52 protein-coding genes and 1 pseudogene (2 of these 53 running past the window's edge) are annotated in these 56,361 nt (G+C 67.9%); 24 read left to right on the plus strand and 29 right to left on the minus strand.

Features of this window, described 5'->3' with window-relative positions; all coding sequences use genetic code 11:
• From hypF to QM806_RS21735, 3 genes are all read right to left on the minus strand, one after another.
• Positions 1-1,976: the 5' portion of a carbamoyltransferase HypF gene (gene hypF / locus QM806_RS21725; RefSeq protein ID WP_120659749.1), read on the minus strand. 331 nt of this gene lie to the left of the window's left edge; only the first 1,976 of its 2,307 coding nucleotides appear in the window; the start codon lies at positions 1,974-1,976; the stop codon falls past the left edge of the window.
• A 146-nt stretch (positions 1,977-2,122) separates the two neighbouring features.
• Positions 2,123-2,692: an ATP-dependent Clp protease proteolytic subunit gene (locus QM806_RS21730; protein WP_005566585.1), complete on the minus strand. Its 570-nt coding sequence runs from the start codon at positions 2,690-2,692 to the stop codon at positions 2,123-2,125.
• 80 nt (positions 2,693-2,772) lie between these two features.
• Positions 2,773-3,045 carry a helix-turn-helix domain-containing protein gene (locus QM806_RS21735; RefSeq protein ID WP_005244633.1) on the minus strand — a complete coding sequence of 91 codons (273 nt, stop codon included), beginning with the start codon at positions 3,043-3,045 and terminating at the stop codon, positions 2,773-2,775.
• A gap of 42 nt (positions 3,046-3,087) precedes the next feature.
• On the opposite strand from QM806_RS21735, the gene lhgD reads away from it, so the two are divergent.
• Positions 3,088-4,293 (plus strand): L-2-hydroxyglutarate dehydrogenase, encoded by a 1,206-nt coding sequence (lhgD, locus tag QM806_RS21740; protein ID WP_133986063.1) that lies wholly within the window; start codon positions 3,088-3,090, stop codon positions 4,291-4,293.
• A 10-nt stretch (positions 4,294-4,303) separates the two neighbouring features.
• Here the strand turns inward: lhgD and QM806_RS21745 are convergent, their stop codons facing one another.
• The 3 genes from QM806_RS21745 to QM806_RS21755 all read right to left on the minus strand — a co-directional run bounded on the left by QM806_RS21745 (position 4,304) and on the right by QM806_RS21755 (position 7,879).
• Positions 4,304-4,897 carry an acyl-CoA-like ligand-binding transcription factor gene (locus tag QM806_RS21745; RefSeq protein WP_120659747.1) on the minus strand — a complete coding sequence of 198 codons (594 nt, stop codon included), beginning with the start codon at positions 4,895-4,897 and terminating at the stop codon, positions 4,304-4,306.
• Positions 4,887-6,410, minus strand: coding sequence for an MFS transporter (locus QM806_RS21750; protein WP_120659746.1), 1,524 nt, complete (start codon positions 6,408-6,410; stop codon positions 4,887-4,889). Before QM806_RS21750 ends, QM806_RS21745 begins: the two co-directional genes overlap by 11 nt.
• 71 nt (positions 6,411-6,481) lie before the next feature.
• Positions 6,482-7,879 (minus strand): cytochrome P450, encoded by a 1,398-nt coding sequence (locus QM806_RS21755; protein ID WP_120659745.1) that lies wholly within the window; start codon positions 7,877-7,879, stop codon positions 6,482-6,484.
• A 97-nt stretch (positions 7,880-7,976) separates the two neighbouring features.
• On the opposite strand from QM806_RS21755, the gene QM806_RS21760 reads away from it, so the two are divergent.
• On the plus strand, positions 7,977-8,561 hold the full coding sequence (locus QM806_RS21760) for a TetR/AcrR family transcriptional regulator (RefSeq protein WP_005258658.1): 585 nt from the start codon (positions 7,977-7,979) through the stop codon (positions 8,559-8,561).
• Between the two features lie 36 nt (positions 8,562-8,597).
• Here the strand turns inward: QM806_RS21760 and scpC are convergent, their stop codons facing one another.
• The gene (scpC, locus tag QM806_RS21765; protein WP_054246013.1) at positions 8,598-10,133 is read right to left on the minus strand and encodes a succinyl-CoA:acetate CoA-transferase ScpC; all 1,536 of its coding nucleotides are present in this window, start codon (positions 10,131-10,133) and stop codon (positions 8,598-8,600) included.
• 357 nt (positions 10,134-10,490) lie between these two features.
• Between scpC and QM806_RS21770 the strand changes: the two genes are divergently transcribed.
• Complete coding sequence (locus tag QM806_RS21770; RefSeq protein WP_005571956.1) at positions 10,491-11,273, plus strand: class II aldolase/adducin family protein; 783 nt, start codon at positions 10,491-10,493, stop codon at positions 11,271-11,273.
• Positions 11,274-11,302: 29 nt separating this feature from the next.
• Here QM806_RS21770 and QM806_RS21775 read toward each other — a convergent pair whose 3' ends face one another.
• From QM806_RS21775 to QM806_RS21785, 3 genes are read right to left on the minus strand one after another with little or no spacing between them, the layout of a single operon-like run.
• Positions 11,303-12,262 carry a C-terminal binding protein gene (locus QM806_RS21775; protein WP_005571954.1) on the minus strand — a complete coding sequence of 320 codons (960 nt, stop codon included), beginning with the start codon at positions 12,260-12,262 and terminating at the stop codon, positions 11,303-11,305.
• Positions 12,259-12,888, minus strand: a complete 630-nt coding sequence (locus QM806_RS21780) for a TetR/AcrR family transcriptional regulator (protein ID WP_120661333.1) — start codon at positions 12,886-12,888, stop codon at positions 12,259-12,261. The genes QM806_RS21775 and QM806_RS21780 overlap by 4 nt, the downstream gene beginning before the upstream one ends.
• 48 nt (positions 12,889-12,936) lie before the next feature.
• Positions 12,937-14,412, minus strand: a complete 1,476-nt coding sequence (locus tag QM806_RS21785) for a sodium:solute symporter family protein (RefSeq protein WP_005258664.1) — start codon at positions 14,410-14,412, stop codon at positions 12,937-12,939.
• Between the two features lie 205 nt (positions 14,413-14,617).
• On the opposite strand from QM806_RS21785, the gene QM806_RS21790 reads away from it, so the two are divergent.
• The gene (locus QM806_RS21790; protein WP_005571950.1) at positions 14,618-15,508 is read left to right on the plus strand and encodes a LysR family transcriptional regulator; all 891 of its coding nucleotides are present in this window, start codon (positions 14,618-14,620) and stop codon (positions 15,506-15,508) included.
• 7 nt (positions 15,509-15,515) lie between these two features.
• Here the strand turns inward: QM806_RS21790 and QM806_RS21795 are convergent, their stop codons facing one another.
• The 3 genes from QM806_RS21795 to QM806_RS21805 are packed head-to-tail and all read right to left on the minus strand — an operon-like array spanning position 15,516 to position 18,528.
• Positions 15,516-16,178 (minus strand): IclR family transcriptional regulator, encoded by a 663-nt coding sequence (locus tag QM806_RS21795; RefSeq protein ID WP_054246009.1) that lies wholly within the window; start codon positions 16,176-16,178, stop codon positions 15,516-15,518.
• A gap of 37 nt (positions 16,179-16,215) precedes the next feature.
• Positions 16,216-17,364 carry a CaiB/BaiF CoA transferase family protein gene (locus tag QM806_RS21800; protein WP_120659743.1) on the minus strand — a complete coding sequence of 383 codons (1,149 nt, stop codon included), beginning with the start codon at positions 17,362-17,364 and terminating at the stop codon, positions 16,216-16,218.
• 12 nt (positions 17,365-17,376) lie between these two features.
• Positions 17,377-18,528 carry an acyl-CoA dehydrogenase family protein gene (locus QM806_RS21805; RefSeq protein ID WP_005567810.1) on the minus strand — a complete coding sequence of 384 codons (1,152 nt, stop codon included), beginning with the start codon at positions 18,526-18,528 and terminating at the stop codon, positions 17,377-17,379.
• A gap of 183 nt (positions 18,529-18,711) precedes the next feature.
• On the opposite strand from QM806_RS21805, the gene QM806_RS21810 reads away from it, so the two are divergent.
• Positions 18,712-19,089 carry a hypothetical protein gene (locus tag QM806_RS21810; protein WP_043790314.1) on the plus strand — a complete coding sequence of 126 codons (378 nt, stop codon included), beginning with the start codon at positions 18,712-18,714 and terminating at the stop codon, positions 19,087-19,089.
• A 148-nt stretch (positions 19,090-19,237) separates the two neighbouring features.
• Here QM806_RS21810 and cspE read toward each other — a convergent pair whose 3' ends face one another.
• Entirely contained in the window at positions 19,238-19,441 is a 204-nt protein-coding gene (gene cspE / locus QM806_RS21815) for a transcription antiterminator/RNA stability regulator CspE (protein ID WP_005244612.1), read from the minus strand.
• Positions 19,442-19,673: 232 nt separating this feature from the next.
• Here cspE and QM806_RS21820 point away from each other — a divergent pair, with 232 nt between their 5' ends.
• Positions 19,674-20,507, plus strand: a complete 834-nt coding sequence (locus QM806_RS21820; protein WP_210461291.1) for an alpha/beta fold hydrolase — start codon at positions 19,674-19,676, stop codon at positions 20,505-20,507.
• 43 nt (positions 20,508-20,550) lie between these two features.
• Here the strand turns inward: QM806_RS21820 and hutG are convergent, their stop codons facing one another.
• Genes hutG through QM806_RS21840 form a run of 4 tightly spaced genes read right to left on the minus strand, consistent with a single transcriptional unit; the run spans position 20,551 to position 25,953 of the window.
• Positions 20,551-21,513 carry a formimidoylglutamase gene (gene hutG, locus QM806_RS21825; RefSeq protein WP_120659739.1) on the minus strand — a complete coding sequence of 321 codons (963 nt, stop codon included), beginning with the start codon at positions 21,511-21,513 and terminating at the stop codon, positions 20,551-20,553.
• Positions 21,510-22,733, minus strand: a complete 1,224-nt coding sequence (hutI, locus tag QM806_RS21830; RefSeq protein ID WP_005568940.1) for an imidazolonepropionase — start codon at positions 22,731-22,733, stop codon at positions 21,510-21,512. The genes hutG and hutI overlap by 4 nt, the downstream gene beginning before the upstream one ends.
• 47 nt (positions 22,734-22,780) lie before the next feature.
• Positions 22,781-24,457 carry a urocanate hydratase gene (gene hutU / locus QM806_RS21835; protein ID WP_120659738.1) on the minus strand — a complete coding sequence of 559 codons (1,677 nt, stop codon included), beginning with the start codon at positions 24,455-24,457 and terminating at the stop codon, positions 22,781-22,783.
• Between the two features lie 59 nt (positions 24,458-24,516).
• The gene (locus QM806_RS21840) at positions 24,517-25,953 is read right to left on the minus strand and encodes a purine-cytosine permease family protein (RefSeq protein ID WP_182623604.1); all 1,437 of its coding nucleotides are present in this window, start codon (positions 25,951-25,953) and stop codon (positions 24,517-24,519) included.
• Positions 25,954-26,183: 230 nt separating this feature from the next.
• Between QM806_RS21840 and QM806_RS21845 the strand changes: the two genes are divergently transcribed.
• Entirely contained in the window at positions 26,184-30,878 is a 4,695-nt protein-coding gene (locus QM806_RS21845; RefSeq protein WP_283292802.1) for an NAD-glutamate dehydrogenase, read from the plus strand.
• Positions 30,879-30,982: 104 nt separating this feature from the next.
• A complete protein-coding gene (hutC, locus tag QM806_RS21850) occupies positions 30,983-31,747 on the plus strand; it encodes a histidine utilization transcriptional repressor HutC (protein ID WP_005258713.1) in 765 nt (254 codons plus the stop codon).
• A gap of 25 nt (positions 31,748-31,772) precedes the next feature.
• Here the strand turns inward: hutC and QM806_RS21855 are convergent, their stop codons facing one another.
• A complete protein-coding gene (locus QM806_RS21855; protein WP_043790879.1) occupies positions 31,773-32,366 on the minus strand; it encodes a PadR family transcriptional regulator in 594 nt (197 codons plus the stop codon).
• 137 nt (positions 32,367-32,503) lie between these two features.
• Here QM806_RS21855 and QM806_RS21860 point away from each other — a divergent pair, with 137 nt between their 5' ends.
• Together QM806_RS21860 and QM806_RS21865 are read left to right on the plus strand one after the other, a co-directional pair.
• Positions 32,504-33,730: a glycosyltransferase family 87 protein gene (locus QM806_RS21860; protein ID WP_120659735.1), complete on the plus strand. Its 1,227-nt coding sequence runs from the start codon at positions 32,504-32,506 to the stop codon at positions 33,728-33,730.
• Between the two features lie 115 nt (positions 33,731-33,845).
• The gene (locus QM806_RS21865) at positions 33,846-34,127 is read left to right on the plus strand and encodes a DUF2277 domain-containing protein (RefSeq protein ID WP_005258716.1); all 282 of its coding nucleotides are present in this window, start codon (positions 33,846-33,848) and stop codon (positions 34,125-34,127) included.
• 109 nt (positions 34,128-34,236) lie between these two features.
• On the opposite strand, the gene ipdC is transcribed toward QM806_RS21865, so the two are convergent.
• Genes ipdC through echA20 form a run of 4 tightly spaced genes read right to left on the minus strand, consistent with a single transcriptional unit; the run spans position 34,237 to position 37,725 of the window.
• Entirely contained in the window at positions 34,237-35,298 is a 1,062-nt protein-coding gene (gene ipdC / locus QM806_RS21870; protein ID WP_169692880.1) for a (3aS,4S,5R,7aS)-5-hydroxy-7a-methyl-1-oxo-octahydro-1H-indene-4-carboxyl-CoA dehydrogenase, read from the minus strand.
• Positions 35,295-36,056, minus strand: a complete 762-nt coding sequence (gene ipdB, locus QM806_RS21875) for a cholesterol ring-cleaving hydrolase subunit IpdB (RefSeq protein ID WP_054245847.1) — start codon at positions 36,054-36,056, stop codon at positions 35,295-35,297. Before ipdB ends, ipdC begins: the two co-directional genes overlap by 4 nt.
• Positions 36,053-36,943 (minus strand): cholesterol ring-cleaving hydrolase subunit IpdA, encoded by an 891-nt coding sequence (ipdA, locus tag QM806_RS21880; protein ID WP_005563742.1) that lies wholly within the window; start codon positions 36,941-36,943, stop codon positions 36,053-36,055. The genes ipdB and ipdA overlap by 4 nt, the downstream gene beginning before the upstream one ends.
• A gap of 5 nt (positions 36,944-36,948) precedes the next feature.
• Positions 36,949-37,725 carry a (7aS)-7a-methyl-1,5-dioxo-2,3,5,6,7,7a-hexahydro-1H-indene-carboxyl-CoA hydrolase gene (gene echA20, locus QM806_RS21885; protein ID WP_005563743.1) on the minus strand — a complete coding sequence of 259 codons (777 nt, stop codon included), beginning with the start codon at positions 37,723-37,725 and terminating at the stop codon, positions 36,949-36,951.
• 79 nt (positions 37,726-37,804) lie between these two features.
• Here echA20 and QM806_RS21890 point away from each other — a divergent pair, with 79 nt between their 5' ends.
• The 6 genes from QM806_RS21890 (at position 37,805) to QM806_RS21915 (ending at position 43,707) form a co-directional block, all read left to right on the plus strand.
• Positions 37,805-38,575: an SDR family oxidoreductase gene (locus tag QM806_RS21890; protein ID WP_005563746.1), complete on the plus strand. Its 771-nt coding sequence runs from the start codon at positions 37,805-37,807 to the stop codon at positions 38,573-38,575.
• Positions 38,572-39,486 (plus strand): SDR family oxidoreductase, encoded by a 915-nt coding sequence (locus QM806_RS21895; RefSeq protein WP_005563748.1) that lies wholly within the window; start codon positions 38,572-38,574, stop codon positions 39,484-39,486. Before QM806_RS21890 ends, QM806_RS21895 begins: the two co-directional genes overlap by 4 nt.
• Positions 39,487-39,687: 201 nt before the next feature.
• Positions 39,688-40,551 (plus strand): LLM class F420-dependent oxidoreductase, encoded by an 864-nt coding sequence (locus tag QM806_RS21900; RefSeq protein WP_007300905.1) that lies wholly within the window; start codon positions 39,688-39,690, stop codon positions 40,549-40,551.
• A gap of 89 nt (positions 40,552-40,640) precedes the next feature.
• The gene (locus tag QM806_RS21905) at positions 40,641-41,888 is read left to right on the plus strand and encodes a glycosyltransferase family 4 protein (protein ID WP_005262944.1); all 1,248 of its coding nucleotides are present in this window, start codon (positions 40,641-40,643) and stop codon (positions 41,886-41,888) included.
• A complete protein-coding gene (locus tag QM806_RS21910; protein ID WP_169692883.1) occupies positions 41,882-42,622 on the plus strand; it encodes a class I SAM-dependent methyltransferase in 741 nt (246 codons plus the stop codon). The genes QM806_RS21905 and QM806_RS21910 overlap by 7 nt, the downstream gene beginning before the upstream one ends.
• Complete coding sequence (locus QM806_RS21915) at positions 42,619-43,707, plus strand: prenyltransferase/squalene oxidase repeat-containing protein (protein ID WP_005563753.1); 1,089 nt, start codon at positions 42,619-42,621, stop codon at positions 43,705-43,707. The genes QM806_RS21910 and QM806_RS21915 overlap by 4 nt, the downstream gene beginning before the upstream one ends.
• Here the strand turns inward: QM806_RS21915 and QM806_RS21920 are convergent.
• From QM806_RS21920 to QM806_RS21940, 5 genes and pseudogenes are all read right to left on the minus strand, one after another.
• Positions 43,683-44,345 (minus strand): class I SAM-dependent methyltransferase, encoded by a 663-nt coding sequence (locus QM806_RS21920; RefSeq protein ID WP_133986074.1) that lies wholly within the window; start codon positions 44,343-44,345, stop codon positions 43,683-43,685. The genes QM806_RS21915 and QM806_RS21920 overlap by 25 nt on opposite strands.
• On the minus strand, positions 44,342-44,734 hold the full coding sequence (locus QM806_RS21925; RefSeq protein ID WP_005244588.1) for a carboxymuconolactone decarboxylase family protein: 393 nt from the start codon (positions 44,732-44,734) through the stop codon (positions 44,342-44,344). The genes QM806_RS21920 and QM806_RS21925 overlap by 4 nt, the downstream gene beginning before the upstream one ends.
• Entirely contained in the window at positions 44,731-45,606 is an 876-nt protein-coding gene (locus tag QM806_RS21930; RefSeq protein ID WP_005563754.1) for an NAD(P)-dependent oxidoreductase, read from the minus strand. The genes QM806_RS21925 and QM806_RS21930 overlap by 4 nt, the downstream gene beginning before the upstream one ends.
• Positions 45,603-46,356: pseudogene (locus tag QM806_RS21935) on the minus strand (SDR family oxidoreductase). Before QM806_RS21935 ends, QM806_RS21930 begins: the two are co-directional and overlap by 4 nt.
• Before the next feature lie 41 nt (positions 46,357-46,397).
• Positions 46,398-47,867 carry an aldehyde dehydrogenase gene (locus QM806_RS21940; RefSeq protein WP_005563756.1) on the minus strand — a complete coding sequence of 490 codons (1,470 nt, stop codon included), beginning with the start codon at positions 47,865-47,867 and terminating at the stop codon, positions 46,398-46,400.
• Positions 47,868-47,981: 114 nt separating this feature from the next.
• On the opposite strand from QM806_RS21940, the gene QM806_RS21945 reads away from it, so the two are divergent.
• From QM806_RS21945 to QM806_RS21955, 3 genes are all read left to right on the plus strand, one after another.
• Positions 47,982-48,878: an SDR family NAD(P)-dependent oxidoreductase gene (locus QM806_RS21945; protein WP_005563758.1), complete on the plus strand. Its 897-nt coding sequence runs from the start codon at positions 47,982-47,984 to the stop codon at positions 48,876-48,878.
• Between the two features lie 538 nt (positions 48,879-49,416).
• Positions 49,417-49,881: a PAS domain-containing protein gene (locus QM806_RS21950; protein ID WP_169692891.1), complete on the plus strand. Its 465-nt coding sequence runs from the start codon at positions 49,417-49,419 to the stop codon at positions 49,879-49,881.
• A gap of 350 nt (positions 49,882-50,231) precedes the next feature.
• Positions 50,232-50,642 (plus strand): DUF7144 family membrane protein, encoded by a 411-nt coding sequence (locus tag QM806_RS21955; protein WP_005262932.1) that lies wholly within the window; start codon positions 50,232-50,234, stop codon positions 50,640-50,642.
• A gap of 28 nt (positions 50,643-50,670) precedes the next feature.
• Here QM806_RS21955 and QM806_RS21960 read toward each other — a convergent pair whose 3' ends face one another.
• The gene (locus QM806_RS21960) at positions 50,671-51,273 is read right to left on the minus strand and encodes a TetR/AcrR family transcriptional regulator (protein ID WP_005563761.1); all 603 of its coding nucleotides are present in this window, start codon (positions 51,271-51,273) and stop codon (positions 50,671-50,673) included.
• 84 nt (positions 51,274-51,357) lie between these two features.
• Here QM806_RS21960 and QM806_RS21965 point away from each other — a divergent pair, with 84 nt between their 5' ends.
• The 5 genes from QM806_RS21965 to cyp51 form a co-directional block, all read left to right on the plus strand.
• Complete coding sequence (locus QM806_RS21965; RefSeq protein WP_005262930.1) at positions 51,358-52,575, plus strand: cytochrome P450; 1,218 nt, start codon at positions 51,358-51,360, stop codon at positions 52,573-52,575.
• A gap of 63 nt (positions 52,576-52,638) precedes the next feature.
• Entirely contained in the window at positions 52,639-53,199 is a 561-nt protein-coding gene (locus QM806_RS21970; protein WP_007300914.1) for a TetR/AcrR family transcriptional regulator, read from the plus strand.
• Between the two features lie 5 nt (positions 53,200-53,204).
• Positions 53,205-54,431 carry a cytochrome P450 gene (locus QM806_RS21975; protein WP_005563765.1) on the plus strand — a complete coding sequence of 409 codons (1,227 nt, stop codon included), beginning with the start codon at positions 53,205-53,207 and terminating at the stop codon, positions 54,429-54,431.
• A complete protein-coding gene (locus QM806_RS21980) occupies positions 54,424-55,209 on the plus strand; it encodes an SDR family oxidoreductase (protein ID WP_005262926.1) in 786 nt (261 codons plus the stop codon). Before QM806_RS21975 ends, QM806_RS21980 begins: the two co-directional genes overlap by 8 nt.
• Positions 55,206-56,361 carry the 5' portion of a lanosterol 14-alpha demethylase gene (cyp51, locus tag QM806_RS21985; protein WP_283292809.1) on the plus strand. 197 nt of this gene lie beyond the right edge of the window, so 1,156 of the gene's 1,353 nt are visible here — the first part of the coding sequence; it begins with the start codon at positions 55,206-55,208; its stop codon lies off the right edge, out of view. Before QM806_RS21980 ends, cyp51 begins: the two co-directional genes overlap by 4 nt.

Below are 56,361 nucleotides of genomic sequence, written 5' to 3' on the forward strand. Positions count from 1 at the left end.
TTCTCCACGTCCATGGCCAGGGGAGCCGGGTGCGGGGCGGTCCGGGCGAGGGCCTCGAGTTCGACGGCCGCCTGCGCCTCGTAGGTGATCCGATGCCGCACCCCGAGCAGCGACGCTACGCCGTCGAACAGGCGGCCCGCGCTCGTCGTCCTGACGCAACCGAGACCCGACAGAAGTTGGGACTCCACGGCCGCGCGCTCCGCCGAGGGGACCGCCTCCACGCACGGCAGCCCGTCGACGTCGGTGATCCCGCACTCGTGCAGCAGAGCCAGCGCCACCCGCACCGGATTCCGGACGGCGGCATCACCGCCCGGCAGTGAGAAGGGCTGGACGTGACCCACCCGCCTCGAGTCGAGGATGTTCGGGCCGACCAGGAGGAGTTCGCCGCCCCACACGGTGGTGTCGCAGCCGTACCCGGTCCCGTCGAACGCGACACCGAGCACCGTCGTCCCGACCAGTCCGTGTTCGGCCATCAGCGACGCGACGTGCGCGTGGTGGTGCTGCACGGTGAGCAGGGGGACGCCGGTCCTCTCGCTGTAGCGCCGGGCCCAGTGGTGCGTCGAATATCCGGGGTGCCGGTCGGCGACCACGGCCTCCGGGGAGATGCCGTGCAGATGCGTCAACTGCCGCACCGACGTCTCGAAGGCGCGCTGACTCTCCAGGCTGCCCATGTCGCCGAGGTGCGCCGAGCAGAACGCGTAGTCCTGCCGGGTCAGGCAGAAGGTGTTCTTGATCTCCGCGCCCACCGCGAGGATCTCCGGGCCGTGCGCAGGCAGCACGACCGGCAGCGGTGCGAACCCGCGCGAGCGGCGGATCGGCAGTACCGCCCCTGCCGCCACCGCCAGGACGGAATCCTCGCAGGGCACCGCGATGCGGCGGTCGTGCATCAGGAACACGTCGGCGATGTCCGCCAATCGAGTACGGGCGTCGTCGTTGTCGAAACAGAGGGGTTCGCCGCTCAGGTTGCCCGACGTCATGACCAGCACCCGCGGTGGGTCGACGTCGCTGCCGGGGGTCCGGGTGAACAGGAGATGGTGCAGCGGGGTGTAGGGGAGCATCACCCCGAGGTCGTCGATCCCGGGCGCGATGCCGTCGGCAATCGACGCAGTGTTCTTCTTGCGCAGCAACAGGATCGGCCGGGCCGCGTGTCGCAGCAGCGCGCTCTCGGGCTCGGAGATCTCGCACAGCTCGGCGGCGACGGACAGGTCCGCGGTCATCACCGCGAACGGTTTATCGGGGCGGTGCTTGCGCGCCCGCAGAGTCTCGACGGCGGTCGGGTCGGCGGCATCGCACACGAGGTGGAACCCGCCGAGGCCCTTGACCGCCACGATCCGGCCGTCCCGCAACGCCCCCTGCACCGCGGTGAGGACGGCGTCGTCCCCGTAGATCCGGTGCCGGTCGATCTCGGCGAACAGGTGCGGACCGCAGTCGGGGCAGCACACCGGCTGGGCGTGGAACCGTCGGTCCGCGGGGTCGCGGTATTCGGCGAGGCACGCCGCGCACAGCGGGAACTCGGCCATCGTGGTGTTGGGCCGGTCGTAGGGCAGGTCGGTGATCACCGTGAACCGCGGCCCGCAGTTGGTGCAGTTGACGAACGGGTGGCGGTACCGCCGATCGTGCGGATCGGCCAGTTCGCGAAGACAATCCGCGCACGTCGCCACGTCCGGCGACACCAGTGTCCGCGCGCCGGGGACGTGCCGGCTGTCGATGATCCGGAACGACTGGTCCCCGCGCACCGGAACGGGCTGGGCGGTCGCGTCGACGATCACGGCCATCGGCGGCGCGTCCGCGCGGAGCCGGCGCACGAACTCGGACACCGACGCGGACTTGCCCTCGATCTCGATGAACACGCTGACGTCGTCGTTGCCGCAGTGGCCGTGCAGTCCCAGGTCGTCGGCCAGTCGCGCGACGAACGGGCGGAAGCCGACCCCCTGCACGACCCCGTGGACCGTGATGCGCGATCGTTCGACCGTCATCCTCGGATGATTCCCCCGTCGAGGTGCGGGGCGCAAGAGCCCGCCCGTTGACGTCCAGCCGCACAGCCGCACCCTTCCTCGGTTCGCGCACTCGAAATTGCGCCCGAATTCGTGGGCGGGAGCCGACAACGAGTGCGTCCGCCGGATTACTCCCCGTCGACCGAGCGCGCGCCGGTGACGGCGTCGATCAACCCGTAGTCGCGCGCCTCGTCGGCGGTGAGGATCCGGTGGTTCCGCATGTCACCGATCACCGTGTCGACGGGACGCCCGCAGGAGTCGGCGATGCGCTGCTGCAGCCTCCGGAGTTGCTGCTCGTGATGTTCCGCGGCGATGGCGACGTCCGACGCCGGACCGGCGCAGGACGTCTGCGGCTCGCGGAGGTGGAACGTGGCGTGCGACGCCGACGTCCGGCGATCGGCGGGCGCGAGGAGGGCGATCGCCATTCCCCGAACGTCGCCGCGGCAGTGGACGTGCAGCGGGACGCCCATCAGGTCGAGGGTGTCGAGGAGGGTGGCGGCCGCGTCGATGTCGGCGTCGACGCCGTGCAGCCATAGCTGGACCTCCCCGTCGTCCGAGGCGTCGAGCAATGCCAGCGACGCCGCCGCGCGGTTGGTGGCCTCGGCGTCGAGTCGGCCGGTCAGCGACACGATTCGTTTGTCGAACAGGCGCTCGGCCAGCCAGTCGGGACCGGGAGCGGGCACGGACGTGACGGGCATCGGGGCGGGCGGCTGGAGGGGGTCCGGCTGCCAGGGCGTGTGAAACGGCGGGACCGGTGGTGGGGTGGGTGGTGGCCAGATCATGGTGATGACTCCCGGTGCGCTGAGATCGTCCAGTCGACCGTCCGGCCCACGGCCTCCGCATACCGTTCGAGCGTCGACAGGCGGGGGTCGACGTCGCCGCGTTCGAGCCGGGCCACGGCCGACTGCGACGTGCCCATGTGGGCGGCGATCTCCGTCTGCGTCAGACCGCGCTCGCGGCGAGTGCTGACGAGCTCGTCCAGCAGCGCTCGACGCCGATCGGACAGGTGCTCCAGTCCGGGAAAAGACGTGCGTCGAGGGGTGGTCGACATACCATCGATGATATCTCGAGAACGGTATACGGAGGGGTGCTCATGGCGAAGGTTCGTGCGGCCGTCATCGGCGGCGGCATCATCGGTCTGGCGGTCGCCCGGGAACTTCTGCACCGGATGGACAGCGTCGAGGTAACGCTGTTCGAGAAGGAATCGCGGGTCGCGGCCCACCAGACCGGCCACAACAGCGGCGTCGTCCACGCCGGCCTGTACTACCCGCCGGGCAGCCTGAAAGCGCGCCTGTGCCGCCGTGGCGTCACCCTCCTGCAGCAGTACGCGGAGAACAAGGGTGTGGCCTACGAGGAATGCGGCAAAGTGGTGGTCGCCCACGACTCGTCCGAAGTGGCGCGGATGGACGCCATCTTCGACAGAGCGGTGGCCAACGGCGTCCCCGGCATCCGCAAGGTCCCGGGGGAGGAGATCCCCGAGATCGAACCGCACGCACGCGGCGTCGCCGCCGTGCACTCGCCGCACACCGCGATCATCGACTACGTGGCGGTCGCGGAGGCTCTCGCCGCGGACATCGCCGCCGCGGGCGGACGCGTCCTCCTCGGCCGGGAGGTCGTGGGCCTGGACAGCCGGACCGCGGAAACGGTGGTCACCACCCGGCAGGGCCGTGAGGCCTTCGACCTGGTGGTCACGTGCGCGGGACTGCAGTCCGACCGGGTGGCACTGATGTCGGGTGAACCGCGATCACCTCGGGTGGTGCCCTTCTTCGGCGACTACTTCCTGCTCGAGCCCGAGCGGTCCTCGCTCGTGAAGGGGCTGATCTACCCGGTTCCGGACCCGCGGTACCCGTTCCTCGGCGTCCACCTGACCAAGAGGATCGACGGGCGAATCATGCTCGGACCGAACGCCTTTCTCGCCTTCGGGCGGGAGGCATACGACCGTCGGGGGTGGTCGGCGTCGGACGTGATGTCGGCGGTCGGGTTTCCCGGGTTCTGGCGGTTCGCCGTGCACAACACCGCGGCGGCAGTCCGCGAGGCCCGCACCGTCTTCAGCACGGGACAGTTCGTGAAGGAGGCGCAGAAGTACGTGCCCGACGTGCGCCGCTCCGACGTCACCCGCGGACCCCGGGGCATCCGCGCTCAGGCGATGAACGCCGACGGCAGCCTCGAGGACGACTTCGTCATCACCGGGGCGGGACGCGTCGTTCACGTCCGGAACGCGCCCTCACCGGGTGCGACGTCGTCCCTCGCCATCGCGGAACACGTCGTGACGGAGGTCATCGCCCGCGCGACCGCGTGACCTGCCGGGTCTACGACGTGGCACGCCCGAGCGGCAACCCGTCCTCGAGGAACTCCAGTGCGCGCAGGGCGAGTGGCAGATCACCGGGAAGCAGATCGACCACACCGAGGATGACCCCGACGATCGCCCCGGCGAGCGCGCGGACCTCGAAGTCGTCGGCGGTGCGTCCGACCCTGCGCGCCATGACACCCGCGATCATGTCGATGCTGCGCACCATTTCCTGCATGATGGCACCGCGAAGTTCCGGGACCGAGTACAGCAGTTCCTGACGCTTCCGCTCGAAGTCCAAGTCTGCCTGGGACAGGCCGGCCAACACGGACTCGGCCGCCTTCCGGAATGCGGTGATCAGCGGGACGTCCGGCGGTTGCGCTTCGATCGCCTCGATCATGACCGGGTCGAGGTCGTCGGCGAGCACCAGTTGTTCCTTGGTGGGGAAGTAGCGGAAGAACGTGCTCGGCGACACGTCCGCCGCCTCCGCGATCTGCTCGATCGTGGTTTCGGCGTAGCCCTGTTCACGGAACAACCGAAACGCCTCGGAACGGATGGTCAGCCGGGTGCGCGCCTTCTTCCGCTCCCGCAGGCCTGGTCGAGCGTCAATGGACATGTACCGATTCTGACTCATCCTGCTCCCGGGCCGGGGTATCGCGGGGCGTGAACCGCGCTGCGAGCACCATCGCGACGGCGCAGATGCCCGCGCACACCCACAGCATGAGCCCCATCCCGGACAGGAACGACGCCTGGACCTGCGCGAGCATCGACGGGTCGCCGGTCGCCTCGGCCACCGCGACGCCGGCGTTGACGCCGTCGCGGACCGGATCCACGTCGAGTGCGCCCAGTTCGGTCCGGTAGCGGGTGGCGAGCACGGTGCCCAGCACCGCGACCCCGATCGTTCCGCCTGCCTGCCGCAGCGCCTGGATCAGCGCCGAGCCGGAACCGGACCGTTCGGCCGACAGTGCGCCCAGGGCCGCACCCATCGCCGCCGGCATCACGAAACCCATTCCCGCGCCGACGAGTGCGATCCATGTCGCGGTGACCCAGTACGCGGAATCGACGGAGGTCAGGGCGCCGGTCGCGAGTCCCGCCGTGAGGAGGGCGAACCCGATGACGATGACCGGCCGGGCGCCGGCGCGCCGAAGCAGTTGGTCGCAGAGCCGGGTGCCGACCAGCAGTCCGCCGATCAACGGCAGCAGACGGAGGCCGCTACCCAGCGCGTCGACCCCGAGCACGGCCTGGAAGTACTGCGGAACCGTGAAGAACAGCCCGAACATCCCGAAGTTGACCAGCGTCGTGAAGATCGTGCCCCAGCGGAATCCGGGACTGGCGAACAGCGACGTGTCGATCAGGGGATGACGCGACCGACGCTCCCACATCGCGAACAGTCCGAGCACGACCACGGCCGCCGCGATCGACGTCAATGCCAGTGTGTCGCCCCAGCCGTCCTGGCCGGCCTTGATGAAACCGTAAGTGAGGCAGAGTAATCCGAATGACGACAGTGTGGCGCCGAGATAGTCGGTGGGCGACTGCTCCTCGCTGCGCGATTCCGGGACCAGGGTCGCGACGGCGATCGCGCCGACGACGACCAGCGGCACGTTGATCAGGAACACCGATCCCCACCAGAAGTTTTCGAGCAACCACCCGCCGAGAATCGGGCCGAGGGGCAGGCCGATCGCGGTGGACGTCACCCAGATGGTCAGTGCCCGCGACCGTTCGCCAGCGTCGGGGAACAGCACGGGCAGCACCGCCATCGACAGCGGCATCATCACCGCGGCCCCCAGCCCCAGCAGGGTGCGTCCGGCGATCAGTTGACCCGACGTGGTCGCGTAACTGCAGAGCAGCGACGCGACACCGAACAGGACGAGGGCGCCGAGCAGGAGTTTCTTGCGGCCGTACCGGTCGCCGAGCGCACCCGCAGGAAGCAGTGCGGCCGCGAGGACCAGCGTGTATGCGGAACTGAACCACTGCAATTGCGAGTTGTCCGCTCCGAGATCGACCGCCAGTGTCGGCAGTGCCACCGTCAGGACCGTGATGTCGAGACCGATGGTCAGCATGGCCACGGACAGGGCTCCGAGCGCCCACCAGCGGCGTGGGGCGACTTCGATGACCGTCGTTTCACTCATGACAGCTCCACTCGAAAGGAAGTTACTATATTTTGATAGTAACTCTCACTTTGTGGCTGTCAAGGGACCGGTCAGCGCCGGCGGAGCTGCAGTGTGAAGCCCTCGGGCATGAGGGTGAGCCGCTCGGTGACCTTCAGTCGATAGCTCGGGTCGCCCACGATGTCGTATCGACGCAGGATCGTGCCGAGAACCAGGACCGCCTCGTGCAGGGCGAACTGTCGTCCGATGCAGGCGCGCTCGCCGGTCCCGAACGGCTTGTACACGTGCGCGGGACGGGACCGGATGCGCTCGGGCAGGAAATGGTCGGGGTCGAACGCCTCGGGATCGTCACCCCACACGGGGTCGCGGTGCAGGGCGGGGATGAGGACGAGAACCCAGTCGCCAACCTTCATCGGGTACTTGCCGACGAGGGTGGTGTCGACGGTCGCCTCCCTGCCGTACGCGGGGGCTGTCGGCCACAGCCGCAACGATTCGTCGAGCACCCGGCGCACGTAGCGGAGTTTCGCGATCTGCTCGAACGCAGGCTCTTCGTCGCCCCAGACCGCGTCGACCTCCGCCTGCGCCTTCGCGAGGACGTCGGGATGTCGCGACAGATAGTACAGGGCGAACGACAGTGCGCCGGAGGTGGTCTCGTGCCCCGCGACCAGGAACGTCACCACCTGGTGGCGGATGTTCAACTCGTCGATCCGATGGGGATCGTCCTCCCGCGCTGCCCGCAGCATGAGTTCGAGCAGGTCCTCGGGGCCGGCCTCGGCGCTGTCGCGACGGGCACGGATCACCTCGTCGACGACCTCGGCCATGTGTTCGAGGTTGGCGACGTTGCGTCGATCCGACCGTCGCATCAGCAGGCGCCCGAGCGCGCTGGACTTCACGAACGTGGTGCGCTGCGAATGGCTCAGCGCTCCGACCATCGCCTGCACGAAGGGGTGCGGCCGCTCGCGTCTGAACGAGTCGAAGGAATAGCTGAAGCCGGTGCGGCCGATGGTCTCGAGCGTCAGCTTCGTCATGTCGGAGGAGACGTCGACGGGGGAGCCGTCCACCCGCTCGTCCCAGTGCTCCGCCAGTTCGCCTGCGACATCCAGCATCGTGCGGTGATACGACCGCATCGCGGATTTGGTGAATGCCGGGGCGAGGAGGTTGTGCGCCTTGCTCCAGTTCGGCTCGTGGTTGTAGGCGGTGAACAACCCGTCGCCACCCACCTCACGCAGCGACGCGACACCGGGCGCCAGGTGCTTCGCGAACCGGGATTCGTCGGAAAGTTCCGCGACCATGTCGGCACCGGAGGCGAATACGAACCGATTGCCGAGGACGTTGCGCTCGAAGATGGGCCCGAGCTTTCTGCCGATCTCCATCGAATTCTGCACGGGAGTGCGGATGCTGATCCCGAAGACGTCGCCGACGACGGGAAGCCGCCATCGAGGATGCGGGATGGTCGCCTCCGCTGTGGTGTGCAGTGATTCGACGCTCATGTCGACCCCCGTGTCGATGTGGCCTGCGTTACTGAATTGATGTCTAGTACGCAAGGTACGCCTTACTGAACCGGTGTCAAGCAGTACGGTGACTGGCATGACCAGCGCCCGCCGACGGCTCGCCCCGGAGCAGCGCCGGGCGCAGTTGCTCGACATCGGCGCGCGGCTGTTCGCGGACCGCCCCTACGAGGACGTGTGGATCGAGGAGGTCGCGGAACTCGCCGAGGTGTCGCGCGGATTGATGTACCACTACTTCCCGACGAAGCGCGATTTCTTCGCCGCGATCGTCGAACGCGAATCCGAACGACTGCTCGAGGTGACGGCCCCCGACTCCACGCTCCCCGTCGAGGAACAGGTCGCGGCCGGCCTCGACGCGTACTTCGAGCACGTCGCGAGCCACCGGCACGGAGTCCGGGCCATCAACCACGGCGCACTGTCGGCCGACGCCGACATCCGGGCCATCGTCGAGCGGGAACTCGACGCCCAGCAGCGCCGCATCGTCGACGCGCTCGATCCCCCCGACGGCGAACGGGAACTCGTCGGCGTCGCGGTGCGCGGGTGGATCGCCTTCGTGCGCGCCGTGTGCATGGACTGGCTCGATCACCCGTCGATCGCCGAGGGTGAGCTACGTGAACTCTGCCTGCGCTCGCTGCGCGGAATGCTGGGTGGGCGGCTCGACTGAGCCGCGCTCAGCGTCCGGCTCTGCCGGGGGTCCGGGCTACCGGGCGGGACCGTCCTGGAGCCGCATCGAGCCGGACTCGATGTACCGCTGGTGGAACGAGAACGCCTCCCCGAGCAGGTGCGGCGTCTGGCCGGCTCCCGGGGTGGCCGTCGCCCGCTCGACGTAGTCGGTGAGCAGCGGCCGGAATTCCGGATGCGCACAGCGCTCGATGATCACCCGTGCCCTCCGGCGCGGCGACAACCCCCGCAAGTCGGCGAGGCCCTGCTCGGTGACCAGCACCTGGGTGTCGTGTTCGGTGTGGTCGACGTGCGGGGTCATCGGGACGATCGACGAGATCGCCCCGTTCTTCGCCGTCGACGGGCTGAGGAACATCGACAGGTACCCGTTGCGCGCGAAGTCCCCGGAACCGCCGATGCCGTTCATGATCTTGGTGCCCATCACGTGCGTCGAATTGACGTTCCCGTAGACGTCGGCCTCCAACATCCCGTTCATCGCGATGATTCCCAATCGGCGGACCACCTCGGGGTGGTTGCTGATTTCCTGCGGACGGAGCCGGATGTGCTGCCGGTAGAAGTCGATGTTGGAGGTCAACTCCTCGATCCCCGCCTCCGAGAGCGCCAGCGCGGTAGCCGACGCGAACCGGACGGTGCCGTGCTTGATCAAGTGCAGCATCCCGTCCTGGATGACCTCGGAATAGCAGGTCAAACCCCGATACGGGCCGCGATCGAGCCCGCCGAGCACGGCATTGGCCACGTTTCCGACGCCCGCCTGCAGTGGCAGCAGGGTGTTCTCCGGGAGCCGGCCACGCCTCACCTCGTGGTCGAAGAAGTCCAGCACGTGGGCCGCGATCGCCTCGCTGACCGCATCCGGCGCCGTCAGCGCACTCGCACTGTCGGGGGCATTCGTCTCCACCACCGCAACAACCTTGGCCGGGTCCACCCGGTAATGCGGTTGCCCGATGCGGTCCTCGACGTCGGTGAGTTCGATCGGCCGGCGGTGCGGGGGCAGCGCTGTGCCGTAGTAGATGTCGTGGATACCGTCCATCGCGTCCGGAACCCACGAGTTGACCTCGAGAATGACTTTCTCCGCGACGTCGAGCCACGTCTTGTTGTTTCCGACCGACGCGGAGGGGATCAGCTCACCGGTCTCGGTGATGCCGGAAACCTCGACGACCGCGACGTTCACCACGCCGTAGTAGCCCTCCCACACCTGCTGCGCCACGTGCGACAGGTGGATGTCGACGTAATCCATCCGCCCCTGGTTGATCTTCTGCCGCGCCGTGGATTCCGCCTGGTAGGGCATCCGCAGGGCGATTCCGTCGATCTCGGCGAGCATCTTCTCGGTCTCCGTCGACACGGACGCCCCGGTCAGCAAGTCGATGGTGAAATTCGCGCCGGCCGCGCGCGCGGAGTGAATCCGGTCAGCCAAGGCCGGGATGACCGCCTTGGGTGTCCCTGCGCTGGCGAAACCGCTGACAGCGACGGTGTCACCCGGACCGATGGCCTTCACCGCTTCCTCCGCCGACGTCACCTTCTGCTGAAACGCCGAATGTCGTATCCGGTTCGACTGCAACGGGGACGCGGGATCACTGATCTGGAGGCTCACGGCGGCCAGTGTAGAAGTGAGTGGCGTGACCCGAACACCCGAAAGTTCGTCGGATCACATCCGGTGTTCGCCACTGCCCGTCGTCCGCGACCGTTCGTCGCGGCGGGCCCGCCGCTCGTCGGTTCTGCGAGGTCGCCCGTCGAATCGCGTACGCGGCCGCCTCATATCGTGATTCTGGTCACACGACGAGCGCTTCCCGTGCGAAAGCTCGGCGAGAACGCCGATGGAGAGGCGGAGGGTACGGGATCGGCAGAACGCTGGCATGTAAATAAATCAGTTGATATATTTAAGCCGAAATCCCTTCGGTGATCAAGGAGATCCCGCATGAGTGCACCCACCGTTACGTCGCAGGCCCGAACGAGCCCGGCGAAGACCGAGGCGGAACTGCGTCGTGAACTCGCGGCGGTGTACCGCCTGCTCGCGCATTTCAAGATGACCGACCTCATCTTCACGCACGTCTCGGTCCGGCTTCCCGGGCCCGAACATCATTTCCTCATCAACCCGTACGGTCTGCTCTTCGAAGAAATCACCGCCTCCAACCTGGTGAAGATCGGACTCGACGGCGAACTCGTCGAACCGTCCGAATATCACGTCAACCCTGCGGGGTTCGTGATCCACGGCGCGATTCACGAGGCCCGGCCGGACGCGCAGTGCGTGCTGCACACCCACACGAAGGCCGGGTGCGCGGTGGCCGCGCAGGAGCACGGACTGCTGCCGCTGAACCAGATCTCGATGGAGTTCTACAACCGGGTCGGCTACCACGACTACGAGGGCATCGCCCTCAACACGGCCGAACGTGTGCGGTTGGTCGAGGACCTCCGCGACCACCCCGCGATGATCCTGCGCAATCACGGACTGCTCACCGTGGGCGCATCCGCCGCCGAGGCGTTTCTGCGAATGTTCTATCTGGAGAAGGCGTGTGACATCCAGATCGCTGCCCAGGCGTCCGGTGAACTGCGCGTTCCGTCGCCCGAGATCGCCGAGCACACCGCCCGCCAGTTCGCCGGCGAGGCCACGGACGACTACACCGACGATCAGGCCTACGAGATGGCGTGGGCGGCGCTGCTGCGGATGCTGGACCGCACCGTCCCTGACTACAAGGACTGACGGCGGCTCACGAGGACTGGCAGGGGCGATCACATCCCCGGTGCGGCAACGACTCCCACCGGGGATGCCCCGGTCAGGACCGCCGCGACATTGCGTGCCGACTGCTGCGCCAGGGTGTGCGCGACCTGCGGTGAGTACCACGCGGCGTGCGGGGTGATCACGAGGTTCGGGATGTGCAGGATCGGATCGTCCTGTGCGGGAGGTTCGTTCGGAAGAACATCGACGGCCGCACCGGCGAGGTGTCCACCGCGCAGCGCGGCTCCGAGCGCGTCGTGGTCGACGAGCCCGCCACGGGAGACGTTCACCAGATACCCGCCGCGCTTCAGCGTCGACAGCGCACGGGCGTCGATCAGACCCTGCGTCTCGGGAGTCAGGGGAACGTGCAGGCTCAGCACGTCGGAACGGCGCAGCAGGTCCTCGAACCCGACCACCTCGATACCCTCGGCCGCCAGTTCCCCTACGCGGTCGCCCAGTCCGCGGCCGCTGACGAGGACGGTCATCCCCACGGCTCGGGCGCGCAGTGCGAAAGCGCCGGCGATCCGGCCGAAGCCGTAGAGGCCCAGCACTGTTCCCGCGATCCGCCGCGGCGGCGCGGCGGTGACGTCCCACCCGCCGGCATGCACGGAGCGGTCGAGGGTGTGAGTGGATCGGAGCAGTCCGAGGGTGAGCGCGAGCGCATGATCCGCGACCTCCTCGGTGCAGTAGTCCACTGCCCGCGTGACCCAGAGACCGCGTTCGTGGGCCGCCGACACCGGCAGGTGGTCGTACCCGGCGGACGTGGCCGACAACAGTCGCAGGTCCGGGAGATCCGACAGGTGACGCGGCTCGAGTCCGGTGGTCTCCGGACCCACGAGCAGGGCGATGATGCCCGGGCCGGACGGGAACTCGGACTGGTGCACGACATCCGCGGAAATACCTGCGGCGGCAAGCGAATCGGACAGTGCGTCGGCCGGAATGAAGTCGTCGAGGACGACGACGCGGTCGGTCATCTGCGTACTGCCCCTGCTTCTTCGGTGGTTCGTCGCACGGCGGCGTCGACGCAGCGGGCTGCCGCGTCGTCCGCGCTGATCGCTTCCATGACAACGGGATCCAGGATGGCCTGTAATGCAAGACCGTCGGTCAGCGCGACCAGCGCGACGGTGACGGCGTCCGCGTCGAGGTCGGCGGAGACGGTGCCCTCCCGCTGTGCGGCGACGACCGACTCGCGCACGACGCCCCGCCAGCGGGCGAGGAAGGCCGCGATCTCACCGCGCGCGGTTTCCTCGGCCGCGCCCTCCGCGTAGAAGAACAGGAACACGCGGGTCATCGCCAGTCGGCGTTCGTCGAGCGGCAGGATGCTGGCGGTGATGTTCCGCAGCTTCTCGATCGGGCCGGCGCCCTCCTCGTCGAGAATCGTGCGGTACCGGTCGCCCTGGATGTCGCCGGCCCGGCGAAGCGCAGCGAGGAGCAGTTCGTGCCGGGACCCGAAGTAGTGGTTCAACACTCCGGTCGACCACCCGCTCTCCTCCGCCACCGCTCGCGTGGTGACGGCGGAGATCCCCTCCCGGGCGATCAACGCGAGGACGGCGTCGGCGAGCGCCAGTCTCCGCTCGTCGTGGTCGACGATCTTCGGCACGTTCTTTCCTCCCGCTCGTGCGCACTCACCCGCGTGCGCCGGTGTCACTCAGGCTATCGGTGCCGGGACCGGTACCGGGTCTTCCTCGGCCTTTCCCGACACCCGCGCGTTCCACACGGACATCACGTTCGCCGGGGTAGGTGCGGTGAACAGGCTGGTGGCCACGAACACCACCAGCGCGCTGACGAGTCCGACGTACACCGGCTCGTTCGCCATGACGTCGCCGACGACGAACATCGTCGCGATGGTCGCTACGGTGCCCACTGCCATGGCCGCCATCGCCGCGGTTCCCGTGGCGCGCTTCCAGACCAGTCCACCGAGGATGGGGACGAGGAGCCCGCCGACCAGGATGTCGTAGGCGATCGTGAGCGCGGAGACGATGTCGTTGATGAGCGCGGCGATCACGATGCTGACGAGGCCGATCACGATCACGTAGAGGCGGTTGCCGCGCACGTCGGCTTCCGGATCGGACGTGTCCAGTTCGGGGCGTGTGCGGCCGAAGATCTGGGCGACCAGCGGAAGGACGTCCTGCCGGGCGACCGTGGCGGTGGCGATCAGCGCGCCGGACGCGGTCGACATCATCGCGGCCACCGCGGCGGCGAGGACGATGCCGCTGAGACCGACGGGCAGGACATGGACGGCGACGTCGGCGTACACGTCGTCGGACGAACCGATGTCGGGCATGAGGGCCGACGCGGCCAGCCCGATCAGTGCGCCCGCGACGCCGTACAGCAGGCAGTAGACGCCGGCGGTGACGCCGCCCCACCGTGCGACCTCCGGCGACTTCGCGGTGAACACCCGCTGCCAGATGTCCTGTCCGATGAGGATGCCGAGTGTGTAGACGACGAAGAACGTGATGATGGTGCCGGTGCCGATGGTGCCGAGCCCGAGTGCCTGTTCGCCCACGCGCTCCTTGATGCCGGCGTACCCGCCCGCCTTGCTCCACGTGAACGGGAGGAGCAGGACGAAGACGCCGATGGTCTTGATGACGAACTGGACGACGTCGGTGAGCGTGATCGACCACATGCCGCCCATCGCGGAGTAGGCCACGACGATGAGGCCGCCGAGGACCACCGACAGGGTCCGGTCGAAGCCGAACAGCACGTTGAAGATGGTGGCGTAGGCGATCGTGGAGGTGACGGTGAGCATGAGGGTGTAGGCCATCATCACGAGACCGGACGCCCCGGTGGCGTCGATGCCGTACCGGAGTTTGAGCATCCCGGAGACGGTGTAGACCTTCAGGCGCTGGATTCGCGCGGCGAAGAGCAGGCTGAGCAGGAGGACACCGGCGGCGATCGATACGACCAGCCACATTCCGGAGATGCCGTACTTGTATCCGAGGCCGACGCCACCGACGGTGGAGGCGCCGCCGATGACGACCGCCGCCATCGTGCTGGTGTAGAGGAATCCGCCGAGGCGGCGGCCGGCGACGAGGTATTCGCTGGAGTTGCTCGCCCGGCGTTTGCCCCACCAGCCGAACGCGAGCATTGCGCCCAGGTAGATCAGGATGATGGTGATGTCCATGGTGCGTCCTTCACGTGTCCTAGCGGATCGGTGATGACGGGCGCGGTGGTCCCGTCGGTGCCGGTCTCGTCAGACCGTTGCCCTAGACGGTAGGAGAACATTGACGTGAAATAAATCACTTGATACAAATAATCACTTCAGAAAATCGTGAAGTAATGGTGCGAGCCAGCTCACACCCTGTTTTCGACCCCGCCGGAGGAGTGCGATGCGCAGCTCGCTGCCCGATCTGAAGCTCCTCCAGATCTTCGCGGCCGTCGTCCGCCACCAGGGGTTCGCGCCCGCGCAGCAGGAACTCGGACTGTCCGCCTCCGCGATCAGCACCTACATGAGCCAGCTCGAGCGCCACCTCGGCATCGTGCTGTGCCACCGCGGCCGCGGCGGCTTCGGTCTCACCAGCAAGGGCGAGCTCTACCACAAGGAATGCCTGCGCATCCTCGGCGAACTCGAAGGCTTCGAACGCTACGGCGCCGCGCTGCAGGGGGAGCTCAGGGGAACCCTCACCATCGGGGTTCTCGATTCCACCGTCACCGACGCCACCCTGCCGCTCGCCGACGTGATCGGCGTGTTCAGCAAGGACCACCCCGCCGTCTACCTCGACCTGAAGATCCAGACGCCGCACGAACTGCAGGTCGGCGTGCTCGACGACCGCATCGACGTCGCGGTCGGCGCGTTCGCCTCACCGATGAACGGCCTCGTCTCCCAGGCGCTGCACCGGGAGCAGCACTGGCTGTACTGCAGCGACAAGCACCCGCTGTTCAGCAGGAAGCGGGTGCCGCCGGAGGTCATCACGCAACAGCGGATGGTGACCCGCGGCTACTGGTCCGAGCAGGAACTCGCCCGCCAGGGGTTCCCGCAACCCTCGGCAACGGTGGAGAACATGGAAGCGCAGCTCATCCTCGTGCTGTCCGGCGCGTACATCGGATACCTGCCCGAGCACTACGCGGAGTACTGGGTGGACCGGAACCGGCTGCGTCCGATCCTGCCGGCGTCGTTCGGTTATCAGGCGCCGTTCTCGCTGATCTACCGGCGCGGCCGGGCCCGCGAGCCGATGGTCCTCACGTTCCGCGAGTTGGTCCGGACCAGCATGGGCAGCTGACCGCTGGTCACGGGGCCGGGGAGCCCAGTTCGGTCGACAGCGCACGGCAACGCTCGACGAGAACCAGACCGTGCTGCGCGCAGAGTGCGTCGTCGAGGCGGAACGTCGGCCCGACGACGCTCAGCGCGCCCACGATCCGCCCCACCGCGTCGTAGATCGGGGCCGCCACACCCGTCGAGTGGTCCTCGATGGTGTCGTGGGCGATCGCGTACCCCTCGCTGCGCAGGTCGCCCAGTAGCGCGGCGCCGACGGCCGTGCCCTGGAGCGGCACCGTCTGCCCCACCCATCCCATGTGCCGGATCGCGTGGGTGCCCTCGATCTGCGCGAGATACAGGGCGGTGCCCTTCGGGCCGTGGGTCGACAGGTACGTGGATTCGCGGGTTTCCTCCGCGATCGCGACCATCGCGGGCCGGGCCCGGGACAGCAGCTGGTTGTCGCTGATCGCCCGGGCGCCGATCTGGAGAAGTCGCGGCCCGGCCCGGTAGACGTTGTCGTCGCCGCGGACCAGGAACTCGCTCTGCTCCATGCTGCGGATCAGGCGCAGCGCGGTACTGGTGGCGAGACCGGCCGCCTTCGCGGCGTCGCCGAGCGTCAACCCGCCCTGCTCGGTGATCGCGCCGAGCAGTTCGAAGGTGCGGCTCGCGCTGCGGGTCACATCTCCGGGGGCCATGGGTCGTCTCCTGACGGTCGCGGGTGTCGGCGTGAATCTACCGCGACGCGATCTCGGACAGCAGGGGCTGCCGGTGTTCGTCGAGCAGTGGGCTGCGGCGGACCCCGGGGCGTGCGCTGTCGCCGAACACGACCGGCTGCCGGACGTAGTCGATCGTTCCCGCGACCGGATGATCGAACGACTCCACGAGTCCGCGGTGCCGGCTCTGCTCGGACGACAACGCTTGTTCGACGTTCCAGATCTCGGAGCTCGCCAGTCCGGCCGCGCCGAGGATCGCGACCACCTCGGCGACCGTCTTGTCCTTCGCCCAGATCTCGATCTCCGCGCGCAGTGCCGGTTCGTGATCGGTGCGGGACGTGTCGTCGGCGAAACGATTGTCGCCGAGAAGGTCTGCACGGTCCATGGTGTGGGCGAGCTTCTCGAATCCGGACCGGCTGGCGACGGCGAGCACGAACAGGCCGTCCGACGCCCGGTACGTGTCGAACGGGGTGGAGACCGGATGGCGATTACCCACGCCCATCGGCGCGACCCCCGATGCCTGCAACTGGCTGTGTGCGGTGGGGAGCATGGCCAGCATGCTGTCGAACATGGCGACGTCGAGGTGTTGCCCCACACCCGATTCCCGGGTGCCGACCAGGGCGGAACTGATGCCCCACGCCGCGAACAGTCCCGCGACGAGGTCGCCGAACGATTCGCCGAGCCGGGTCGGCCCGGATTCGGGGGAACCGGTGATGCTCATGACCCCCGACATCGCCTGCACGACGAGGTCGTAGGCGGCCGAACCCGCGAGCGGCCCGTCCTGCCCGAAGCCGGAGATGGACGCGTAGACGAGCCGGGGGTTGCGGGTGTGGACGGTCTGGTAGTCGATGCCGAGCCGGGCGGTCACCCCGGGCCGGAAGTTCTCGACGAGAACGTCCGCCGTGTCGAGGAGATCGAACAGCACCATCCGATCCGCGTCGTCCTTGAGATTCAGTGCCAGCGAGCGTTTTCCGCGATTCAGCACGTTGAAATAGATGCTCTCGCCGTCGCGGAACGGGCCCAGGTGCCGCGAGTCCTCGCCGGCGGCGGGTTCGATCTTGACGACGTCGGCGCCGGCGTCCGCGAGCAGCGCCGTGCAGTACGGTCCGGCCAGGACGCGGGAGAGATCGACGACGCGGATGCCGTCGAGGGGAGGCAGCGTAGGCATGACGGGCCCTTCTCAGAAGTCGGTCGAGCGCGGGGACGGTGCGTTGGAGGCGATGGTGAGCAACTGGATCTGCGAGGTGCCCTCGAAGATCCGGAGGATCCGGCAGTCGCGGTAGAGGCGTTCGATTTCGGATTCGCGCATGAAACCGGCACCGCCGTGAATCTGCACGGTCTGGTCGACGATCGAGAAGCAGGCCTCCGTGGCCACGTACTTCGACACGGACGCGGCGCGGCGCAGGTCGGCCCCGGCATCCTTCACGTCCGCCGCCCAGTCCGCGGTGACGCGGGAGGCGACGAGTTGCGCGTCGCATGCACCCAGTAGCAGCTGAATCGCCTGGAATTCGGCGATGGGGTGTCCGAACTGCTTGCGCTCGGCGGCGTAGGATCGGCCCAGTTCCCAAGCGCGCAGGGCGATTCCGTTGGCCATCGCCGCCACGTCGACGCGGGCGCGGTTGAGGGCGGTGAGCGCGATGTTGCCGCCGCGGCCCTCCGTTCCCACCACGGCGTCGTGGGGAAGCACCACGTCGTCGAGGTAGACGGTGTAGGTGGGGGCGGACCGGATGCCCAGCTTGTCCTGGGGCTCCGAGTAACTCACGCCGGGGGTGCCCTGAGGGAGGACGAACGCGGTGATGCCGCGGAAGCCTGCAGATGGATCGGTCTTGGCGAAGAGGACGACCAGATCGGCCTCCTTGGCGTTGGAGATGTACGTCTTCGAACCGGACAGGTGCCACCCGTCGTCCTCGCGCCGCGCCGTGGTGCGCATCGAGGCGATGTCGGAGCCGGCGTCCGGTTCGGTGAGGGCGAACCCGGCGAGCAGTTCACCGGACGCGAGCCGGGGCAGCCACCGGCGCTTCTGCTCCTCGGTTCCGCCGACGAGGATCGGCTCGAGCCCCAGGTAGTGCGCGGTGTAGATCGAGGCGAGGGCGGCGTCGGTGCGGGCCACCTCCTCGATGGCGATCAGCTGTGTCTTCGTGGACAGGCCCAGACCGCCGAACTCCTCGGGCACCGAGATGCCCATCAGGTCCTGTTCGCCCAGTCGCTTCACCAACTCCGCCGGGAACTCCCGCGTCTCGTCGCGGAACGCCGCGCCGGGATGGATCTCACGGTTGGCGAACCCACGCACTGTGGAGCGGAACTCGGCGGCATCGAGCAGCTGATCGGTCACGGAAACTCCTATCGAAAGATCAAATTGCCACCTAGTGAAATGGCAATGCCACTTGGTGGCATATCGACTATGAAGGAGACCGTCGGATTTGTCCAGGGGTGCCCGTGTCCACGGCACGGAAGGCGGGTACTCGACCCCGCACGGGCAGCGCACATCCCGCGCGGCACGGTAGAGGGAGGCATCATGCGCGCGATTGCACGAGGGATAGTCACCGCAGGAACGATGATCGGCGCCGTTCTCGCCGGCGCGGGGACGGGCCTGGCGGAACCCGCCGCCGTGCCGTCCGGCACCTATCAGGGAACGACCACCACGCCGGCGGGCGAGTTGATCTGGAAGGGCAAGACGTTCCAGGGCGGCACGGTCGTCAACAACTTCGCGTTCGGTCTGACCGGACTCGCGGGCACGACCTCGCAGGACGGGAACGGAGACACCGTCATCGATTACAGCCCATCGGGTCTGGGCTTCCTGACCGACAGGATGTCCCCCAACGCAGACGGGACCTACACCGGGTCCGTGTACGTCAACGGCAACCAGGTGGGAAGCTTCGGCCTCTCGAGATAGCTGTCCCGGGGCCTACTGCGACAACGAGGCCGCACCGCTCGGGTGCGACCTCGTCGTCATAGTGTCATCTGCGACATCGTCACAGTGTCATGTGCGACATCGTCACAGTGTCATGTGCGACATCGTCACAGTGTCATCGGGGCGTCGGTCAGACGGCCCGGACATTCTGGGCCTGCGGGCCCTTCTGGCCCTGTCCGACCTCGAATTCCACCCGCTGGTTCTCCTCCAGCGACTTGTAGCCGCTGCCCGAGATCTCGGAGTAGTGAACGAACACGTCCGCGCTGCCGTCGTCCGGCGCTATGAATCCGAAGCCCTTCTCGCTGTTGAACCACTTCACAACACCCTGCGCCATACCGTTCACTCCCTGCAGTTGCCGCCCGGGAACTCACATCGAGATCCCGTTCGCGTGGATATATCCTGTCATCAAGGCGCGCGTGCTTCCAGTGGTACGCCCACGATTCCTTCGGATCCTGGGCGCCGTACCAGGTCTGCGGAAGAAATTTTCCTCGACAACCGATGATTCTGCCCGTCGGCGGCGGTCCTACCTGCGACCGAGAATCACCACCCCGAACGAGGAGAACTCGATGAATCCCACATCGACCGCCACCGCCGATGCCCGGACCCTCGACGTCCCCGGTGCCAGGCTGTACTACGAGGTACGGGGCACGGGCCCCGTCGTCGTGCTCGTCGGCGCCCCGATGGACGCCGACTCCTGCGCGCCCGCCGCCGATCTGCTCTCGTCCGACTACACCGTGCTCACGACGGACCCGCGGGGCATCCACCGCAGCCCGGTCGACGACCGCGACCGCGATTCGACCCCCGAGATGCGCGCCGACGACCTCGCCCGGCTCCTGATGCACCTCGACGCAGGCCCGGCCGTGGTGTTCGGCTCCAGTGGCGGCGCCGTCAGCGCGCTCGCGCTCGTGCAGGCGCACCCCGAGCTGGTCCACACCGTGATCGCCCACGAGCCGCCGCTGGACGAGCTCCTCGCCGACCGCGAGCAATTGCGGGTGAAGACCGACGACATCATCGACGCGCACCTCGCCGGGGACGTCATGGGGGCGTGGAGGAAGTTCCTGGCCCTGGCGAACATCCACCTGCCCGAGGAGGTGTTCCAGCAGATGTTCGCGGGCGAACGGGATCCGCAGACCGAGGCCGACGACTACTTCCAGCACGCGCACATGCTGCGCCCGACCACCCGCTGGTGCCCGGACATCACCGCCCTGCGCTCGGCCCCCACCCGCGTCGTAGTCGGGATCGGCGAGGAGTCCGGTGGTCAGCTCTGCGACCGTACGTCGCGGGCGCTCGCCACCGAACTGGGCGTCGATCCCACAATGTTCCCCGGCGGCCACATCGGCTTCGCCGAGGACCCGGCCTCGTTCGTCACCCGTCTGCGCGCCGTGCTGCGGGAGCGCTGAGCGGACGGTTCCGGGCGACCTCAGCGGACGGTTCCGGGCGACCTCAGCGGACGATGGGAACCCGCTTCGTGACGATCCGATGGATCAACCGGGCCGCGGTGCGGGCGGTGCGGTTGTCGATGTCGAACGACGGATTGAGTTCGGCCACATCGCACACGGCGAGCTTGCCACTGGCGGCGACGGCGTCGCAGACGAATTGGATCGTCTCCGCAGGCACGCCGTACGCGGCGGGAGCGCTCACTCCCGGTGCGACGGCGGCGGGAAGGACGTCGAGGTCGATGGTGAGGTAAACGAGATCGACGTCCGACAGGAACTCGCTGACGAAGACGGCCACCCGGTGCCGGTCGGAGACCGAGCAGTCGTCGTCCAGGAGGTACCGGACGTCGTATCCGCGTGCGGTGTCGAACAGCGCGGTGGTGTTGCTCGGCTGGCTGATGCCGAGCACGGAGTACTGCAGGGCGGTGCCCGCCGCGTGCTCCTGTTCGAGGATCTGCCGGAACGGTGTGCCCGAACTGGGGACCGGATCGGACCGCAGGTCGAAGTGGGCGTCCAGGTTCAGGATCCCGATCCGCCGCTTGGGTGTGCGGACGGCTGCCTGCGCCAGACCGAGGTACGTGCCGTAGGCAACCTCGTGGCCGCCGCCGAGGACCACCGGGAACTGGCCGGCGTCGAGGGTCGCGGCCACCACGGCGCCGAGAGCCATCTGCCCGGCTTCGAGGCGGTTGTCGGTGACCGCGACGGTGCCGGCGTCGTACGCGCGGAGCGGCTCGGCGAGCGCCATCGACGCCAGCGCGGCCCGCAGCGCGTCCGGCCCGCGGGCCGCCCCGCGGCGACCCTTGTTCCGCTCCACGCCCTCGTCGCTCGAGAAGCCGACGAACACGCAGGCGCCGGGTTCGGAGTCGTCGTGAAGTGGCGTGACCGCCTGGTGCCAGCGGAGGTGGTGACTCGACGTGCCGTCCACCCTGCCGATCCAGGGGGGTGGGGGAATCAGCAGGTTCTCCATCATCGCAGGGCCCTCGCTTTCTCGTGACCGGTGTGCGCGGACCAGGCGAGTTCGCCGCCCCGCCACACATCGCGGACCAGGGGGACGCCGGGCCGGTAGGCCAAGTGTAGGTACGACGGTGCGTCGAGGGCGAGGGCATCGGCCCGCGCTCCGGGGCGCAGGACCCCGACGTCGGCACGTTGCAGTGCCCGGGCACCGCCCGCGGTCGCCGCCCAGACGGCTTCGTCCGGGGTCATGTGCATGTCCCGCACCGCGATCGCGATGCAGAACGGCAGGCTGGTGGTGTAGCTGGTGCCGGGGTTGCAATCCGCACCGAGCGCCACCGTGACCCCCGCGTCGAGCAGGGCCCGGGCGTCCGGGTACTTGTTCCGGGTCGAGAAATCCGCACCGGGCAGGAGAGTGGCCACCGTCGAACTCTGTGCCAGCGCATCGATGTCGGCCTGCGTGGTGTAGCAGACGTGGTCGACGGACGCGGCCCCCAGTTCGACGGCGAGCTGGACTCCGGGGCCCTCGCGGAGCTGGTTGCCGTGGACGCGGGGGATGAGCCCCTTCGCCATTCCGGCGGTGAGAACCGCGTGTGCCTGATCACGGTCGAACGCGCCGGTCTCGCAGAACACGTCGATCCATTTCGCCTGCGGTGCACAGGCGTCGATCATCTCCGCGCACACCATGGCGACGTAGTCGTCGGCGCGTCCCGCGTACTCCGGCGGCGGAACGTGAGCGGCGAGCAGCGTCACCTCGTCGGTGAGGGACGCCGCGATCGTCGTGCTGCGCAGTTCGTGCGCGACCGTCTGCCCGTACCCGGTCTTGCACTCCACGGTGGTGCTGCCCGACCGCAGGGACTCGTCCAGCAACCGCCGCGTGTTCGCCTCGAGCTGTTCGTCGGTCGCGTTCCGCGTCGCCTCGATCGTGTTGCGGATACCTCCCGCCGCGTACGGCTGTCCCGCCATGCGCGCCGCGAATTCCTCCGCGCGTTCCCCGCCGAACACGAGGTGCGAGTGGCTCTCCACGAAGCCCGGCAGCACCGCCCTGCCGTCGAGATCGTGCCCGACGTCCCCGGCCGGCGCCGAGTCGGCGCGGCCGACCCAGGCCACCACGCCGCCGTCGAAGACGACGGCGGCGTCGCGGATCAGCCCGAGCGGACCTTCCCCCACTGTCGGGTCGTTGGTCACCAGGGTGCCGATGCCGGTCAGCACTGTGGAGCGGGAGGTGTTCGCTGTCACTGCTGTTCCTTCCAGTGGTTCGAAAATACGGTCGCTCGGGCCTGCGGTCATCCTTCGGACATCGGCACGCGCACGCCGCGCTCCTTGGCGACGTCGATCGCGTGGTCGTATCCGGCGTCGGCGTGCCGGATGACGCCCATGCCGGGATCGTTGGTCAGGACCCGCTCCAGCTTCTCGGCGGCCAGATCGGTGCCGTCCGCGATGCACACCTGACCGGCGTGGATGGACCGTCCCATGCCGACGCCGCCGCCCTGGTGGATGGACACCCACGACGCCCCCGACGCGGTGTTGACGAGTGCGTTGAGCAGCGGCCAGTCGGCGATCGCGTCGGAGCCGTCGAGCATCGACTCGGTCTCGCGGTACGGGGACGCGACGGATCCGGAGTCGAGGTGGTCGCGGCCGATGGCGACGGGCGCGGACAGCTCGCCGGACGCCACCATCTCGTTGAACTTCAGGCCGGCCTTGTGCCGTTCGCCGTAACCGAGCCAGCAGATCCGGGCCGGCAGGCCCTCGAACGCCACCTTCTCGCCCGCCATCGTGATCCAGCGCTTGAGGTGCTCGTTCTCGGGGAACAGTTCGAGGATCGCCTTGTCGGTGGCGGCGATGTCCTTCGGGTCACCCGACAGCGCGGCCCAGCGGAACGGGCCGAGGCCCTCCTCGAACAGCGGACGGATGTAGGCGGGCACGAATCCGGGGAAGTCGAACGCGCGGTAGTAGCCGGCCTTGCGGGCCTCGTCACGGATGGAGTTGCCGTAGTCGAACACCTCGGCACCCTTGTCGAGGAAGCCGACCATCGCGGCGACGTGCCGTGCCATCGACGCGCGGGAGTCCTCGGTGAACTTCACCGGGTCCTTGTCGGCCATCGCCTTCATGTCGGCGAAATCGACCCCGAGCGGCAGGTACGACAGCGGGTCGTGTGCCGACGTCTGGTCGGTGACGATGTCGATGGGGGCGTTCATGGCGAGCAGTTCGGGGAAGATCTCCGCGGCGTTGCCTTCGAGGCCGATCGACAGCGGGCGCTTCGCGTCGCGGGCCTCGATCGCGAGACGCAGGGCGTCGTGGATGTCGGTGGCCTTGGTGTCGAGGTACTTGTGCGCGATCCGGCGGTCGATGCGGGTGACGTCGCAGTCGACGCAGATCGCGACGCCGTCGTTCATCGTCACGGCGAGGGGCTGGGCGCCGCCCATGCCGCCGAGCCCGGCCGTCAGCGTGATGGTGCCCGCGAGCGAACCGCCGAAGCGCTTCCGGGCCACCGCGCCGAACGTCTCGTACGTGCCCTGCAGGATGCCCTGCGTGCCGATGTAGATCCACGACCCGGCCGTCATCTGCCCGTACATGATCAGGCCGAGGGCGTCGAGCTTGCGGAACTCCTCCCAGTTGGCCCAGTCGCCCACCAGGTTCGAGTTCGCGAGGAGGACTCGGGGCGCCCACTCGCTGGTGCGGAACACGCCCACCGGCTTTCCGGACTGCACCAGCATCGTCTCGTCGGACTTCAGGGTCTTCAACGTCCGGACCATCGCGTCGAACGCCTCCCAGCTGCGCGCGGCCTTGCCGGTGCCGCCGTAGACGACGAGGGAGTCGGGATGCTCGGCGACCTCGGGGTCGAGGTTGTTCATCAGCATGCGCAGGGCGCCTTCTTGCTGCCAGCCGAGTGTCGTCAGTTCGGTGCCGCGGGGCGCCGACACGTGGCGGGGTCCGGAAACCGGAGGCGTCGTGGTGGTCATGTCGTGTACTCCTTGATGGTCGAACGAGGAAGAGGGAAAAGTCTGGGTGTCAGCGTGATTCACAGTCGCGAATCCGCCATGGCGGTACTAGCCGGATAGATCATCGACGGGGGTGGGTTGCTGCTGCGCCGCGCGAGCGGGTAGTAGATGGCGCCGGTGAAGACGATGCCGACGATCCACGAGATGTCCGCGCCGCCCAGCATTTCCGTGACGGGTCCGGTGTAGAGCTTCTGGGCGAGGAATGGGATCTGCGCGAGAACGCCGACGGTGTAACAGATCATCGCCGTCTTGTTCCAGCGGCCGTAGCGGCCCGCCGGGTCGTACAGCGCCGGAATGTCCACGCGCTCCTTGGAGATGAGGTAGTAGTCGATCAGGTTGATGGCGCTCCAGGGAGTGAAGACCATCAGCAGCACGAGGACGAAGTTCTTGAAGTTGTTGAGGAAGTCGGCGCTGGCGCCGATCGCGATGAGCATCGAGATCGCGACGAACCCGATGATGTACAGGGTGCGGGCCCGGGACGAGATGCGCGACTGTCCGTTGAAGGCGGTCACCGTGGTGAGGATCGACATGAACCCGCCGTAGGCGTTGAGGCAGTTGACGGTGAGCTTCCCGACCAGGATCACCAGGTAGATCATCAGGGCGATCGCGGCGGGTCCGGCGAGTTCGCCGATGAAGCCGACCTGGTCGCTGAGGAACGCATCCCCGGCCACGGCGGCGACGAGTGCGCCCAGCGTCATCGACCACTGCGAGCCGATCACGCTGCCCGCGAACGTCGACCAGAACGTCTTGCGCTCGCTCGTCGAGCGCGGCAGGTAGCGGGAGTAGTCCGCGACGTACGGTCCGAACGTCAGCTGCCAGCCGGCGCCGAGCGAGATCGCGAGGAGGAACGTGACGATGTCGAAGCCCTTGTTCCCGACGAACGCGGCCACGTCGTACTCGGCGAACAGGCGAAACGCGAGGTAGGTGAATCCGATGATGCCCACGACGGTCGCGATCTTGCCGACCACATGGATGAGTTTGTATCCGGTCACCGCCACGAACGCGGTCATCGCGCCGAAGATGAGGATGCCGACCGTCGGGTTGTCGATGTGGAGGATCTCGTTCACGGCCTGACCTGCGAGCACGCTGCCGGTGGCGGCGAAACCGAGGTACATCAGGACGACGAGGATCAGCGGCAGCACGGCGCCCAGAACGCCGAACTGGGCCCGGCTCGAGATCATCTGGGGCAGGCCGAGGCGCGGTCCCTGGGCGGAGTGCAGCGCCATGACGGCACCGCCGAAGAGATTGCCGATCAGCAGGCCGACGATGGCCCACAGCGCGTCGGCGCCGAAGACGACCGCGAGGGCGCCGTCGACGATCGCGGTGATCTGCATGTTGGCGCCGAACCAGAGCGTGAACTGGCTGCGCGGAGATCCGTGGCGCTCGTCGTCCGGAACGACGTCGATGGTGCGACGCTCCGGCGCGAGGCTGATCTCGGGAGGTCCCTCGTGTGTCATAGGCCTGTTTGTCTCTCTGTGACGAGTCCGGCGCTGCTGGGTCGGTCCCGGGTGCTCTATCCCATGTCCTGAATCCAGTGTGCTCTGACTCACGTTTTTTATCGCCTTAGATGTATAGTCCTGTATAGACAACCCCCTGTCAAGCGTTCTCCAAGGACCCAGCCGAGAGGCGTGCCGGCCCGCCATTGCACCAGTCGGGAGTGTCGATGCTTCCGACGGAAGGTACTGACATGAGAGTAATTTCGACGTCCTCACATTCGCTCGAGCGCGATGAACAGCAGTTTTCCGCTCCGGAAGCGCCCCAGCGTTTCCGCGACCTCTACCTCCGCACCGCCGGTCATCCCACCGCCGACGGCGCAGATCCGCAGGCGCGTGATCGCATCGCGAACACGCATCTCGAGACCGGGCGACACCGGAACCCCGGGACCGCGGTGGTGCGCGGAATCGACGCCGCAGACCCCAGCGGGATCGGGCCCGCGGTGCAGATCGTCACCGACGACATGGCACTGCTCGTCGAATCGGTACTGCTGACCGCGGCCAGGGTCGGCGCCCCGATCGAGGAGGCGCTGCATCCTGTCCTCGTCGCCCGCCGCGCGGAGTCGGGCACCCTCACCGACCTCTCGCCTGTGAGCGACTCGGGGACGACGGAGTCGTGGATTCACGTGGGACTGCGCTCCGACACCGCGGACTCCGTCGTCGCGGCACTGGTCGAGGCGTTGCACACCGTCCTCGCCGACGTGCGCCGGGTGGACCGGGATCTGGCGCGCATGCGCGAACTGCAGATCCAGGTCTCCGAACACCTCGACTCGCAGACCGGGCAGGACTCGCTGTCCGAAGAAGTCCGCGAGGCCGCCGACTTCCTGCGGTGGTGCGAGGCGGGCAACTTCACCGTCCTCGGGTACGCGCGGTACTGCGCCGACGGCGCACCCGAGGAGAGTCTCGGCGTGCTCCACGACCGCGAGGGTGATCGGGCGCCGGCCACGGAACCCGGTCCCGTCCTGGCGATCGGGCAGGCGGCGCTTCCGGTGTCCGTGCACCGGTCGTCGTACCCGTCGGTGGTCGGGGTTCGGGCCGGAGGAGTGGAGCACCGCTTCGTCGGCGCGTTCACCCCGGCGGGCAGGCACGAGAACGTCCTGGACATCCCGGGTGCGGGACGCCGGGTGCGGGCCCTGCTCGACCGTGCCGGTTTCGACATCGACTCGTTCTCCGGGCAGGCCGTGCTGCAGGTCGTGCAGGCGCTGCCGCTGACCGAGTTGTTCGCGGCGAGCCCGGATTCGCTGCATTCGGCCCTCACCGAGGTCGCCGGCATCACCGCGCGCGAGCACATTCACCTCTTCCTGCGCACGGACGTCCCGGGCGACAGCATGTCGGCGCTGGTGTTCATTCCCCGTGATCGGTACAACACGCGGACGCGTCTGGCGACCCAGCGCGTCCTGCTGGACGAACTGGACGGCACCGCAGTCGAATACACCACGAACGTGTCCGAGTACCCGCTGGCGATGGTGCACTTCACGATGCGGGTCCCGGCGGACACCGAGGTGACGGACACCCGGCGACTGGAGATCCAGCGTCGGATCTCCCGGGCCTGCCGGACCTGGGACGACCGGTTTCACGACGAACTCGCCACCGCCGAGCGCGAACTCCTCGCGCACTATTCGGAGCACTTCCCGGAGGTGTACAAGCACGACTTCGACGCCCGGCGCGCCCACGCCGATCTGGTGGTGTTCGAGAGGCTGACGGACGGCGCGATCGACACGCAGCTCGACGCGAACGGGCCGGACTGGCGCTTCACCTTCTTCGTCGGCGGTGCATCCGCCTCGCTCAGCGATGTTCTCCCGATCCTGCAGAGCATGGGCGTCGCGGTCCTCGACGAGCGGCCCTACACGGTCGCGAACAGTCGCGGAACGGTGTGCTGGATGTACGAGTTCAGGATCCGCTACGCGTCGCCGGGGCCGGTGGACGACGCGCTGCCGCGCCGCTTCACGGAGACCTTCGCCGCGGCCTGGGCATCTCGCGCCGAGACGGACAGCTTCAACGAACTCGTACTCCGCGCGGGCCTGGACTGGCGTGAGGTGGAGGTGCTGCGGGCATACGCGCGGTACCTCCGGCAGGGTGGATTCCCCTACAGCCAGAACCACATCGCGACGGTCCTCGGTGATCATCCGGAGATCTCCCAGGCGCTGATCCGGCTGTTCGCCGCGAGGTTCGATCCGGACGGCACTGATCCGGACGGCACTGAGGAGTGCGGCAAACTGATCGCCTCGCTGGAAGCGGCGATCGGCGACGTGCTCGGCCTGGACGCCGACCGCATCCTGCGCGCCTACCTGAACGTGGTCCTGGCGACGCTGCGCACCAACCGCTACGCCCGCCCGGGCCGGGAACGTCAGGTCCTGTCGTTCAAATTCGATCCGCAGCGGATCCCGGAACTGCCGCAGCCGCGGCCCCGCTTCGAGATCTACGTCTACTCGCCGTGGGTCGAGGGCGTGCACATGCGGTTCGGCGCCGTGGCGCGCGGAGGCCTGCGGTGGTCCGACCGCAAGGAGGACTTCCGCACCGAGGTGCTCGGCCTGGTGAAGGCGCAGGCGGTCAAGAACTCGGTGATCGTGCCGGTCGGCGCGAAGGGCGGGTTCGTCGTCGCGCGCCCGCCCGCTCCCACCGGCGACCCGCTCCGCGATCGCGACGCCCAACGCGCCGAAGGCGTTCGCTGCTACCGCAGTTTCATCAGCGGACTGCTGGACGTCACCGACAACGTGGACCTCGCGACCGGTGCCGTGATCCCGGCGCCGCGGGTGGTGCGGCACGACGGCGACGACACGTACCTCGTCGTCGCCGCGGACAAGGGCACCGCGACGTTCTCCGACATCGCCAACGACGTTGCCGCACAGTACGGGTTCTGGCTGGGTGACGCATTCGCGTCGGGTGGATCCGTCGGCTACGACCACAAGGCGCTCGGCATCACCGCCCGGGGCGCGTGGGAGAGCGTGAAGCGGCACTTCCGCGAAATGGGTGTCGACACCCAGTCGCAGGAATTCACGGCCGTCGGGATCGGCGACATGAGCGGCGACGTGTTCGGCAACGGAATGCTCGCGAGCCCGCACATCCGGCTCGTCGCCGCATTCGATCACCGGCACGTGTTCCTCGACCCGAACCCCGACGCAGCCACATCGTTCGCGGAACGGGAACGGCTCTTCGCGCTGCCGCGGTCGTCGTGGGCGGACTATGCGCCCGGCCTGATCAGCGCAGGCGGCGGTGTGTGGGAACGGTCGAGGAAGAGTGTTCCGATCAGCGAGGAGGCGCGGCGCGCACTCGGACTGAGCCCCGGGACCACCGAACTGTCCCCACCGGACCTCGTCCGCGCGATCCTGCAGGCACCGGTGGATCTGCTGTGGAACGGCGGCATCGGAACATACGTGAAGGCGGCCACCGAAACCCATCTCGACGTGGGGGACAAGGGGAACGACGGCGTCCGCGTCGACGGTGCCGACGTCCGGGCCCGGGTGGTCGGTGAGGGCGGCAACCTCGGCTTCACCCAGCTGGGACGCATCGAATTCTCCCGCACCGGAGGGCGAATCAACACGGACGCTCTCGACAACTCGGCGGGCGTGGACTGCTCCGACCACGAGGTCAACATCAAGGTTCTGCTCGACGCCCTGGTCAGCGGCGGCCGTCTCGCAGCCGACGACCGTACGGGTCTGCTCGCCGAGATGTCCGGGGAGGTGTCGCGTCTCGTGCTCTCCGACAACGTCGCCCAGAACGACGTGCTGGGCACGTGCCGGGCCGACGCAACCGCATCCCTCACGGTGCACGGACGGCTCATCGGCCATCTGGAAGGCCGCTACGGTCTGGACCGCGCCATCGAGGTGCTGCCGTCCAGGAAGGAGATCGCCGCCCGGGAGCGCGCGGAGACGGGACTCACCTCGCCCGAACTCGCGACCCTGATGGCACACGTGAAGCTGGCGCTGAAGTCGGACCTGCTGGCCGGCGACCTGCCCGACAGCCCGGCTTTCGCGGACGCCCTCGCCGGGTATTTCCCGCGCAGGCTCCGGGAGTCCTTCGGCGACGCCATCGGCGACCATCCGCTGCGCCGGGAGATCGTCGCGACGGTCCTCACCAACGACGTCGTCGACAACGGCGGCATCACCTACGCGTTCCGGCTGGGCGAGGAGGCCGGAGCGAGCAGCGCCGACGCCGTGCGGGCGTTCGCGGTGGTGTCGGCCGTGTTCGACCTGCCGTCGCTCCGGCGCGACATCCGGGACGCCGACCTCGACGCCGCGCTCTCGGACGACCTCACGCTGTTCACCCGGCGGCTGCTCGACCGGGCGTCGCGATGGATGCTGACTCGCAGGCCCCAGCCGCTCGCGGTCGGGGCGGAGATCGCCCGATTCCGTGACCGCGTCGCGGACCTGACACCGCGCGTCGCGGGCTGGCTCTGCGGTGAGGACGCGGAGAACCTCCGGAGTCGCACGGCCGCGCTGGTGGCCCGTGGTGTCCCCGCGGACCTGGCCGGGCGGGTGCAACTGCTCCTGGACCGGTTCGCGTTGCTGGACATCGTCGAGATCGCCGACATCACCCAACGCGATCCCCGCGAAGTGGCCGAGGTGTACTACCGGCTCGGGGAGTGCCTCGGGTTGGTGCACCTCCTGGTGGGGGTCTCGCAGCTGGGACGGGGAACCCGGTGGAACGCGCTGGCCCGGTTGTCGTTGCGCGACGAGTTGTACGACACGGTCCGGGCACTGTGCCTCGACGTGATCTCGGGCAGTGAAGTGGTGGACACGGCGGAGCAGAAGATCGGGGAGTGGGAGGACCGCAACGCGGCCCGGCTGGCGCGCGCCCGGCACACGCTCGACGCGGTCACGGAGTCGGGGGAGCACGACCTGGCGGCCCTCTCCGTCGCGACCAGGCAACTCCGCAGCATGGTGAGGTGACACCGGGCGCACCCGCGATGAGGGCTTACCCGTGCAGTCGGCCGATAGACTGCAACGGCCGACTGCACGGGAAGTTCATCGGTGTTGCAGAGGGATGGGTGTCAGTGGTGGTGGAGATCGCAGTAGTCGACGCGGAGCTTGCTGCGTTGTACAACGGACCGGGGACGGAGTCGGCCCCGGCGTACGAGCGCGTCAAGCAGTTGATCGTGTCGCAGATCAACGCCGGCCGCTGGCAGGAGGGCGATCAGTTGCCCTCGGAGAATCAGCTCGTCGGCGCTCTCGGCCTCTCCCGCATGACCATCAACCGCGCGCTGCGCGAACTCAGCGCCGAGGGTCTCGTGGTGCGCCTGATGGGTGTGGGGACGTTCGTGGCGGCCACGAAGACGGCGTCGTCTCTGTTCGAGGTCAAGAACATCGCGGACGAGATCCAGCAACGCGGACACCGCCATCGAACCGAAGTGGTGTACGTGCGTGAGGAAGACGCCGACCCGGCGAACGCCTTCATCCGGGATTCGATCCGCGGCAAGGTGTTCCACTCCCTGATGATCCACTACGAGGACGACACACCGATCCAGCTCGAAGACCGGTTCGTCAATCCCGCCGAGGCGCCCGGGTATCTCGATCAGGACTTCACCCAGCAGACGCCCAATCACTATCTGAGCGTGGAGGCTCCCCTGACGAGGGGCGAGCACGTGGTCGAAGCGATCCTCGCGTCACCCGAGGAATGCCGGCTCCTCCACATCGAGCGCGCCGAACCGTGCCTGATGATCCGGCGCCGCACGTGGTCCTCGCGAGGCCTCGTCAGTGCCGCGCGTCTCGTCCACCCCGGGTCCCGGAATCGGCTCGAAGGGACGTTCGGGACCGGCTGACCGGGGTAGATACCGAACCGGAGGCTCACGCCCGCACGTCCTTCGTCTGCGGTGCGGGCCAGGTGAGGCGGCCCGAGTGGATGTCGGAGATCGTCGACGCGATCCAGGCGAGTTCGCCCCGCGCCGCGTGGAGTGCGTAGTCCGCTTCGACGACGAACAGCGCAGGCACTCCGTCGTCGAGCGCTCGGGTGTGCCGTGCCTGGTCGGATTCGATTCTCGCGGTAAGTCGTTCGGCGCGTTCGGTGAGCGCGTCCACGGCGCCCTCGCGTCCCAGCGCGCCGAGGTAGCTGATCGCCGCGAAGAACGGGGAGAACTCTCGTGCGGCACTGCGGATCTGGAGGTCGAGTCGGCTCACGAGTTCCGCGTGCCCGGCCTCGGTGAGGGCGTAGACGGTGCGGGCGGGCCGACCTTCCCGTTGCGCACGTTCGTGTTCCTCGATCCAGCCCGCCGAGGCGAGGGCCGCGACCACATTGTTCAGCGAGCCGCGATTGAGCGGCCACTGGCCCTCCTCGCTGCGCTCGCGCAGCGTGACTTCCACCTGGTACGGGTGCATCGGCGATTCGAGGAGCAGGCCGAGCACCGGCAGGACGAGGGGATTGTCGAGAGTGCGCGCAGGCATGATCGAAATATATCAGTCTAAATAAACTATGACGAAGTGCGCGGTTCGGACGCCGCGACCTCGCCTTTGTCACGATTGGGTCACGGCCCGCTACGGTGGATCGTTGACCACGACGCCGATCATGAAAGAACAAATTCTTGTTACAGAGTGAATCGCAGTTCAGGGCTTATCGTCTCCACGCCGTCGCGCTCCTCGTGGGCGTCCTCTCCTTGGGGGCGGTGGCCTACCGAGAGTTCGATGCGGCGACGGGCTACCTGATGGACCTCTCCGTGTTCCGCGACGCCGGCTACGCCTTCGTCAGCGGCCTGCCGCTCTACTCCGCGGACTTCCCGAGCAGTTCCGGGTTCAGGTTCATCTACGCACCCTTCGCGGCGATCCTCTTCGCGCCGATGGCGGAGATCGACCCCGCGGTCCTGCAGGCGCTGTGGTGCGCCCTCAACCTCGGACTCGTGTGGTGGATGGTCAAGGTGGCGCTGTCGAAGCTCGACGTCGCACGCCCCGAACTTCTCGCTCTGCTGTCGATGGGCCCGGTACTTCTCCTCGAGCCGATGCGCTCGAACTTCGACTTCGGTCAGATCAACATCATTCTGATGGCGCTCGTGGTCGCCGACTGCACCGGTGTGATCCCGAAGCGGTTCCGCGGAGTCGCGATCGGTCTCGCCGCGGCCGTCAAGATCACCCCGGCGGCCTTTCTGCTGGTCCTGCTCGTCCGCCGCGACTTCCGCTCGATCGGACGATCCCTCGCCACGATCCTGGTCACCGTCGGCCTCGGCTTCTGGCTGCTGCCGCAGTCGTCGGTGTGGTTCTGGACCACCGAATTCTTCGCCACCGGCCGTGCGGGGGCACCCGACTTCTTCCGCAACCAGGCCGTCACCGGCGTCATCGCCCGGCTCGGGGCGGAGGGCCGCCTGGCCAGCATTCTCTGGGTGCTCAGCGCAGCCGTCATCGTGTCCGCCGCGGCGTGGTCGGCGTACCGCTTCACCCGGTCCGGTGAGCACCTGATCGCGCTGTCGGTCGTGGCCCTGGCATCCCTGCTCGCCGCGCCGTTCGCCGTCACGCACCACTGGGCATACAGCATCCTGTTGATTCCGATTCTGATCGCACCGCAGTACCGCAGCTGGCGTCCGCTGATCGGCGCCGCGACCCTGATCTTTCTGATCGGCCCGAACTTCGTCCTGCAGTCCTCGTCGTCCGGCTGGGTGGAGGCGGCCGTGCGTGAGGTGATCGGAAGCTCGCAGTGCCTCATCGCGCTGGTCCTGCTCGGCGCGGCAGTCGTGGCCGCGCGGTCCCGCACCCCGCTCCCGGACGTCGAGACGGACGCCGTGCCCGCGGACGAAGACGCGCTGGAGCCCGCCCGCAGCTGAGGCCGCGCTACCCCGACGGGCGAATGTACCTTCCGGCGCCTCAGATGCGCCGAAAGGTACATTCGCCCAGCGCCGAGGATCCGCGACGAGGGCGGTGCGGCGCTATCGTCGAGTCATGTGCCGAAACATCACCGAGCTGCGCGGACTCGAACCGGCTGCCACCGCGGAGGAGATCGAGGCGGCGGCGCGTCAGTACGTGCGGAAGGTCAGCGGAATCCAGAAGCTGTCGGACGCCAACCGTGAGCCCTTCGAGGAGGCGGTAGCCGTCGTCACCGAGGCCACCACGAAGCTGCTCGCGGCACTGCCGCCGCGGAAGCAGCCGCCGCAGACGGTGCCCCCGCTGCGACGGCCGGAGGTCCGGGCGCGCATCGCGGCGAAGGCCGCGTCATCCAGCTGAGCGCGGCGAAGGCCGCGTCATCCAGCTGAGCGCGGCGAAGGCCGCCGCCACCCCCTAGCCGGACGAACGGGACGCTCGTTGCGTCAGATCGGACGAGCGTCCCGTTGGTTCAGGCGCGCAGGGCGCTGAGTGCGTCGATGCGTTTGATCGCGTCGGCGATTATGCCGTCGATGAGGTCCTTGCATGTGGGCAGGTCGTCGAGCAGTCCCACGACCTGTCCGGAGGCGAGGACGCCGGCGTGGGTGTTGCCTTCGACGAGCCCGGCCTTGAGCAGCATCGGGGTGTTGGCGGCCATGATGATCTGCTGCCAGGTGCGGTCGCTGGACTTTTTCATGGCGAGGCCGTCCTTGACGAGCGTCGACCATTTCATGCCGGTCATGGCCTTGAACTTGGACGCGTTGCGGGCGGCCGCGACGAGGCCGCGGACGTTGCCGGAGTGTTCGAGGCTGTTGACGAGGTCGGTGTTGAGGACCCGGTGGGGCATGCCGTCGACCTTGCGGGAGACGGTGGTGTCCTGCAGTCCCCGGGCGAGGTATTGCTGTTTGACGGAGTCGGGGACCGTCGATTCCTGGGTGAGCAGGAAGCGGGTGCCCATCGCGATGCCGGCGGCGCCGTAGGCGAGGGCGGCGGCGAGTCCGCGTCCGTCGTAGAAGCCGCCCGCCGCGATGACGGGGATGTCGACGGCGTCGAGCACCGACGGCAGCAGCAGTGTGGTGGCCACGGGGCCGGTGTGCCCGCCGCCCTCGCCGCCCTGCACGATCACCGCGTCGGCGCCCCACGAGGCGACCTTCTTTGCGTGTTTGGCGGCGCCGATCGACGGGATGACCACCACGCCGGCGGCTTTCAGCTTCGCGATCAGTTCCTGCTTCGGTGCCAGCGCGAACGACGCGACGCGCACGTTCTCCCGGATGAGCAGGTCGATGCGTTGCGGGGCGTCGGAGGCGTCGGCGCGGATGTTGACCCCGAATGGTTTGTCGGTGAGGGTCTTCGTCTTCGCGATCGCCGATTCGAGTTCGGTGTAGGTCATCGTCGCCGATGCCAGGATGCCGAGACCGCCGGCGTTGGCGGTGGCGGCGACGAGCCGCGGTCCGGCCACCCAGCCCATCCCGGTCTGGACCACCGGGTGCTCGACGCCGACCAGCTCGGTCAGCGTGGTGCGGAGCGTGCTCATACCGACACCTCCCGGTCGCGCAGGCTGCGGGGGTCGAGGACCTCGCGGATCAGCCGCAGTTCCTCGTCGGTGGGTTCGCGGGTGACGCCGGCGTCGGTGAGCCCTGCCACCTCGAACGAGGTGTTCTCGGCGACCTGGTCGGCGGTGACGCCGGGGTGCAGCGACAGCGCGCGGAACGTGTGGTCGGGTCCGCCGAAGTCGAACACCCCGAGGTTGCTCACCACCCGGTGCAGGTGGTGGAAGCGGTATGCGGGGTTTTCCGGGTCGATCTGGTCGTAGCCGACGCCCGAGACGATGTCGACCTTGTCGCAGAACACCCGCGACGAGTGCTTGCCCACCCAGTAGCTGGTGGGGTGGTTGATCGTGTTGCCGGGAGCGCCGCGGACGCCGAACATCTGCCGCGTGGGCTGCTGCAGCGGACCGAACGCCGACAGGTTCTGGTTTCCGTGCCGGTCGATCTGGTTGGCGCCCATCACCACATGGCGGCGACCGGAGGCGACGACGTCGAAGACCTTTCGGAACGGCATCCAGCCCTCGATCGGGGCCTTCGCGCCGACGGCGGGGGTGTCGGCGAAGATCAGGGCCTCGCCGTCGGTGATCAGCAGGTCGGGTTCGGTGGTCAGTCGCGCGAGGCGGGCGCCGATCAGGGGCAGGGTCGCCATCGGGCTGGCCATGATCTCGCCTGCCCCGGAGAAGATGTCGGCGCACGCGATCGCGCAGTACTCCGCGCGGGTGACTTCGGTGATCGTCTCGCTCATGCCTGCTCCTCTGCAAATTTCTTCACGGCGCCCTGGTAGTCGTCCTCGCTGCCGGACAGGTAGGTGTCGACGAACTGCTGCCACGCCTCGGGGGTCTTCGCCGATTCCGCGTAGTGGCGCTGGAACTTCTCGTCGCGGCCGTAGCTGTCGCCGGCGAGGGTGAAGTGGGCCCCGTTCGGGGCCTCGACCACGCCGTCGACCATCATGCGGTTGAGGATGAGGTTCTGCAGTGGAACGGTTTTCACCAGTTCCTCGGTTTCCACCACCCGCTCGACGGAGACGAACCGCTTCTCCGCGGCCGCGCAGTACAGGTCGTCGAAGTAGGGGTCGACTCCGGTGTAGGCGGCGTTGCCGTGCTTGTCGCCGAGGTTCAGATGAACCAGTGCCGCATCGAGATTGAGGGCCGGCATCGCGATCAGCGTCTCCGGCTTGCCGGACGCGTCCGGGTAGGGGGAGGTGACGGTGCGCAGTTCGTCGCCCCAGAATCCCCGGACGTCGGAGCCGAGCCCGGCACGGATCGGCAGGAACGGCAGCCGGGCGGCGGCGGCCTCGAGGCCGCACTTGACCATGCCCTCGTCCATTTCGCGGACCTCGATCTCACCCGCGGTGCGCGCCTTCGCGAACCACGGGTCGTAGAACGGGGCCGAATCGAGGGACACGAAACCGTAGTACGCCTTCGTGACCTTGCCCGCCGAGCACAGCAACCCCAGGTCGGGGCCGCCGTAGGTGACGACGGTGAGGTCGGTGACATCCGAGCGCAGCAGCGCCCGGACCAGCGCCATCGGCTTGCGGCGCGAACCCCAGCCGCCGATGCCGATGGTCATTCCGCTGCGCAGTTCCCCGACCGCGTCGTCGAGCGACATCCTCTTGTCGCGCTTGCTCGCCATGGATGTCAGCCTTTCCTGTTGTTCGAGTGGGAGCGGGGCTTGCCGGTTTCGATGAACTCGTCGCGGTGCTCGTCCGAGACGCCGGCCAGGTTGAGTTCGAAGGTGTAGCCCTGCTCGAGGCGGTAACTGGTCTTCACGTCGACGGGGTCGATGCCGTTGATGGCTTCCTTGGCGCAGCGGATGACCCGGGTGTCCTTGGCTGCGATCTTGGCGGCGATGTCGCGGGCGGTGTCGTCGAGTTTCTCGCGCGGCACCACCTCGTACACCGATCCGAAGTGCTGGAGTTGCTGGGCGGTGACGTTCTGCGCCGTGTAGTACAGCGTGCGCATCATGTGCTGGGGGACGAGCCGGGCGAGATGGGTGGCGGCGCCGAGTGCGCCGCGGTCGACCTCGGGCAGTCCGAAGACGGCGTCGTCGGACGCGACGATCACGTCGGCGTTCCCGACCAGGCCGACGCCGCCGCCGACGCAGAATCCGTTGACCGCGACCACCACGGGCACGGCGCAGTCGTAGACGGCGGCGAACGCGGCCGCGCAGCCCCGGTTGGCGTCGACCAGCGCGCCGTAGCCGTCGGTGGCCTGCATTTCCTTGATGTCGACGCCGGCGTTGAACCCGCGTCCCTCCGCTCTCAGGATCACCACGTGGGTGTCCGGATTCCGCCCCGCGTCGAGTACGGCGTCGGCCAACTCGAACCAGCCCCGGGACGGGATGGCGTTCACGGGCGGGTAGTCGACGGTGACCGTGGTGATGCCCCCGGTCTCAATTTCAGTCCGGATCCCCATTTTCTTTTCTCCTCCACGCCGCGACTTCACTCACCAAGCAATTGCTTGGTAGGGTAGCACGATGGAAACAGGTTCTAACATGACCGGAAGTGTCGTGCTGGTGACCGGCGGTGTTCGCGGGGTGGGCGCGGGCATCAGCCGCACCTTCCTGCGGGCAGGCGCGACGGTGGTGGCCTGCGCCCGCCGGCCCGGAGAGGCGCCGGTGGAGGTGGACGGCCGGGCCGTCGAATTCCTGCCGTGCGACATCCGCGATCCGGAGCAGGTGCAGGGCCTCGTCGACCGGATCGTCGAGCGGCACGGCCGGCTCGATGTCCTGGTCAACAATGCCGGCGGCGCCCCGTTCGCGCTCGCCGCGGATGCGAGTCCGAAGTTCCACTCCAAGATCGTCGAGCTGAATCTGCTCGCCCCGCTGCTGGTGTCGCAGGTCGCGAATGCGGTGATGCAGAGACAGGATTCGGGTGGCGCGATCGTGAACATCTCCAGCGTCAGCGGCTCGCGACCGTCGCCCGGGACCGCGGCGTACGGTGCGGCGAAGGCCGGGGTCGACAGTCTCACCGGCAGTCTCGCGGTCGAGTGGGCGCCCAAGGTGCGGGTCAACTCGGTGGTCGTCGGCCTGGTCCGTACCGAACTCGCGCATCTGCACTACGGCGACGAGGCGGGGATCGCGGCGGTCGGGGACACGGTCCCGCTGGGCCGGATGGCCTGCCCGGAGGACATCGGCAACTGTGCGGTGTTCCTGGCTTCACCGCTGGCGGCGTACGTCAGCGGTTCGACGCTGACCGTCCACGGCGGCGGAGAACGTCCCGCCTTCCTGGCGGCAGCTACAGCATCTACAGAGGAGAAGGCATGAGTGGAGTGGTCGACGGTCGCGTCGTCATCGTGACGGGCGCCGGACGCGGAATCGGACGCGCCCACGCGCTGGCGTTCGCCGCCGAGGGCGCGAAGGTCGTGGTCAACGACATCGGAGCCGGCATCGACGGTTCCGCCACCGGGGAGAGTCCCGCCGAACAGGTGGTCGCGGAGATCGTCGCCGCGGGCGGCGAGGCCGTCGTGAACGGCGACGACGTCGCGGACTGGGCAGGCGCCGAGAATCTGATCAACACCGCCATCGACGCGTACGGACGCCTGGACGTGCTGGTGAACAATGCCGGGTTCCTGCGCGACCGCATGCTCGTCGGGATGAGCGAGCAGGAGTGGGACGCCGTCGTGCGCGTCCATTTGAAGGGGCATTTCGCGACGCTGCGCCACGCCGCCGCGTACTGGCGGGCCGAGGCGAAGGCGGGCAACCCGGTCGACGCCCGGATCGTCAACACCAGTTCCGGTGCCGGACTGCAGGGTTCGATCGGGCAGGGCAATTACGCCGCCGCGAAGGCGGGGATCGCGGAGATGACCATCCAGGCGGCCGCGGAATTGAACAACTACGGCGTCACCGTCAACGCGATCGCCCCGGCCGCACGCACCCGGATGACGGTCGGCGCGGGCGGCGCGATGGCGGAGGCGATGGCCGCGCCCGAGGAGGGGTTCGACGCGATGGCGCCGGAGAACATCTCCCCGCTCGTCGTGTGGCTGGGCAGCACGGAGTCGAAGGACGTCACCGGACGCGTGTTCGAGGTGGAGGGAGGCAAGATCACCGTCGCCGAGGGCTGGCGGCACGGTCCCACCCAGGACAAGGGTGCGCGCTGGGAACCGAAGGAGATCGGACCCGTCGTCGCCGACCTTCTCGCCAAGGCCGAAACCCCGCTCCCGGTGTACGGCGCCTGAGCAGGTGAGTGGCGAAGTGTGCTGGGGCACGCATTGCCACTCACCTGCACCGGACGAACGGGACGCCCGTTGCCTCAGATCGAACGAGCGTCCCGTTCGTCCGGCTGCTCGGGGAACTGGAGAGTTGTTTGGACACTTTGATAAACAGGTGTCCAGAAGTTAGTGTGCAAGAAGGAAAAGGCTCTCGGCCAAGGAGAATTCGTGAAATTCGGCATTACGTTGTTTACGAGTGACCGCGGGATCGGGCCGGCCTCGGCCGCGAGGGGTGCAGAGGCCAACGGATTCGACTCGTTCTACGTGCCCGAGCACACGCACATTCCGGTGAAACGCGATGCGGCGCATCCTCAGACGGGTGACGCGTCGCTGCCCGACGACCGCTACATGCGCACCCTCGACCCGTGGGTGGCGCTGGCCTCGGCGTCGGCGGTCACGGAGCGCATCGAACTCGGGACGTCGGTCGCGCTACCGGTCGAGCACGACCCGATCACGCTGGCCAAGACGATCGCCTCCCTCGACCACCTCAGCGGCGGACGGGTCACCCTCGGCGTGGGGTACGGCTGGAATCTCGACGAACTCACCGATCACAACGTTCCGCCGGCACGTCGCCGGACGATGCTGCGCGAGTACCTCGAGGCCATGCGTGCGCTGTGGACGCAGGACGAGGCGTCCTACGACGGCGAGTTCGTGAACTTCGGTCCGAGCTGGGCGTGGCCCAAGCCGGCCCGGGTGCCTCCGGTGATCGTCGGCGCCGCCGGTAACGACAAGAATTTCCGGTGGATCGTGAAATCGGCCGACGGGTGGATGACCACACCGATCGAGCAGGACATCGACGACCGCGTCGTAACGCTTCGACGGATGTGGCGTGAGGCCGGCCGGGACGGCGAACCGCGGATCGTCGTGCTCGACGGCAAGCCGGACGTGGACAAGTTGCGGCGGTGGAAGGGCCTCGGTGTCACCGAGGTCGTGTACGGACTGCCCGACCGGAGCGAGGAGGACGTCCTGGCGTACCTGGGGCGCCTGTCCGGAAAACTCGAGGGATTGCGCGAGTCGACCGCGGTGAGGTGAGTGAGTGCGGTTGGATGGGATGAGGGCACACTCGAGTAAGAACGTGTTCTAGTATTGCTAGCCAACTGCTCGAGGAGAGGCCGAAGTCCGTGCGCATCGCACTCTTGTCGTATCGAAGTAAGCCCCACTGTGGTGGGCAGGGTGTGTACGTTCGCCATCTCAGCCGTGAGCTGGTCGAACTCGGTCATCAGGTCGAGGTGTTCTCGGGGCAGCCGTACCCGGACGTCGACCCGCGGGTGACGTTGACGAAGGTCCCCAGCCTCGACCTGTATCGCGAGCCGGATCCGTTCAGAACGCCGCACCCACGCGAGTTCCGCGACGCCGTCGACGTGCTGGAGGTCGCGACGATGTGGACGGCCGGTTTCCCGGAGCCGCTCACGTTCAGCCTCCGCGCGGCGCGACTGCTGAAGGAGCGCGCCGACGAGTTCGACGTGGTGCACGACAACCAGTGCCTCGGCTACGGGCTGCTGCAGCTCCAGAAGGCCGGACTTCCGGTCGTCGCGACCATCCACCACCCGATCACCCGCGACCGCGAACTGGACCTGGCGTCGGCGAAATGGTGGCGCCAGGTGACGGTCCGGCGCTGGTACGGCTTCCTGCGCATGCAGAAGCGGGTGGCGCGTGCCATCCCCGCGCTGCTGACGGTGTCGCAGTCCTCCGCCGACGACATCAGCGCGGCCTTCGACGTTCCCGCCGACAACCTGCAGACCATCCCACTGGGCGTGGACACCGAGGTTTTCCGGCCCCCGGCCGCCGCCCGGGTTCCGGGCCGCGTCGTGTGCGTCGCCAGCGCCGACATGCCCCTCAAGGGGGTGTCGACACTCCTCGAGGCGGTCGCGAAGGTGCACACGGAGCGGGCCGTCGAACTGGTGCTGGTCACCAAACTCGCACCCGGGGGAGTGACGGAGAAGCTCATCGAGGAGCTGGCCATCGGCGACGTCGTCCGGACGGTGTCGGGTATCGACGACGCCGAACTGGCGTCGCTGCTGGCATCGGCCGACGTCGCGTGCGTCCCGTCGCTGTACGAGGGCTTCTCGCTGCCCGCCGTCGAGGCGATGGCGTGTGGCACCCCGCTGGTGGCGAGCCGCGCCGGCGCCATTCCCGAGGTGGTGGGAACGGACGAGGAGGCGTGTGTGCTGGTGACGCCCGGCGACCCACAGGAACTCGCGGACGTGCTGGGCGCGTTGCTCGACGATCCGCAGCGCCGGGCCCGGCTCGGCGACGGTGGCCGCCGACGTGTGCTCGAGCGCTACAGCTGGGCCGCCGTGGCGGCGAGAACCGCGCAGACGTATGCCGAAGCGATAGCGCAGACCCGTGAAGGAGGCCGACCGTGCTGACCGTGGACTTCGACCGGCTGGGTGTGAAGCCCGGCGACAAGGTGATCGACATCGGGGCGGGCGCCGGACGGCACTCGTTCGAGCTGTATCGACGCGGCGCCGACGTCATCGCCTTCGACCAGAACGCCGACGAACTCGCGGACGTCGAGAAGATGTTCGTGGCGATGGCCGAGGTCGGTGAGGTCCCGGCGGGTGCCTCCGCCCGCGTCGAGGTCGGCGACGCGCTGAACCTGCCGTACGAGGATGCGACGTTCGACGTCGTCCTCATCTCCGAGGTCCTCGAACACATGCCCCGCGACGGCCGCGCCATCGCCGAGCTGACCCGCATCCTCAAGCCGGGTGGTGTTGCGGCGGTGACGGTTCCGCGGTGGCTTCCGGAGAAGATCTGCTGGGCGCTGTCCGACGCGTACCACGAGGTGGAGGGTGGCCACGTCCGCATCTACCGCGCCGACGAGCTGGCGGAGAAGCTGACGGCCGCCGGCCTGCAGGTCCGGGGCCGGGATCACGCCCACGCCCTGCATTCGCCGTACTGGTGGCTCAAGTGCGCGGTCGGGGTGGAGAACAACGACAACCCCCTCGCGAAGGCCTACCACCAGGTTCTGGTGTGGGACATGATGAAAGCCCCCTGGCTCACGCGCACCGCCGAGAAGGTCCTCAACCCCGTGGTCGGCAAGAGCGTCGTGTTCTACCTCGAGAAGCCGAGGGAACCGAGCGTGGTGAAGGCGCCGCGGTGAGAGCCGCCGGCGTCCCGTCGGTACCGAACGTGTTGTCGGAGAGCCAGGTCAGGCAGACAGCACGGTCGATCGCGGCAGCGCAGGAGTCGTCGGGGGCGCTGCCGTGGTTTCCCGGTGGGCACACCGACCCGTGGGATCACGTCGAATCCGCCATGGCCCTCACTGCCGCCGGCCTGATCGACGAGGCGGTGGGCGCGTACGAGTGGTCGCGGCGGACGCAACGCCCGGACGGTTCGTGGCCGATGAAGTTCCGCGACGGGGCCGTGGAGAATCACGATTCCGACAGCAACTTCTGCGCCTACCTCGCGGTGGGGGTGTGGCACCACTACCTGATCACCGGTGACCGGGATTTCGTCGACACCCTGTGGCCGTCCGTGCAGGGTGGTCTCGATTTCGTCGTCGACATGCAGTCGTCGAGCGGAGAAATCTGGTGGGCCCGCGGCGAGAACGGTCAGGACTGCCCCGAGGCGCTGCTGACCGGGAACTCCAGCATCCATCACAGCCTGCACTGCGGGCTGCTCCTCGCCCGGCTGGTCGACGACCCGCAACCGGAATGGGAGTTCGCGAAATACACGCTGGGCCACGCGATCAGGCAGCACCCGGAGGCGTTCGCGATCAAGGACGAGTACTCCATGGACTGGTACTACCCGATCCTCGGGGGCGCCGTCCGCGGTGAGGTCGCGTCGGACCGCATCGCGTCGCGGTGGGACGACTTCGTGGTCGAGGGACTCGGTATCCGCTGCGTGGACCACCGGCCGTGGGTGACCGGCGCCGAGACGTGCGAACTGGTGCTGGCTCTCGACGCGATGGGGGAACACACTCGCGCGCTCGCACAGTTCGCCGCCATGCAGCACCTGCGGGATCCGGACGGCTCGTACTGGACGGGGCTCGTCTACAGCGACGGCAAGCGGTGGCCGGTCGAGCAGACCACGTGGACGGGCGGGGCGATGATCCTCGCCGCGGACGCGCTGTCCCGCACCACGCCCGGACACGGAATCTTCCGGGACGCGGCGCTGCCCGTGGGACTACCGATCGGCCTCGACCGCTGTGGCGACTATTGTCACGCCAGCGGTTCGCCCGTCTGACCGCCCACCCGCTCGAGAACACGCAGCGACCCGGTGACGGACGTCTCCTTGAATTGCCCTGTCCCCAAAGCCCGTTCGTAGATCTCGAACGGTGGTCGTCCGCCGTCCGCGGGGTCCGGGAACACGTCGTGGATCACCAGGGCGCCGCCGACGTTCACCCACGGCGCCCACCCCTCGAGATCCGCCGACGCCGCCTCCGACGTGTGTCCGCCGTCGATGAAGACGAAGTTCACGGGAGTGCGCCAGAACGTCGCCACCGTCGACGACCGGCCCAGCACACCCACGACGTACTCCTCGAGTCCGGAGTCGGCCATCGTGTGCCGGAACCGGCCGACCGTGTCGAGCAGGCCGGTGTGCGGGTCGACGAACGCCGGTTCGTGGTACTCCCAGCCGGGCTGATGCTCCTCGGAACCGTGATGGTGATCGATGGTGACGATGCGGGCGCCCCGCGCCTTCGCCGCCGCCCCGAGATAGATCGTCGAACGACCGCAGTACGTGCCGATCTCGACGCCCACCCCGCCGGGGGTCAGGTACTGCATCGCGGCGTCGTGCAGGGCCGTCCCCTCGTCTTCCGGCATGAAGCCGGGGGTGGAGTCGGCGAGTCGGAGAAGCTCTGGTGTCAGGTGTTCGGTGCTCATGTGGCCTCTGCGTCCGGGGCGGCCGCTCTGGCCGCTTTCTTCCGCTTGTGTAGCACCCCGCCGATCATCGAGTCGAGTTTCGTCCCCAACGGCCAGCCCACGTAGTGGCACAGGAACAGCGCGATCTCCCGGAGTTGGTCCTCGTCCAGTTCCTCGTTGTGCAGGGCCGCCCCCACCTGGATCTCGGCCACGTCGACGAGCCCCTGTGCGGTGAGCGCACCGAGGAGGAGAAGCCGGCGGTCGCGGATGCTCAGCCCGGGCCGCGACCAGATGTCGGCGAACAGGTGGTCGGCGGTGACGGCGAAATGCGCGCCGGGCCCGTCCTGCATCTCGAATCCGTAGACCTTCTCCATCATGGCCAGGCCACGGGTGCGGGTGTCGTCGGTCATGGTTGCTCCTTCTTGTCGACGGTGCTGTCGACGCCGAGTCCAGGACCCAGGCCCGTGAGCGCGAGTCGGGCGAGCGGCAGCGCGACGTCGAGTCGTTCGCCGAGCCCGATCGCCAGCGACAGGTCCTTCTCCCCGAGGTCCCGGACATGGGTCATGATCGGGTACCAGTTGTCGGTCTCGTCGAGAGCGTCGGTGGTGTCGCGGAGCATGATCGCTCCGGCGCCACCGGTGATCGCGTCGGTGTGCCGGACGACCTTTCCGAGTTCGGTGATGTCGAGACCGGCGGCCTCGGCGAGCCGCTGCGCCTCGGCGGCGGCCGTGAACGAGACGAAGTGAAGCAGGTTGCGGGCCAGCTTCATCCGCGTTCCCGCGCCCACGTCTCCGGCGTGTACGACGAGTTCGGCCCAGTGCCCGAACGGCTCCCGCACTTTCTCGAACGCGTCGTCGCTCGCCCCGACCATGACGGCGAGCTTCCCCTTGTGCGCACCGGGTGCGCCGCCGCTGACGGGCGCGTCGATCAGGTCGACGCCGTGCGCACGGCAGCGGTCGGCGAGTTCGACGGCGGTGACGTCGCTGATGGTGGAGTGCACCGCCACGACGGTGCCCGGCCGCGCGGTGTCGAGGAGCTGCGTGACGACCGCGCGGACCTGCTCGTCGTTCAGCACGGTCACCGAGATGACGTCCGCGTTCTCCGCCACCTCCCGCGGACTCGACGTCACCTTCGCGCCCGCCTTGCCGAACGGCTCCAGCGCCTCCGGCCGGGTGTCGCACACGATGAGCCCTCCCGGCCGGTCCAGCAGCCGCTTCGCCATGGGCGCACCCATGTTGCCGAGGCCGATGTAGCCGACGGATACCTGCTCGGTCGTGGTCATGACCGGAAGATCTGTCCGCCGTCGACGTTGAAGATCTGCCCGGTGATCCAGCTCGCCTCGTCGGAGAGCAGGAACAGGCAGGCGCCGACGAGGTCGTCGGGGGTGCCCATCCGCTTCAGCGGCAACGTCTCGACCATGTCTGCCACCATATTTCCCGGCGTGACGGTGCGGGTGGCTTCGGTGTCGATCGGTCCGGGCGCGATGGCGTTGACCCGGATGTTCATGCCGCCCACCTCGTGGGCGAGTTGCTGGGTGAGGCCGTTGATCCCGACCTTCGCGAGGCCGTAGAAGCCGGAGTACAGCCAGGCGGCCGTGGACGACTGGTTGACGATGGAGCCGCCACCGCCGCTGTTCATGTGCGGCCACACGGCCCCGGGTCACGTTGAGGGCGCCGTCGAAGTTCACGGCCATGAACTTCTTGTAGTAGTCCCACGGCACGGTGATGAGGAGATCGAGCTTCATACCGCCGTAGATCGCGGCGTTGTTCACGAGATGGTCGATGCCGCCGAACTTCTCGACCGTGAACTCGGCGAGTTGCTTCGCCGAATCCTCGTCGGCGACGTCGACGTCCTTGAACACCGCAGTCCCGCCGTCCGCGCTGATCTGCTTGGCCACGGTCTCACCGAGCTCCGCATTGAGATCGGCCACCACCACGTTCGCGCCCTCGCGGGCGAGGGCACGCGCGTAGCCCTCGCCGATGCCCTGTGCGGCGCCGGTGACGATGACGGTCTTCCCGTCGAAACGTCCCATATCGATTGACTCCTGTGTTGTCGGGCCGGCTCGCCGGCGTACTATTGGGCCGGTTCCGCGACCAGCTTGGTTTCCAGGTATTCCTCGAATCCGGCCACGCCCATCTCGCGGCCGATTCCGGACTGCTTGTAACCGCCGAACGGGGCGTCGGCGGAATACCAGACGCCACCGTTGACGCTGAGCGTTCCGGTGCGCACGCCGTCGACTACTCGCTTCACGCGTGCGGGGTCTGTGCCCCACACCGACCCGGACAGCCCGTACGGCGAGTCGTTCGCGATGCTGATCGCGTCCTCGTCGCCGTCGTGGGGAATGATCACCAGCACGGGTCCGAAGATCTCTTCCCGAGCCACCCGGGCGGTGTTGTCGAGGCCGGCGATCAGGGTGGGTTCGACGAAGAATCCACGGTCCCGATCGGCCGGTCGGCCACCACCGACCACGATCGTGCCGCCTTCCTCCCGCGCAAGCCGCAGGTAGTCCTCGACGCGGGCGCGTTGCCGTGCGGAGATGAGGGGACCGCAGATGGTGCCGGGTTTCGCGGGATCGCCCGCGTGCAATCCGCCGAGGGTCCGGGCCGTGGCCTCGACCGCCTCGTCGTACCTGTCGCGGGGAACGAGCAGCCGGGTGGTGATGGCGCAGCCCTGCCCCGCGTGAGTGGACACCGTGAACGCGGCGACCCCGCACGCACCCGCGAGGTCGGCGTCGTCGAGCACGATGAACGCCGATTTGCCGCCGAGTTCGAGGAACACCTTCTTCAGCGACTCGGACGCCGCCGCCATGACGGCCTTGCCCGTGGCGGTCGAACCGGTGAACGACACGAGGTCGACGCGGGGGTCGGTGGAGAGCTGAGCGCCGAGGGAGTGGTCGCTCGACGTGACGATGTTGACCACGCCGGCCGGGAGGTCGGTCTCCTCGGCGATCAGGTGCCCGACGAGGGCGGCGCACCAGGGAGTGTCGGGCGCGGGCTTGAGGACCACCGTGTTTCCGGCCGCGAGTGCGGGGCCGATCTTGGCGAAGTTGATCTGGTGCGGGAAGTTCCACGGCGTGATTGCCCCGACGACGCCGACGGCCTCCTTGAGAACGCGTCGGCGGGTCTTGATGCCCATCGGCTCGGCGATGCCCAGATCCTGTTCCCAGGAATAGCTTTCGGCGAGGTCCGCGAAATACCCGAGGTCGGCGACCGGGCCTTCGAGTTGCGGTCCGCTGGTGAGGAAGGCGGGGGCGCCGACTTCGGCGATGGTGATGTCGCGCAGTTCCTCGATGTGGGACTGCAGCACGTCGCGCAGCTGCCGCAGGCAGCGGGTGCGGAAGGCGTGGTCGCGGGACCACGTGGTGTCGTCGAAGGCCCGCCGGGCCGCGGCGATCGCGGCGTCCATGTCGGACGCGGTGGCGTCGGCGGCTCTCCCGAGCACCTCCTCGGTGGCCGGGTTGATCACCTCGAACGTGCCGCCGGAACCGGGAATCAGTTTGCCGTCGATCAGGAGAGCAGAGCTGTCGGTGGGGCGCAGAGTCATGGATTTTCGCTTCCGAATCGGGTGAGTGTCACAGCGATCTCCGAAAACTGGACATGTGTCTGGACTATAGTTTGAACAACTGGATGCCGCAATGACGAGTTCGACGGAGGTGCGATGAATTCACGCGACGTGAGACGGCTGGACGGGCGAGGCGCCGTCGTCACCGGCTCGAGCCGGGGGATCGGCAGGGCCGTCGCGCACGCGCTCGCGGCGGAGGGAGCCGGCGTGGTGGTCAACGGCCGTGATCCGGACGCGGCGGAGAAGGTTGCCGACGAGATCGTGCTCGGTGGTGGCCGGGCGATCGCGGTGGCTGGATCGGCCGCCGCCCACGGCGTCGCGGAGGCGCTGGTCGACGCCGCGGAATGTGCGTTCGGCCAGGTGGATGTGCTGATCAACTGCGCCGGCGTCGCGGAGCCCGCCGGGTCGTCCATCCTCACCGTCACCGACGAGCAGTGGCGCGAACTCGTCGATGCGCACCTGACGGCGACGTTCCGCACATGCCGGGCCGCGGCGCCCCTGATGGCGGAACGGGGGCGCGGAGCGATCGTGAACACGAGTTCGTTCGCGTTCCTCGGTGACTACGGCGGAACCGGATATCCCGCCGGCAAGGGAGCGGTCAACAGTCTGACCCTCGCCATCGCGGCCGAACTGGCCGGATCCGGCGTCCGCGCCAACGTCGTGTGCCCCGGTGCCAAGACCCGCCTGTCCGTGGGAGCGGAGTACGAGCAGCACATCGAGGAACTGCACAGGCGGGGGATGCTCGACGACGCAACGCGCTACGGCTCGCTGCATCCGGCACCCGCCGACTACGTCGCCCAGCTGTACGCGTTCCTGGCCAGCGACCTCGCCGCCGGCATCACCGGCGGGATCTTCGCCGGATCAGGGTGCTTCGTCGGCAGATTCGACCGGCCGGCTCCGACTGTGCTGGCCTACCGCGACCACGAGACCGAGCCGCCGTGGTCGCTCGACGAGCTCGCGAAGTTGGTGGGTTCCGCTCACGGTGAGCGGTGATTGAATTGTCCGGCATCACAGGGGCCGAGACTTCGTCGTAGGCGGCCGGCGGCGTGTCCCGGAAAGATCAGGCCTACGTCCCGTAGGGATAAGTCTTTCGGATTCCGTGCCGCTACTATGGAATGCATCACGCCGCGGGAACTCGACGCCTACATCGGCAGAACCCGCGTCCCACACGGGCGAGTGAAGTCGTCCCGCCGCACACGGCGGGCGACGCCGCGTACGGATCAAGGTCGAAAATAAGACGAGCGCAACGACTCTCGGTAATCACGTCGCTCTGGCGGCGGATAGCGGCTCGTGGAATCGACTTGTGCCTGGGCGAAAGCGGCCCAATGAAGCTGACGCAGAGGCCCGCGGATAGCCGAGCGCTTTGTATCGGAATTACGCACGGAGAGAATGTATGTTGTTTTGCACCAAAATTGTTCGACAGTGTCCTCCTGGTGAATGTGCTGGTGACGGACGATCGCGGGCAACGATAATTCGACGATCTGGCCGACGATCGACGTTGCCTCCACTGTTCGGTCTGGCACGGTTCGATGTGTTGGTCCGCTGGGGGAGACGGAGGTGGGCGTCGGCAGGGCCGGGTAGGGACAGGCGACGGTCGGACCCGAACACCGCGCTGGGTTATTTGGAGCAGCTTCCGGCACTGAGGTTGCTCGAGCGGCTTCCGGTTCCCGCCCTCGCTGTCGATGAAGAGGGGGTGATTGTGCATGCCAACCCGGCGCTCGAGCGGATGCTGGGGTACCCCGAGCACTGGTTCGCCGGGTGCTCGGTCGCGGACGTGGTCGTTCCGGCGTCGTCGTCGGGCGGCCCCGCATCGGTGGCGTTGCTGCGGGACTTTGCGGGAAAGGTAATCGAACTCGCCCATCGCGAAGGTTTCGTTGTGCGTGCAGCGGTGAGCAGGTCGGTGTTGCGCAGGAAGGATGACCCCGTCACGTTCGTGTGCTTCCAGGACCTCACAGAGCAGTTGTGGGGCGGTGGGCGGGCCCCCGAATTCGAGTGATGAGCTCGCCCGGTTTCCTCGCAGTACCGAGGATGAGCATGCGTGGCGAGTTCAGGTGGGCGACGACTCCGAGTCGGTGCCGTCCGAGCCGGGGTTGTCGGGATCGGCGAACATCGCCTCGATTCGGTTCGTTTACTTTCGGTGCGCAGTTGTGGACCGAGCGAAGCGGCCGGGGCGCGCGAGGGATTCGCGGCAACCGAACGGTCTCGCAGGCTGTGTCGGGTGGCCTCCTCGGCCGGAGCAATCCGATTCCAGGTGGGTGGGAAACCCCGCGGTTCCGACGCGAACGCACACCGAATCGGCGGACAATGAATTCACCCGGCAGTGGGTTGCGGCGAGGAAGGGGCGTCATGTCCGAAAGTTCGTCGGTCAAACAGGGCGTCGCGGCGGGGACCGCGATGGGTGCAGCGGTCATCATGGTCACCGTCGGACTCCTGCAGTTCTTCCAAGGGCTCGCCGCGGTCTATGAGAACGAGGAGTTCGTGGTGGGGGTGGAGTACCTCTACAAGTTCGACTTCACGGTGTGGGGCTGGATCCATCTCGTGCTGGGTGCGTTGGTCGCGGTGACCGGCCTCGCGTTGTTCACCGGCGCCGCGTGGGCCCGGGTGTCGGCGATCGTGATCGCCGCGATCTCGATCGTGGCCAATTTCCTGTGGCTGCCGCACTACCCGTGGTGGTCGGTGCTCATCATCGCGCTCGACGTGGTGGTGATCTGGGCGATCTCGACGTGGCGGCCGAACCCTTCTGACGCCTGGGCCTGAGAACGGCAGCAGGAGGGGTGGTGGCCTTTCAGGACGGGGTGTGCGTTCGCTCCGGCCACCCGACGCTGGACAGTGCTCCGCGCAGCACCGATTCGTAGATCGAGTCCAGGTCCAGTTCGTCGCCGAGGAAGTCGGTGTTCACCAGCATCACGAAGCCGTGCATCGCGGCGAAGATGCTCACTGCCGCGTCGAGGGTGTCCTCGGGCGGCAGTCCGCACGACGCCAGCATCGTGCGCAGCGCTGTGTTCGCGTCCAGTGCCGCGGTGATGAAGGCGTCCCGGTCCACCGGGCTGGTGGTCAGCGTCTGATACCGATGCGGATGCTCGGTCGCCCAGACGCGGTGCGCGTCGACGAGCGCACGAAGGCCGTCCGGACCGCTTCGGCCCATGGCGATCTCGCGCAGGTGGGCACCGAGTTCCGCCATGGTGCGCACCTGGACGGCACCGCGGATGTCGTCGAGGTTGCGGACGTGGTTGTAGAGCGACGCGGTGACGACGTTCAGCCGGGCGGAGAGACTCGTCATCGACAGTGGCTCCCAGCCGAGTTCGTCGATGATCTCGATCGCGGCATCCACGACCTTGTCTCGCGTGAGTGTGCGACGTCGGATCGGTCCGTTTTGCCCTTTCATCATGGGTCCAGCATAAGGGCTTCCATTATAAATGAAAGTGTGTAGTTTAAGACGCATCCCATTCGTTTATCGATCGAGGAGCAGTGTATGACCGCGTCTCGGATTGATCTCAAATCCCCCGACGTCTACGCGGAAGGGGTCCCCTACGCGTTCTTCGACCATCTGCGGGCGAGCGAACCCGTCTATTGGCAGCCCGAGGAGAACGGCACCGGGTTCTGGGCGGTGACCAAGCATGCCGACGTCGTCGCCGTGTCCCGCGACAGCGCGACGTTCTCGTCGGCGGTGGGCACCACCCAGATCGACGATTTCGACGAGCAGACCCGCGCGAAGCAGGCCGCCATGCTCGTCAACCTCGACCCTCCCGACCACACCCGGCTCCGGCAGCTCGTCAGCCGCGGATTCACCCCGCGCACGGTCAAAGTGCTCGAGGGGCACATCCGCGACATCTGTGCGCGGATCGTCGATCGGCTTCTCGACGCACGCGACGTCGACTTCGTTCCCGAGGCGGCAGCGCCGTTGCCGCTCGAGGTCATCGCGGCGCTGCTGGGTGCGCCTGCCGGGGACGTCGACAGGCTCTACGACTGGTCCAACCGGATGATCGGCTTCGACGACCCCGAGTACGGCACCACCCAGGCCGACGGTGAGATGGCCGCGGCGGAGATCTTCCTGTACGCCAACGAGCTTGCAGCGCAACGCCGCATCGAGCCCCGCGACGACATCGTCACCAGGCTCGTGCAGCCGGACGGGAATGGCGACACGCTCACCGAGATGGAATTCAACATGTTCTTCGTCCTGCTCGTGGTGGCGGGGAACGAAACGACGCGCAACGCGACCGCCGGTGGGATGCAGGCCTTCATCGATCATCCCGATCAGTGGCGACGACTGCAGTCCGAGCCGGAACTGGCTGCGAGTGCGGTGGAGGAGATCCTGCGGTGGGTGACCCCGGTGATGGACTTCCGGCGAACCGCCACCCGGGACGCCTACATCGGCGATCAGTTGGTCAGGGCCGGCGACAAGGTGGTGATCTACTACCCGAGCGCCAACCGGGACGAGGACGTCTTCGACGAGCCGTACCGGTTCGACATCGGCCGGAGCCCCAACCCGCAGATCGCGTTCGGCGGTAGCGGGGTGCACTTTTGCCTCGGCGCCCACCTGGCGCGGCTCGAATTGAAGATCCTGTTCGAGACTCTCGCCGCGCGGATCGACCGGGTGGAACCCACTGGCCCGGTCGCCCGGCTGCGGTCGAATTTCATCAGCGGCATCAAGACGATGCCCGTGCGAATTCACCCGCGCAGTCCGGTGTGAGAGTCCGATTTTCGTTGCCAGTCGCCGGTAACTGTAGTAGCGTCCAGACACGTGTCCAGTAGTATGAATTTCGAGTCCACCCGCCGCCGTCTGACCGAGAAGCAGGCCGATACCGTCGACCGCCTCACCAAAGCGGCAGTCGAAGTACTGCGTGAAGAGGGATTCGCGGGACTCACCGTTCGCTCGGTGGCCGGCATCGCCGGGGTCGCGCCCGCGACGGCCTACACGTACTTCTCGTCCAAGGAGCACCTCGTCGCCGAGGTCTTCTGGCGGCGTCTCGCCGCCTCGCCGCAGCCGGTGGACGAGGGACTCGATCGCACTGGACGCGTGGTCGCCGTGCTCCGTCACATCGCTCTCCTGGTGGCGGACGAACCCGAACTCGCCGGAGCCGTCACCAACGCGCTGCTCGGCCGCGACCCCGACGTGGAGCACCTCCGCGCCCGCATCGGGCTGGAGATCCGCGACCGGCTCGCCACCGCACTGGGCGACGGCCACGATCCCGACGTCCTCGAGGCACTGGAGCTGCTGTACGCCGGCGGCCTGGTCCGCGCGGGAATGGGATACGGGTCCTATGCCCAATTCGCCGATCGACTCGAAACTTCCGCCAAGCTGATTCTGGAGTAGATGCCATGACCGCAGCCTCGATGCCCGGGGTGTCACACAATCCGGTGACGTTCAATCCGTACGACTATGGCTTCCACGAAGATCCGTACGTCACGTATCGAAGACTGCGGGAAGAGGCACCCCTCTACTACAACGAGGAACTCGACTTCTGGGCGTTGTCCCGGCACGAGGACGTCGTCGCGGCGTTCCGCGACAACCAGCGCCTGTCGAGCGCGAACGGGGTGTCGCTCGACCCGGCGGCGTACGGACCGCACGCCCACAAGACGATGTCCTTTCTCGCGCTGGACGATCCGCGGCACATGCGGATGCGGCAGTTGGTGTCCCGCGGCTTCACGCCGAGGCGGGTGAACGAACTCGAGGGGCGGATCCTGGATCTGACCCGGCAGTACCTCGACCCGGCGCTCGCGGCGGGCGAGTTCGACTGGATCGCCGAGTTCGCCGGCAAGCTCCCGATGGACGTGATCTCGGAACTGATGGGGGTGCCGGAGGCCGACCGCGTGGAACTCCGCCGGCTCGCCGACCTCGTGGTGCACCGCGAGGAAGGCGTTCTCGACGTGCCCCACGCCGCGATGGAGGCGTCGCTCTACCTCGTCGGCTACTACGCCGACATGCTGGCGGAGCGCCGCAGAAAGCCGACCGAGGACCTCACGTCCGCACTGCTCGAGGCTGAGATCGACGGCGACCGGCTCACCGACGACGAGGTCATCGCGTTCATGTTCCTGATGGTGGTGGCAGGCAACGAGACCACCACCAAACTCCTCGGCAACGCGCTGTACTGGGGTTTCCGCTATCCGGGCGAGGCCAGGCAGGTCTTCGAGGATGCGAGTCGAGTGCCGGAGTGGGTGGAGGAGACCCTGCGTTTCGACACGTCCAGCCAGATGGTCGCCCGGACGGCGTCCGTCGACCTGGACTTCCACGACCGGACGATTCCCGCCGGCGACAAGGTGCTGATCCTCATCGGCTCCGCGAACCGCGACTCGGCGGTGTTCGAGGACGCCGACGAATACCGGATCGGCAGGGACACGTCCAACAAGCTCGCGAGCTTCGGCGGCGGCACCCACTTCTGCCTCGGCGCCCACATGGCCAGGCTCGAAGCGCGAATCGCGCTCACCGAACTCGTCTCCCGCATCGACGACTACGACATCGACGAGGCGAACAGTGCGCGCGTCCACTCGACCAACGTGCGCGGTTTCGCCACCCTCCCCATGAAAGTGCAGGTTCGCGATGCCTAGGTTCGAGCCCAACCCGCAGCGACGCCCGTCGGTCGTCGCCGGGGCCTCTTCGGGAATCGGCACGGCGACGGCCTATGCGCTGGCCGAGGCCGGTCACCCCGTCGCGCTCGGTGCCCGCCGGGTGGCCGAATGCGAGGAGATCGCGGAGAAGATCCGCAGCAACGGGGGAGAAGCGTTCGCGCACTACCTCGACGTCACCGACACCGCATCCGTCGACGAATTCGTCACCGCGGCGGAGAAAGCGCTCGGCCCCACCGAGATCGCGTTGTCGGGGGCAGGTGACCTGGAGTTCTCCGTCGCACACGAGATGGACCCCGACCAGTTCCTGGGCCAGGTCAACGTTCATCTGGTCGGTGCGCAGCGTCTCGCGCACCGCCTCCTTCCCGGCATGATCGAACGCCGGCGCGGAGATTTCATCCTGATCGGATCCGATTGCGCCGACACCCCCCGGCCCCGGATGGGCGCCTACAACGCCGCGAAGGCCGGCGTCGAGATGATGGGCCGGCAGATGCGAATGGAACTGGAAGGCACCGGTGTCCGGGCATCGGTCGTGCGTCCGGGCCCCACCCAGACATCCATGGGGATGAACACCACCGAGGAGGTCATCGGACCCGTCCTCGAAGACTGGGCGAAATGGGGATTCGCCCGGCACTCGTACTTCCTGCGCGCCTCCGCGATCGCCGACGCCGTCGTCGCCGCCGTCAGTGCGCCGCGCGGCGCACACCTGGTGCTGATCGAAGTGCAGCCCGAGGCGCCCCTGCGAAAGGATGGAGAATGAACCTGGCTACCCCGCAACGTGTGTCCGGTGGTGAGCACGAGCACGGACATCTCGAAGAATTGCGCACCGACCCGATCGCGCTGATGCGCCGCGTCCGGGAGGAGTGCGGCAACGTCGGTGTCTTCCAGCTCGCCGACAAGAAAGTGGTGCTGCTGTCCGGCGCCGAGGCCAAGGAATTCTTCTTCCGCTCCACCGACGAGGATCTCGACCAGCAGGCCGCCTACCCGTTCATGAAGCCGATCTTCGGCGAGGGAGTCGTGTTCGACGCGAGCCCCGAGCGCCGCAAGGAGATGCTGCACAACCAGGCGTTGCGCGGCGAGCAGATGAAGGGCCATGCCGCGACGATCGCCCACGAGGTCGACCGCATGGTGGCGCAGTGGGGCGACGAGGGGGAGATCGACCTCCTCGAATTCTTCGCGGAGCTGACCATCTACACGTCCTCGGCCTGCCTGATCGGTACGAAGTTCCGGGAGCAGCTCGACGGCCGGTTCGCGCACCTCTACCACGAGCTCGAGCAGGGCACCGACCCCATCGCATACGTCGACGCCTACGCCCCGATCGAGAGCTTCCGCCGGCGGGACGAGGCGAGGGTGCAGTTGGTGGCCCTCGTCCAGGAGATCATGAACGGGCGCATCGAGAACCCCCCTCAGGGCAAGGAGGATCGGGACATGCTCGACGTGCTCGTCTCGATCAAGGACGAGGACGGCAACGAGCGCTTCACGGCGGACGAGATCACCGGCATGTTCATCTCGATGATGTTCGCCGGGCACCACACCACGTCCGGCACCGCGGCCTGGACCCTGATCGAGCTGCTGCGGCACCCGGACTACGCCAAACAGGTGGTCGCCGAACTCGACGACCTCTATTCGGACGGCTCCGACATCAGTTTCGGGGCGCTCAGGCAGATCCCGAAACTCGAAGCGGTGCTGAAGGAGACGCTGCGGTTGCACCCGCCGCTGATCATCCTGCTGCGCGTCGCGCGGGGTGAGTTCGAGGTCGGCGGCTACCGGATCGCCGAGAACGACCTCGTGGCGGCCACGCCCGCGATCTCCAACCGGATCGCGGAGGATTTCCCGAACCCGGACACGTTCGATCCCGAGCGCTACATCGACCCCAACCAGGAAGACATCGTCAACCGCTGGACGTGGATTC

This window comes from Rhodococcus sp. IEGM 1351, from assembly GCF_030056875.1.
In the GTDB taxonomy this organism is placed as follows: domain Bacteria; phylum Actinomycetota; class Actinomycetes; order Mycobacteriales; family Mycobacteriaceae; genus Rhodococcus_F; species Rhodococcus_F opacus.

Bases quoted from the DNA above. Each gene is read 5' to 3' on its own strand.
- ipdA (WP_005563742.1), bottom strand. From the start codon at position 36,943: ATGGCGAGCAAGCGCGACAAGAGGATGTCGCTCGACGACGCGGTCGGG.
- ipdC (WP_169692880.1), bottom strand. From the start codon at position 35,298: ATGAGCACGCTCCGCACCACGCTGACCGAGCTGGTCGGCGTCGAGCAC.
- QM806_RS21865 (WP_005258716.1), top strand. From the start codon at position 33,846: ATGTGCCGAAACATCACCGAGCTGCGCGGACTCGAACCGGCTGCCACC.
- lhgD (WP_133986063.1), top strand. From the start codon at position 3,088: ATGGCGAAGGTTCGTGCGGCCGTCATCGGCGGCGGCATCATCGGTCTG.
- echA20 (WP_005563743.1), bottom strand. From the start codon at position 37,725: ATGGGGATCCGGACTGAAATTGAGACCGGGGGCATCACCACGGTCACC.
- QM806_RS21730 (WP_005566585.1), bottom strand. From the start codon at position 2,692: ATGCCCGTCACGTCCGTGCCCGCTCCCGGTCCCGACTGGCTGGCCGAG.
- QM806_RS21745 (WP_120659747.1), bottom strand. From the start codon at position 4,897: ATGTCCATTGACGCTCGACCAGGCCTGCGGGAGCGGAAGAAGGCGCGC.
- QM806_RS21920 (WP_133986074.1), bottom strand. From the start codon at position 44,345: ATGAGCACCGAACACCTGACACCAGAGCTTCTCCGACTCGCCGACTCC.
- ipdB (WP_054245847.1), bottom strand. From the start codon at position 36,056: ATGAGCGAGACGATCACCGAAGTCACCCGCGCGGAGTACTGCGCGATC.
- QM806_RS21955 (WP_005262932.1), top strand. From the start codon at position 50,232: ATGTCCGAAAGTTCGTCGGTCAAACAGGGCGTCGCGGCGGGGACCGCG.
- QM806_RS21820 (WP_210461291.1), top strand. From the start codon at position 19,674: ATGAATCCCACATCGACCGCCACCGCCGATGCCCGGACCCTCGACGTC.
- cspE (WP_005244612.1), bottom strand. From the start codon at position 19,441: ATGGCGCAGGGTGTTGTGAAGTGGTTCAACAGCGAGAAGGGCTTCGGA.
- hutG (WP_120659739.1), bottom strand. From the start codon at position 21,513: ATGATGGAGAACCTGCTGATTCCCCCACCCCCCTGGATCGGCAGGGTG.
- QM806_RS21895 (WP_005563748.1), top strand. From the start codon at position 38,572: ATGAGTGGAGTGGTCGACGGTCGCGTCGTCATCGTGACGGGCGCCGGA.
- QM806_RS21755 (WP_120659745.1), bottom strand. From the start codon at position 7,879: ATGAGCGTCGAATCACTGCACACCACAGCGGAGGCGACCATCCCGCAT.
- QM806_RS21940 (WP_005563756.1), bottom strand. From the start codon at position 47,867: ATGACTCTGCGCCCCACCGACAGCTCTGCTCTCCTGATCGACGGCAAA.
- QM806_RS21945 (WP_005563758.1), top strand. From the start codon at position 47,982: ATGAATTCACGCGACGTGAGACGGCTGGACGGGCGAGGCGCCGTCGTC.
- QM806_RS21965 (WP_005262930.1), top strand. From the start codon at position 51,358: ATGACCGCGTCTCGGATTGATCTCAAATCCCCCGACGTCTACGCGGAA.
- QM806_RS21925 (WP_005244588.1), bottom strand. From the start codon at position 44,734: ATGACCGACGACACCCGCACCCGTGGCCTGGCCATGATGGAGAAGGTC.
- QM806_RS21855 (WP_043790879.1), bottom strand. From the start codon at position 32,366: ATGCCTGCGCGCACTCTCGACAATCCCCTCGTCCTGCCGGTGCTCGGC.
- QM806_RS21790 (WP_005571950.1), top strand. From the start codon at position 14,618: ATGCGCAGCTCGCTGCCCGATCTGAAGCTCCTCCAGATCTTCGCGGCC.
- QM806_RS21785 (WP_005258664.1), bottom strand. From the start codon at position 14,412: ATGGACATCACCATCATCCTGATCTACCTGGGCGCAATGCTCGCGTTC.
- QM806_RS21930 (WP_005563754.1), bottom strand. From the start codon at position 45,606: ATGACCACGACCGAGCAGGTATCCGTCGGCTACATCGGCCTCGGCAAC.
- QM806_RS21800 (WP_120659743.1), bottom strand. From the start codon at position 17,364: ATGCCTACGCTGCCTCCCCTCGACGGCATCCGCGTCGTCGATCTCTCC.
- QM806_RS21845 (WP_283292802.1), top strand. From the start codon at position 26,184: ATGAGAGTAATTTCGACGTCCTCACATTCGCTCGAGCGCGATGAACAG.
- QM806_RS21960 (WP_005563761.1), bottom strand. From the start codon at position 51,273: ATGATGAAAGGGCAAAACGGACCGATCCGACGTCGCACACTCACGCGA.
- QM806_RS21975 (WP_005563765.1), top strand. From the start codon at position 53,205: ATGACCGCAGCCTCGATGCCCGGGGTGTCACACAATCCGGTGACGTTC.
- QM806_RS21775 (WP_005571954.1), bottom strand. From the start codon at position 12,262: ATGACCGACCGCGTCGTCGTCCTCGACGACTTCATTCCGGCCGACGCA.
- QM806_RS21735 (WP_005244633.1), bottom strand. From the start codon at position 3,045: ATGTCGACCACCCCTCGACGCACGTCTTTTCCCGGACTGGAGCACCTG.
- QM806_RS21980 (WP_005262926.1), top strand. From the start codon at position 54,424: ATGCCTAGGTTCGAGCCCAACCCGCAGCGACGCCCGTCGGTCGTCGCC.
- QM806_RS21840 (WP_182623604.1), bottom strand. From the start codon at position 25,953: ATGACACACGAGGGACCTCCCGAGATCAGCCTCGCGCCGGAGCGTCGC.
- QM806_RS21795 (WP_054246009.1), bottom strand. From the start codon at position 16,178: ATGGCCCCCGGAGATGTGACCCGCAGCGCGAGCCGCACCTTCGAACTG.
- QM806_RS21810 (WP_043790314.1), top strand. From the start codon at position 18,712: ATGCGCGCGATTGCACGAGGGATAGTCACCGCAGGAACGATGATCGGC.
- QM806_RS21890 (WP_005563746.1), top strand. From the start codon at position 37,805: ATGACCGGAAGTGTCGTGCTGGTGACCGGCGGTGTTCGCGGGGTGGGC.
- QM806_RS21770 (WP_005571956.1), top strand. From the start codon at position 10,491: ATGAGTGCACCCACCGTTACGTCGCAGGCCCGAACGAGCCCGGCGAAG.
- QM806_RS21760 (WP_005258658.1), top strand. From the start codon at position 7,977: ATGACCAGCGCCCGCCGACGGCTCGCCCCGGAGCAGCGCCGGGCGCAG.
- QM806_RS21970 (WP_007300914.1), top strand. From the start codon at position 52,639: ATGAATTTCGAGTCCACCCGCCGCCGTCTGACCGAGAAGCAGGCCGAT.
- hutU (WP_120659738.1), bottom strand. From the start codon at position 24,457: ATGACCACCACGACGCCTCCGGTTTCCGGACCCCGCCACGTGTCGGCG.
- QM806_RS21750 (WP_120659746.1), bottom strand. From the start codon at position 6,410: ATGAGTGAAACGACGGTCATCGAAGTCGCCCCACGCCGCTGGTGGGCG.